This window comes from Pseudomonas sp. PDM04, from assembly GCF_014851765.1.
GTDB lineage: Bacteria > Pseudomonadota > Gammaproteobacteria > Pseudomonadales > Pseudomonadaceae > Aquipseudomonas.
The window spans coordinates 1-53978 of sequence record NZ_JACVAI010000007.1 but is presented as its reverse complement, the minus strand read 5'-3'; the positions used below and the strand labels follow the sequence as shown (position 1 = coordinate 53978).

Sequence of the window (53978 nt, the reverse complement as noted above, 5' to 3'; positions counted from 1 at the left end):
CGCGAGCATGGTTTGTTGCCAGTATTTGTGTTGCAGCACGAACAGGCCTTCGTCTTCGGTGCGCACACCGCTGAGCAGCGGGTGCAAGTCGATTTCCCGGGAGGCCTCGTCGGCGCCTTCGATCCAGTGCTCGGCGCCTCGGGACATGTCGTTCCAGGTGGTGACGCTGCCCTTGTAGCTGGTCTGGCAGGCGCGGAATTCCTCCAGGTCGTCCGGTGTCGCCATGCCGCTGACGTTGAAAAAATCCTCGTACTGGCGAATGCGGCTGGAACGCGCATGGTCGCTTTCGCCTTTGGGGGCGATGCAGTAGATGGTGATTTCCGTGCGATCCACCGAGATCGGCCGGGCGACGCGGATCTGCGAGCTGAACTGGTCCATCAGGTACACGTTCGGGTACAGGCACAGGTTGCGCGAGTTCTCGATCATCCAGTCGGCGCGTGCCTTGCCGAAATCCTGCGCCAGCTCATCGCGACGCTCATACAGCGGACGATCCTCGGGGTTGGCCCAGCGGGTCCAGAGCAGCATGTGGCCCTTGTCGAACGAGTAGAAACCGCCGCCCTGCTTGGCCCAGCTGCCGGCGCTCATGGTCGGGTTGCTGTCGCCGGCCTCGCGCTGCTTGCGCTGGTTCTGGGTGGCGGCGTAGTTCCAGTGCACGGAGCTGACGTGGTAACCGTCGGCGCCGTTTTCGGCGGTGAGTTTCCAGTTGCCTTCATAGAGGTAGCTGGAGGATCCGCGCAGCACTTCCAGGCCATCGGGCGATTGGTCGACGATCATGTCGATGATCTTCGCCGACTCGCCCAAATGCTCGACCAGCGGCAGGACGTCCGCCTTGAGGCTGCCGAACAGAAAGCCCCGGTAGGATTCGAAACGCGCTACCCGGGTCAGGTCGTGGGAGCCGTCGCAGTTGAAACTCGACGGATAACCGGCATTGGCCGGGTCTTTGACTTTGAGCAGTTTGCCGGAGTTGTTGAAGGTCCAGCCATGAAACGGACAGGTGTAGGAGCTTTTGTTGCCGGACTTGTGCCGACACAGGGTCGCACCGCGATGACTGCAGGCGTTGATAAAGGCATTGAGCACACCGTCCTTGTTGCGCGCGATGAAGATCGACTGGCGTCCCATGGTGGTGGTGTAGAAGTCGTTGACGTTGGGGATCTGGCTTTCGTGGGCCAGGTACAGCCAGTTGCCTTCGAAGATGTGTTGCATCTCCAGGTCGAACAGGCGGGGATCGGTGAACATCTCGCGCTTGCAGCGATAGAGGCCTTGTTCGGGATCGTCTTCGAGCAGGGCTTGAAGGTATTCGGGTCGCAGGGTCATGGCCGCCGCCTCCATTGTTATTGTTCAGGCAGTGCCATGCTAGGACGGGGCGATGGGGCGGACTATCCGCGGGGTGCAGACCTTTATCCGGTTTGTGCAGGGGCTGGCGTCAACGGCGCTTGAGGGTGTCGGACGGCAATTCGCCGAACTGCTTGCGGTAGCTGTCGGAGAAGCGTCCCAGGTGCAGGAAGCCATAATCCATGGCCACCTCGGTGATGCTGCGCACGTTGCAGGTCGGGTCGCTGAGGCAGGCGTGGATGCGCTCGAGGCGCTTCTGGCGGATGTAGTTTTTCGGCGTGGTGTCAGCGTTGCGCTCAAACAGGCCATACAGCGAACGCACGCTCATGTGCGCCTGGCGCGCCAATGCTTCGCTGTCGAGGTCGTGCTTGAGGTGCCGGGCGATGTAGTCGGCGATGGCGTCGAATGCGGCGGCCTGCGACCCGCCTTCCAGGCGACTGACATTGGTCTGCATCAGGCTGAGCATCTTGCTGACGATGATCTGTGCGTAGTGCTCCTGCACCCTGGGCATCGGCTCACTGACTTCGGCTTCCTGACAGATCATTGCCAACAGGCCGACAAAACCTTCCAGTTCGTGCAACTGGTAGCGGTTCTCCAAAAACCGCACGCCCTGCCCCGGATAACGCCAGCGCTGCTCGTCGCACACCGATTCGAGCAACGATGTCGGGACCTTGAGGATGAATTTTTCGCAATCGTCGGAGTACGTCAGGTCCACCGGATCGTCGGGGTTGATCAGCAACAGTTCGCCGGGGGCGAAGTAATGTTCCTGGTGGTGCCCACGCCACAGGCAATGGCCGCGCAGCAGCACCTGCAGGTGATAGACGCTCTCCAGCGCACCGGAGGTGACCCGCACACTGGCGCCATAGCTGATGCGGCACAGGTCGAGCGAGGAAAACTTGCGGTGATTGAGGCTGGCCAGAGGACGCCCGGTGCGCGGCATCAGGATGCAATGGTTGCCGACGTGTTGATTGACGTAGCCCGACACCGCATACGGGTCGGCCTGGTCGAACACCGCGCTGCGCTGACTCAACAGTTGCGCTTGCATCATCGGTTACTCGAGTTGTCGTTATGGGGTCATTCTGGGGCAAACGGCGTAGCGGTGTGTCAACGGACTGATCAGCGGGGGCACCACCCTCATCGCGAGCAGGCTCGCTCCCACAGTGGAATGCGTTTCCCTGTGGGAGCGAGCCTGCTCGCGATAAGGCCATCAGCCGCGACATCAGTCCTCGAGTGCGCGAACCCGCTCGTGCCGCTGCTGCTCCTGCGGCTGAGCCGAAGACTGCAGGGTGAAATCGAAGTCGATTTCGGCAAACCGACCGCTGACACCGTGGGCTGCCGCTCGCGCCGGGTCTTCGCTGAAGGTGATGTTGGCGATCAGCTCATCCCGGGTGGCGTAGGCGAAATCGTCGTGCAGGTATTGATCGCCGTCGAGGTTGATCTGGGTGGTCAGGTGACGATGGTCCGGCGCCGAGATGAAGAAGTGGATGTGCGCCGGGCGCTGGCCGTGACGGCCCAGCTGATCGAGCAGTTGCTGGGTCGGACCGTCCGGCGGGCAGCCGTAACCCGAAGGTACGATGCTGCGAAAGCGGTAACGGCCTTCGGCGTCGGTGACGATCCGGCGACGCAGGTTGAATTCCGATTGCGTGGTGTCGAAGTACGAGTAGGTGCCACCGGTGTTGGCGTGCCACACATCCACCACCGCGCCGGCCAGCGGTTCGCCGGCCGTGTTGAACACCCGGCCCTGCATGAACAGGGTCACCCCCGGATCGACGCCATCGTCCAGACGCGCTTCGCCTTGCGACAGCGGCGCGCCTGCCACGTACAGCGGGCCCTCGATGGTGCGCGGCGTTCCGCCGGACTTGCCGGCCTGTTCGTCTTCGGCGTCCATCAGCATGTCCAGGTAATGTTCCAGGCCGAGCCCGGCCACCACCAGCCCGGCCTCCTGGCGCGCACCCAGCACGTTGAGGTAGTTGACGGCTTTCCAGAACTCTTCCGGGGTCACCGCCAGGTCCTCGATGATGTTCACCGAGTCGCGCAGGATGCGATAGACCAGCGCCTTGACCCGTGGGTTGCCGGCGTCATTGAGCAGGCCGCTGGCCTCCTCGAGAAATTTCTGGGCGTGGGCAGTGTGGGAAATCTTGACGTTCATTGGGATGGGTCCTCATCTTGTAATTATGGGCGTAGCGGGCTGAACAGGCTGGGTTCAGCGGTCGTCGTCACGAATCGAAGAAGGATGCCGGCACATCGCATCGATCTCGATGGTCATGTACGGGAACAGCGGCAATTGCATCAGCAGGTCATGCAGCTCCTGGACGCTGTCGACATCGAACACGCTGTAGTTGGCGTAGTGTCCGGCGATACGCCACAGGTGGCGCCACTTGCCTTGCTCCTGCAGACGCTGGGCCAGGGCCTTCTCGTCGGCCTTGAGCCGGGCGGCGGCTTCGGGATTCATGTCGACCGGCAAATTCACGGTCATCTTTACGTGGAACAGCATAATGCTCTCCTCAGGCGGGATGAATGGCAGTGGATGCCTTGTCGCGACGGAAAAACGCCAGGCGTTCCTCATCCAGGCTCAGGCCCAGACCCGGCGCGTACGGCACCTGCAACTCGAAGTCGCGGTACACCAGCGCTTCGCCAAGAATGTCTTCGGTCAGTAGCAGCGGGCCGAACAGCTCGGTGTCCCACGCCAGTTTGTTCAGAGTGACAAAGGCGTGGGCCGACGCCAGGGTGCCCAGGCCGCCTTCGAGCATGGTGCCGCCGTACAGGGCGATGCCGGCCGCTTCGGCAATTGCGGCCGTGCGCAGCACCGCACGCGGGCCACCGTTCTTGGCGATCTTCAGGGCAAACACCGAGGCCGCGCCTTCGCGGGCAAGATTGAACGCATCCTCCACGCACTCGATGGACTCGTCGGCCATGATCGGTGCCGGGCTGATGGCATTCAGGCGCACCATGCCGGCGCGGTTGTTGCGCGAGATCGGCTGCTCGATCAGGTCGATGCCGTTGCTCCCGAGGATCCGGCAGGCACGCAGCGCCACCGCTTCGTCCCAGGCCTGATTGACATCGACCCGCACGCTGGCGCGGTCGCCCAGGGCTTTCTTGATCGCAATGACATGTGCCAGGTCACGGTTGACTTCGCCCGCCCCGATTTTCAGTTTGAAGATGCGGTGGCGACGCAGGTCGAGCATTTTCTCGGCTTCAGCGATGTCCTTTCCGGTGTCGCCACTGGCCAGGGTCCAGGCCACCGGCAGCGCATCGCGCACGCGGCCGCCGAGCAGTTCGCTGACCGGCAGGCCCAGGCGTTTGCCCTGGGCGTCGAGCAATGCGGTTTCGATACCGGACTTGGCGAAGGTGTTACCGCGAATGCTGCGCTCCAGGCGCAACATCGCGGCGTTGACGTTGGCACTGTCCTGGCCGATCAACAGCGGTGCGAAGTGCGTGTCGATGTTGGTCTTGATGCTGTCCGGACTCTCGTTGCCATAGGCCAGGCCACCGATGGTGGTGGATTCACCGATGCCTTCGATGCCATCGGCGCAGCGCAGGCGAATGATCACCAGGGTCTGGTTCTGCATGGTGTGCATCGCCAGTTTGTGCGGGCGGATGGTCGGCAGATCGACGATGATCGTCTCGATCGACTCAATGGCGGTTGCAAGCATTTCGATACCCATCAGGTTCTTAAAGTTCTGAACCCGATTCTGGTACGGCTTTTTTCCGGAGGCCAATATAGAATTGGTCTGAATTGATACCTTAAAGGTATGCATAAAACGATAAAGGGAGGCCCCATGGAATTGCGTCACCTGCGGTATTTCCAGGTATTGGCTCAAACGCTGAATTTCACCCGCGCCGCCGAGCTGCTGCACATTGCTCAGCCGCCCTTGAGCCGACAGATCCAGCAACTGGAGGACGAGCTGGGGGTGTTGCTGCTCGAGCGTGGACGACCGCTGAAGCTGACCGACGCCGGACGGTTCTTCCATGAACATTCCACCGCATTGCTCGAGCAACTGGGCAAGGTCTGCGACAACACGCGGCGCATCGGGTTGGGTGAAAAGACCTGGCTGGGGATCGGCTTTGCCCCTTCGACCCTGTATGGCGTGCTGCCCGAACTGATTCGCCGCCTGCGCAGCGGCGAGCCGCTGGAGCTGGAACTGGGGCTGTCGGAGATGACCACGCTGCAACAGGTGCAGGCGCTCAAGGCCGGGCGAATCGACATCGGCTTCGGCCGTATCCGCATCGACGACCCGGCCATCATCCAGACCGTATTGACCGAAGACCGCCTGGTCGCCGCCCTGCCCGCCGGTCATCCACTGCTGGCCGGCCCCATCAGCCTGCGCGAGCTGGCCAGGGAACCCTTCGTGCTGTACCCCGGCAATCCACGTCCCAGCTACGCCGACCATGTGATCGCCCTGTTCGAATCCCAGGGCGTGAGCATTCAGGTGGCGCAATGGACCAACGAGCTGCAAACCGCCATCGGGCTGGTGGGCGCGGGCATTGGCGTGACCCTGGTGCCGGCCTCGGTGCAGTTGCTGCACCGCGACGACATCGGGTTCACCCCGTTGCTGGAAGACAACGCGACGTCGCCGATCATCCTCAGCAGGCGCGTGGGCGATGGGTCACCGGGGCTCAATCATTGCCTGTCAATGATTGAGCAACTGCAGCCGCCAGCGTGAAATCAGTGACTGTCGCCATCCCAGATCCAGTTCCAGATCCCCGGCAGCTTCACCGCTTGTGAACCGTCGCGAACGGTGCGCGCCATGGCCGCCCGTTGCAATTCGGCCTGGTCGTCGTAGAACGGCTTCTGCGCGACGTTCACCCCGGTCGCCTGCGCGCTGTCGAGAAGGATTTGCAGGTACTCCCGGGCATGCCGGGCGGTGTATCGATTGAGGTCGTGGAAGGTCACCACCACCGGGATCACGCCGTCGACGGTCGGCAGCTCCCCCGCTGCGATGCGCTCGCGCACCTCGGACATCGAACGCAGGAAATGCGCTCGCCGCCGTGGGCTGGCGTTGAATCCCCAGACCTTGCCGTCATTGGCGCTCAGGTCGGTCAGCAAGACGTGCAGGCCATGCTGCCGATAGGCGGCGAACACGCGTTTGTCGTAGTTCCAGAACGGCGGCCGCACCAGGGTCGGCGGCGCACCGGTGATCGCGGCGATGTCGGCGCTGCCTTTGCTCAACGACTGGTCCAGCTCCAGAGGACTCAGGGAACGGTGATTGGTGTGCCAATGCGTCGCCGTGTGGAAGCCCAGGATCTGGCCCTCGGCGTGTTCGCGGCGCATGACTTCGCGGCCGATGTCGCTGTTGCCGGCCCGTGGTGCGCCGGTCTGCACGAAGAACACCGCCTTGAGATTCGGTTGCACCGGGTTGTCGGCCAGGCTGTCGAGCACCGTCAGCGTCGGGTTCCAGAAACTCGAGGCACTGGGCCCGTCATCGAACGTCAGCAGAAAGCGGATCGGCGCCTGCCCGCGCAGTCGCTGTTCGGTCTGCGGGGTCATTTCGATGGGCGCGGCAATGCACCCCACCAGCCCGACGGCAACGGCGAATGCGCAACAAATCCTGAACAGCTGTTTCATGGTGTGCCCTGGGCCAGACCTTGGGCCCGCACGGAGGTGCGGGGCGCGGGTTGGATCAGGGTACACGGGGTTTTGTTCCGGTGCTGCCGGCCTTTGTTACGGGGTTAACGCAGGCTGGAAGGATCCGTCGATGATCGGCGCCGTCGCCAGTGCCGCCGGCAGTGCCTTGACGCTGAACAGGAAGTCCGCCGTGCTTTGCAGGTCCTTGGCCGCCTGGGCGTCCACCGGGCCGATGGTCATGTGCGCCTGGCGCAGCCAGTGGCGCGACACGTTTTGATCCAGATTGGCTTTCTTCGCCCACAGATCGGCGTATTCGTCGGTGTGGTTATCGACCCAGGCCCGAGCCTTTTTCAGGCGCACCAGGAAGTCGGCGATGGCCTCGCGTTTGCTGTCGATGGACGGGGTCGATGCAGCGATGGCACTGAGCCCGGGCATGAGGTTCTTCGCGGTGAGGATCGGTCGGGCGCCGGAGAACAGGATCTGCTGGGAAATGTAGGGTTCCCACACCGGGAAGGCATCGATGCTGCCCTGGGGCAGCGCGGCAGCGGCATCGATCGGCATCAACTTGATGAAGTCGACGTAGTCTTCCGGCAGGTTGGCCTGTTGCAACGCACGCAGGGTCAGTTGCTGGCTCCAGGCGCCGGGCCAGTAGGCGACTTTCTTGCCCTTGAGGTCGGCAATGGTCTTGACCGGAGAGTCCTTGGGCACCAGCAAGGCGATGGTGTCCGGGTTCTGCCGGGATACGCCGATCAGCTTGACCGGCGCCTGCTTGGCGGCAAGAAACAGGAACCCCGAATCGCCGAGAAAACCCAGGTCCAACGCCCCGGTATTCAACGCCTCGGCCAACGGCGCGGCCGCCTGGAAGTGCTTCCAGTCGACGGTATAGGGCGCCCCTTCCAGCACCCCGGACGCCTCCACCGAAGCACGGACGTTGTAGTAGTTCTGATCCCCGACGTGCAGGACGACGGGATCGGCGGCGTACGCCGTGGGCGCGGCCAACAGCGCGCTGGTCAACAGACCGCGGACAAAGCGGGACAGGTTCATCGGGGCGTTCCTTGAGGGTGAATGGCATAGACCATAACGCTCTTACAGATAGCTTTTTAAATTCTATTTCTGAATAAGCTCATGACACTCAGCGCTCACTGTTGGCCCAGCAACAGTGGCTGTACAGAGTGTTTGCCGGGCAACACCTGCGACCTCTTAACGCCAGCGCCAAGGCCGGGAAATCCGCGGACCGGACGATATGGCACAGAGCCTGCAATATTCCATTTAAGTAGGGACTCTTCATAAAAAACTATTTTTCAGAAATAAGACAATCAACGCCTTGCCGGAGCCGCTTTCATGACATCCACCTTCCGTTTTCCCGTCGTCAGCTCGTTGCTGACGGCATGCGCCCTGGTCTTCAGCCTGCAATCCGTAGCGCGGGCCGCTGAAGCGCCGCCCGCCGAAGTGCATCTGGACTACGCCTATTACTCGCCGGTCAGCCTGGTGCTCAAGCACCAGGGTTTCCTGGAAAAGGCCCTGCCCCAGACCAAGGTCACCTGGGTGCTGAGCCAGGGCAGCAACCGCTCGCTGGAGTACCTCAACAGTGGCGGCGTCGACTTCGCCTCTTCCGCGAGCCTCGCCGCCGTGCTCAGCCGCGCCAATGGCAGCCCGATCAAGTCGGTCTACGTCTACAGCCGTGCCGAATGGACCGCCCTGGTGGTGCGCAAGGATTCGCCCTACAAGACCGTCGCCGACCTGAAAGGCAAGAAAATCGCCGCCACCAAAGGCACCGACCCGTACCTGTTTACCCTGCGCAGCCTGCAACAGGCCGGCCTGAGCAAGGACGATGTGGAACTGGTGCACCTGCAACACCCGGATGGGCGCACCGCCCTGGAGAAAGGCGACGTCGACGCCTGGGCCGGTCTCGACCCGCACATGGCCGCGAGCGAGGTCCAGGCCGGCTCGCGCTTGCTGTACCGCAACAGCCAATTCAACAGCTATGGCGTGGTCAGCGTCACCGAGCGCTATGCCAAAGAGCACCCGCAGGCCATCCAGACCGTGCTCAAGGCCTACGAGCAGGCACGGGAATGGGCGGTCAAACACCCTGACGAACTGGCGAAACTGCTCGCCAGCGAATCCGGCCTGCCCCTGGAAGTGGCCCAACTGCAACTGTCGCGCACGGATCTGAGCAGCCCGCAATTGACCGCCAAGGATGTCATCGCCTCGAAGGCCGCCGCGCCGATCCTGGTGTCCGAAGAACTGGTGCGCCGTGGGGTGAACGTCGATCAGGTCATCGACCAGTTGATCGACACCGGTTCCAGGGAAGCCGTGGCTCGTCAGTAAATCACCGCCTGCGGGTAAGACCGAATCCGCGCCCGCCGCGGATTCGTCGTCATTGGAGAACCCCATGACCAGTAAAAGCAAAACCCTGCCACTCGAACTGCCGGCAGCCCGCCGCGCCCCGCTGGCCTTGAGTAATGCCTGGCGCTTGCGTCTCAAGGGCCTGGCCCTGCCAGTGCTGATTCTTCTACTGCTGGAGTTCGTCGTACGCATCGGCTGGCTGCCGTCGTACCAGATGCCGGCCCCCAGCGACATTGCCCTGACCCTCGGCGACCTCGCTGAAGGCCCGCTGTGGAAACACATCAGTGCCAGCCTTCTGCGCGTACTGCTGGGGTTCGCCATCGGCGCCAGCCTGGCGCTGATCTTTGCCGCCTGGGTCGGTTTGAGCCGTGAGGCCGAAGCCTGGCTGGAGCCGACCTTTGCCGGCCTGCGTTCGATTCCGAGCCTGGCCTGGGTGCCGTTGTTGCTGCTGTGGCTGGGCATCGACGAAACCTCGAAAATCGTCCTGATCGCCATCGGTGCCTTCTTCCCGGTGTACCTCAACGGCGTCGCGGCGATCCGCAACATCGATCGCAAACTGGTGGAGGTCGGGCAAATGTACGGCTTCAGCCACCTGCGCCTGGTCCGGCGGGTTCTGCTGCCCGCCGCCCTGCCCGGCCTGTTCACTGGATTGCGCAGCGGCATGAGCCTGGCGTGGATGTTCCTGGTGGCGGCCGAACTGATCGCTGCGACCAAGGGCCTGGGCTACCTGCTCAGTGACGGTCGCGAAACCTCCCGCCCGGACATCGTGCTCGCAGCCATCATCGTGCTGGCGCTGCTGGGCAAATTCAGCGACGGCGTGCTCGCCGCACTGGAGAAGCGTTGGCTGACCTGGCGCGACACCTTCAACGGCCAACGTGCAGAGGACTGAGCCCATGACCGTTCATCTGTTGGACATTCGCGTGGAGCGCAAGACCTTCGCCGCCACCACCGTGCTGCAAAACATCCACCTGCAACTGCAACCCCGGGAAACCGTCAGCCTGCTGGGCCCCAGCGGTTGCGGCAAAAGCACCCTGCTGAGGATCGTCGCCGGGTTGGAAAAGGACTTCCAGGGCGAACTGCGCAGCACCGCCGGAGAAGTCGCGTTCGTGTTTCAGGAACCGCGCCTGATGCCCTGGCTGACGGTGGAGCAAAATATCGGTTTCAGTGCCGATAGCCATTACGACAAGACCTGGGTCGCACAACTGATCGAGGAAGTCGGCCTGGGCGGTTTCGCCGATGCCCTGCCCAAGGCGTTGTCCGGCGGCATGGCGCAGCGGGTCGCCATTGCCCGCGGCCTCTACTCGCGGCCCGATGTGTTGTTGCTCGACGAACCCTTCAGCGCCGTGGACGCCTTCACCCGGATGAAACTGCAGGACCTGCTGCTGCAATTGGCCGAACGTCATGCCATCGCCCTGTTGCTGGTGACCCACGACGTCGACGAAGCGCTGTACCTCAGCGACCGGGTGTTGGTGATGGACAATCGCCCCAGCAGCATTCGCCAGGAAGTGGCCGTGCCGCTGGCCCACCCCCGTGATCGCCGCGATCCGCTGCTGGCGCAGCTCAAGGCCCTGTCGTTGACCGAGCTGCAAAGGGCGCACGTGATCTGACGCGCGACTATGCTCAAACCTCCACCTGGAGGATTGGGCGATGTGCGGTCGACTGTCGCAATACCGGGGCATCCACGATTTCGTTGCGGTACTGAGCATCCCCGACGCACTGATCAACCCGGTCGGTGAACAACCGCTGGCCCGTTACAACGCCGCCCCGACCGATCAACTGGCGTTGTTGCACCTGGAGGATGACGGGCTCAGGGCCGACAAGGTGCGCTGGGGGTGGCGGCCGCACTGGGCGAAAGACCGGGCGGCGCCGATCAACGCGCGAATCGAAAAGGTCGCCCATGGCCCGTTCTTCCGCGCCATCTGGCCGCACCGGGCGATTGTGCCGATCGATAACTGGTTTGAGTGGGTCGATACACCAGGGACAGCCCGGCAGCCCTGGTTGATCCGCCGTCAGGATCGCGCACCGATCCTGTGTGCCGCCATTGGTCGCTTTCCCGCCCACGATACCCCGCCGCGAGAGGACGACGGCTTCGTGATCATTACTGCCGACAGCGCCGGTGGCCTGCTCGACATTCATGATCGCCGGCCCGTGGTGTTCTCACCGCAACTGGCGCGCGAATGGCTCGACCGCGCCACGCCTCCCGAACGGGCCGAACAAATGGCCTTGTTACAAGCAGAGCCCAGCGAGGCGTTCGAGTGGTACAGGGTTGGCAAGGCGATCGGCAACGTCAGGAACCAGGGTGCTGAACTTATCGAACCGCTGCCATGAACTTATCAGTATCGCCAGGGAGACGATCATATTTAACAACCGCGCCTACTGATGAACTAGACCAACTTGCCCATGAGTGTTTCATCCAAGTAACACCGATGAAAAACAACTGCACAAAAGTCTAACCGCTTGTCAGACAATCCAAACGTCGTACATACATGGGGATCAAGTGCAGATAGCATGCGCGGCCGTTTCCACTGGCTTTCGCCCAGTTGACCGAAGCGTCAGCGAATAGGGAAATTTCTTTTACATCAAGCTTTGCAGAGAACTGAATGCGCGACGATTTTTCAATGGATCAGGTCGTTGGCCTGGAGTGCGTTTATCGGTCGACGACTGAACACTATCGACTGGATTGTTTTATCGAACAATATGTAAAGACTCGTGATTTGAAATCGGTTCCCGGGATCGACGGCACCCTGCGGTCGACCCTTGCACGCTACCCCGGTCGGCATCCGGTCATGGTCAACGAGTTGAATGCCTGGATCGACCGGACACTGGGGTATCGAGCGGCACATCCGGATGTGGTGCATCTGGAAGACGTGTGAAACCAGCGGCGATCTTCTCTGTGAGGGAGCGAGCCTGCTCGCAAATTGCGGTAAATCAGGCAGCGCAGCAGGTGCTGGCGTCATCGCGAGCGGGCACACTCCCACAGAAGAGGTCATCAGCCTTGCTTCACGGCTTCAACGGCCGCTCTTCATCGCGCTCCGACAGTTCCCGACTGTCATCATGCTTCCAGTCCTGGCGCTGGCGCCGCTGACGCTCGAGTTCCTCTTCGGTCGGCTCATCCTCATCCAGCTCCGGACGCTTGTGTTCATTGGCCATGCGCACCTCCTTTCCCTAGTGATCAGTCATCAATCTCAAGCGTAGAACAGTTTCAACGGCGGCGGCTCACAGCCACCAGCGCAACAGGAAGAAAAACCCCATGCTCAACAACATGCTGAGCAGGGTGTTGCGGGTGTACAGCACCAGCCCCACCGCCACCAGCGAGCTGATCAGGTAGGGGTTGTCCCATTGCAGGTTCAGCTGTTTGTCCGGCATGAACACGATCGGACCGCAGATCGCCGTAAGCATGCCCGGCACCGCAAAGCCGAGAAATTGCCGGGCATTGCTGCTCAGGCGCACTGGCAGGCGTGGTTCGAGGAACACATAACGGTTGAGGAACACCAGAATCCCCATGCCGACAATCACCGCCCAGACCATCATGTGCGTCCACCGTAGAATTTGTTGCAGACAAAACCCGCCGTCATCCCCGCCAACCCCGACAGCACCAGGGCCGAGCCCCACTGCCAGTAGCTGAACAACACCGAGCAGAACAGCGACACCGCCACGCAGACCACCGTCGGCACGTTGCGCACCACCGGGGTGATCAGCGCGATGAACGTGGCGGCGATGGAAAAGTCCAGTCCCAGGTGTTCCAGCCCCGGAATACTGCTGCCCAGCACGATCCCGGCGAAGGTGAAGAGGTTCCAGGCGATATAGAACGTCAAGCCCACACCCAACGCATACCAGCGGTCGAACTGCTGCTTGTCGTGCTGGCTGGTCAGGGCGAACAACTCGTCGGTCAGCAAAAAGCCCAGCCCCGCGCGCCAGCGCCCCGGCAGCGGTGAAATCGCCGAACGCAGGCTCATCCCGTAGAGCAGGTGCTGCGATGTCAGCAGCAGCGTGGTCAGCAGGATGGAAAAGATCCCCGCCCCGCCCTTGAGCATGCCGATGGCGACCAATTGCGCCGCGCCGGCGAACACGATGCTCGACAAGCCCTGGCCTTGCAGCGGTGTCAGGTTGGCTTCGATGGCCATGGAGCCGGCCAGCAACCCCCAGGGTGCGGTGGCCAGTGACAGTGGCATGATCGCCACGGCGCCACGAAGAAAGGCGCTGCGCGGCAGGTGTGAATGGGACATAACGCTCTACGACCGGGGAAAGACCTCAGACTCTGCCAGTTACCGGCGCCCAAGGCTTGAACAATCTTGCGCAGTTGCGCCGTTCATCCGCTGCTGGCTTGATTCACCTGCATAGTGGCAACATGACCCCGCCCTTTCCATGGAGATACGGCCCGTCATGAGTGCATTCGATACCGACAGCGATGTCTACAGAACCCTGCTTGAGTCGACCAAGGCCATTCCGTGGCGAATCGACTGGAAGACCATGACGTTCAGCTACATCGGTCCACAGATCGAAAGCCTGCTGGGCTGGAAACAGGACAGCTGGGTGTCGGTCGATGACTGGGTGGAGCGCATGCACCCGGACGACCGTAACTACGTAGTGGACTTCTGCGTCTCGCAATCGCGCGCCGGCGTGGACCATGAGGCCGATTACCGGGCGCTGACCCGCGAGGGCGACTACGTGTGGATTCGCGATGTCGTGCACGTGGTGCGCAAGGATGGCGAAGTCGAGGCGCTGGTCGGCTTCATGTTCGACATCAGCGAGCGCAAGAAAACCGAGGAACACCTGATTCGCCTGCAGAAACAGCTCGAAGAGTATTCCTTCCAGGACGGCCTGACCGGCATCGCCAACCGGCGCATGTTCGACACCGTGCTGGAACGCGAGTGGGCCAACGCTCAGCGTACGGGGCTGCCGTTGTCGCTGATCATTCTGGATATCGACTACTTCAAGCAGTACAACGACCACTACGGACACATCAAGGGCGATGAATGCCTGCGCCAGGTCGCCAGGACACTGGCGCTGGCGGCCAATCGACCACGGGATTTCATCGCACGGATCGGCGGCGAGGAGTTCATCTGGTTACTCCCGGAAACCGACGCAGAATCCGCCAGGTTGGTGGCGCACAAATGCCTGCACCTGATTCGCCAGCAGCAGATCGTCCATGAGTTTTCCGCCGTTTCGTCGCTGCTGAGCCTGAGCCTGGGCGTCGGCACCACCACCGCGCCGCTACAGGAAACCGCACTGGCGTTCGTCGAGCAGGTGGACAAATTGCTGTACAAGGCCAAGCACCAGGGGCGGATGCGCGCTGAATTCGCTGAGTTCGGGGCTTCAAGAACGACCGGGTAGCGGGCGACGCAGTACCATGGAGCCATTCGCATCACGGGTCGGGAAGCCACCATGTTTTATCGAATCGCCGCCGACGGGCTGGTGCTGTTTCACCTGCTGTTCATCCTGTTCGTGCTGTTCGGCGGGTTGCTGGCCCTCAAATGGCGGCGCATGGTCCTGATGCACCTGCCGGCCGCCGCGTGGGGCGTGGCAGTGGAAATGTTGCACCTGGTCTGCCCGTTGACCCAGTGGGAAAACCTGATGCGCCACGCGGCCGGGCAGACCGGCTATGGCGGTGGTTTCATCGAGCATTACGTGTGGCCGGTGATCTACCCCGTCGGCTTGACCCCGACGATTCAGTTGGGCCTGGGCAGCCTGGTGCTGGCGATCAACCTGATGGTGTATGTCCGGCTGTTCCGGCGCTGGAGATCCGGGCGAGCCACCGTTGGTCGCCTCAGTGATTGAACCCCGGTCACCGATCAGCTAATTGGCGATGACGCTCATGTTCCGGCCACTGGCCTTGGCCACGTACAGCGCTTTGTCCGCCGCGTGGATCAGATCGTCCGGTTGGGCCTGGGACGCCGGATCGAAGGCCGCGACCCCGAGGCTGACGGTCACCACGCCATCGGCCCGGCCGCTGTGACAGATACCGGCCTGCAACACCGCGTGGCGAATGTTCTCCCCCAGCAGGAACGCCCCGACATAGTCGGTCCCGGGCAACACCACCGCGAACTCTTCGCCGCCGTACCGGGCCGCCAGGCCTCCGGGACACTCGATGTGCTGCGTAATGATGGCGCTGATACGCCGCAGGCACTCGTCGCCGGCGACATGGCCGTACTGGTCGTTGAACGGTTTGAAATGATCGACATCGATCATCAGTATCGCCAGGCCCGACTGAACGCGCCGGGCGCGGTCCATTTCCGCGTGGATGAACAGGTCGAACTGGCGCCGGTTGGACAGCCCCGTCAGCGCGTCTTCCAGGGCCAGCAGCTTCAAGCCGCGATTGACCTCGAGCAGCTTGTCCTGGGCGTCGAGCAAATCGTTCTGCACGCGGTTCTGGCGCTTCATCAGGCCGATCAGGCGATAACCCAACACCCCGATAAACCCCAGCAACACCGCAACGATTGCGGCGCTGAGCAGCGACACCTCGCGCCAGCCGGCCAGCACTTCGTCCTTGTTGAGTGCGGCAAAGACGATCAGCGGGTAGCCGTCGACCCGACGAAACCCCACGACCCGCTCGACGCCATCGACCATCGATTTGACGGTGGCGGTTCCGGCGTCGCCCGTCGGCAGCAACTGTTGGAACAACGGGCCTTTGGCAATGCTGGTGCCGACCTCCGATTCCTTGAAGGGCCGGCGAACCACGATTCTGGCGTCGTCGGTGATCAGGTTGATCACACCATTGCGGCCCATGTCGATGCTGTCGTACAGCGACAGGAAATGATCGAGGTAAATGGTGGCCAGGACCACACCGGCAAAACGGCCGTCGGCATGATTGATGCGGCGTGACACGGTCATGATCCATTCGCCACTGGAACGGCTCTTGATCGACGGACCGATGTGCGGTCCGCGGTCGGGGTGATCGCGGTGGAAGATGAAATACTCCCGGTCGGCGTTGTTGGCGTCCGGCATGACGGCGCCATTGGAATTGGCCACCCAGCGCCCGGTTTCGTCATAGACGAACAGGCCGTGCAACTGACGCAACTCACTTCGCTGGGCACTGAGCAGGCGCTCGAGGTGCGCCAGCCCCACGGCGTCCAGGGGTTCGTACTCGAGGCGTTCCACCAGCGAAAACAGCAGGGTGTCGGCCTGCTTGATCGTTGCCTGCGCCTGCGAGGCCAGGGTCTGCGCAAGGTTGGACATCGCCACTTCCTTGTCGCGCAGATGGTACTGGCGCGAGTTCCAGGCCTCCCAGATCACAATGGCGCTCATGGACAGGCACACCGCCACCAGCAAAATCACCACGGAACGCACCTTGAGCCTGGTCACGGCGGACCGGGTGGTCGGTGGCGTGCCACGACCGGCGTGTTCGATTCCTTCTTCGATGGACGGGGGGCCCATGACGCTCCTTTTTATTGTAATGAGTGGCGATTGGTCCTGATCGTGCTGACAAACGCTTACGGGGCGGGCTGTTTTAGCGCTTCCAGCCACGCCGGATTCAACTGCGTCTGCTGCGTGTCGAGGCCCAGCGCTTCCATCCGTGCCTTGTGCTGGTCCATCTCGCGTATCAGCTGGCTGTGATCACTGGAGTTGCCGTCGAGCTGGTGCATCTGCTCCAGCCCCAGATGATAGAAACGCAGCAGCTTCATGGCGCCCGGATCGTCCTTGGCCACCGCCGCCGTCACGTGGTGCATGACGTTGGTGACACTCATCAGGCTGCGTTTGAGCTGCCAGCCATAGACCGCCGGAGCCATCCAGGCCTGCTTCCAGAATGTGCCGCGCATCAGCGCCGCCATCAACAGCACGGCGACGAACACACCGCCAACATTGAAACGAAAGTTGTCGCCACCGGGTTCGCCGAATATCGCCACCGCCGCCGTCGACAGCACCATCGCCAGGGCGATGAAAAGCAGAGCGATGATGATCGTGCTGCGGCGGGTCTGGCGGCGATAGGTTTCCGGGTTTTGCGGCTGTATTTCGAACATCGCGACGGGCTTCCTCGAGGGCATGGACAAAAAGTCTGCGGGGCATTATCGCCTCTGCGAAGGATTTAGCTATGCTGGGGCTCCTTTTCATCTTTTCATCGTCAAAGGGCAACGTGGCGATACAACGCGGTTCGTGCCATCTTCTTGTGTGGATACATAGTTATTCGACTGCCAGGCGTCACCGGCGCATGACATCGATTTAAGGATTTTTGAATGGCCCAACGACAAGTAATCAATGCCTCGGTCAGTCCGAAAGGCAGCCTTGAAACCCTCTCCCAACGTGAAGTCCATCAACTGAGCGAAGCCGGATCCGGCAGCACCTACGCCCTCTTCCGCCAGTGCGCCCTGGCCATCCTCAACACCGGCGCCCATGTCGACAACGCCAAGACCATCCTCGAAGCCTACAAGGACTTCGAAATCCGCATTCACCAGCAGGACCGCGGCGTGCGCCTGGAACTGCTGAACGCCCCGGCCGATGCCTTCGTGGATGGCGAAATGATTGCGAGCACCCGGGAAATGCTCTTCAGCGCCCTGCGTGACATCGTCTACACCGAGAATGAACTGGACGCCCAGCGCATCGACCTCAGCTCCTCCCAGGGCATCAGCGACTACGTTTTCCACCTGCTGCGCAACGCCCGCACCCTGCGCCCCGGTGTCGAGCCGAAAATCGTGGTGTGCTGGGGTGGTCACTCGATCAACACCGAAGAATACAAGTACACCAAGAAGGTCGGGCATGAACTGGGCCTGCGCAGCCTCGACATCTGCACCGGTTGCGGCCCCGGCGTGATGAAAGGCCCGATGAAAGGCGCGACCATCGCCCATGCCAAGCAACGTATCCACGGCGGGCGCTACCTCGGCCTGACCGAGCCGGGGATCATTGCCGCCGAAGCGCCGAACCCGATCGTCAACGAACTGGTGATCCTGCCGGACATCGAAAAACGCCTGGAAGCCTTCGTGCGCGTGGGCCACGGCATCATCATCTTCCCCGGCGGCGCGGGCACGGCCGAAGAGTTCCTGTACCTGCTCGGCATCCTGATGCACCCGGACAACCAGGGCCTGCCGTTCCCGGTGATCCTCACCGGGCCAAAACATGCCGCACCGTACCTGGAACAACTGGACGCGTTCGTCGGCGCCACCCTGGGCGACGCGGCAAAACAACATTACGAAATCATCATCGACGACCCGGCGCAGGTCGCGCGGCAGATGACGGCCGGGCTCAAGGCGGTGAAACAGTTCCGTCGCGAGCGCAACGATGCGTTCCATTTCAACTGGCTGCTGAAGATCGACGAAGGCTTCCAGCGCCCGTTCGATCCGACCCACGAGAACATGGCCAACCTGAAACTGAGCCGCGACCTGCCTCCGCACGAACTGGCGGCCAACCTGCGCCGCGCGTTCTCGGGCATCGTCGCCGGCAACGTCAAGGACAACGGCATCCGCCTGATCGAAGAGCACGGCCCCTATCAGATTCGTGGCGACGCGCAGGTGATGCAGCCTCTGGACCAGTTGCTCAAGGCATTCGTGGCCCAGCACCGGATGAAACTGCCGGGCGGCGCGGCGTATGTGCCGTGTTATCGCGTGGTGGCTTAACCCCGCCGACAGCGCACCGTGGGAGCAAGCCCGCTCGTTCCCACGGTAGAGGGTGTCGGCGTGAGCTGCGCCATCAGCTGCCCTGATTGGCGCACTCGCCAAACTTGCTGTAGTCGAGCACTTTCTGCACACCGTTGGAATCGAGGTAGGTCATCCGCGCGTTGACGATCCCGCAGTGGCTGCCGCCCTGTTCGACCGTGGAAATCACCTTCTTTACGTCCAGCCGGGTGTCGGCGTGAGCGGAAACGGCAGCGACGTTAAGCAGGGCGAAAAAGCCGGCAGCAGCGAGTTTGGTCCAGTTCATGGTGGTGTCCTCAGGGTTTGGAGCGAGTCATCTCGCCCCTTGGGAATCTATTTAATCGACCCGAGGTATCTGCCCTGTGTCGTAAAACCGGGCTTTGTACACGCTAAGGTGTCACAGACGGCGCTGGATACACTTCGATACACTCACCGGGATGCGCAGCAAGCGAATAACAAGAGGCATGAGAGATGGAGCATGTGAACCACATCCTGATCGTCGACGATGATCGCGAGATTCGCGAGCTGGTCGGCAATTACCTGAAGAAGAACGGCCTGCGCACCACGGTGGTGGCGGACGGGCGGCAGATGCGCAGTTTTCTGGAAGCCAATCAGGTCGACCTGATCGTGCTCGACATCATGATGCCCGGTGACGACGGCCTGTTGCTGTGCCGCGAATTGCGCTCGGGCAAACACAAAGCCACGCCGATCCTGATGCTCACCGCGCGCAACGACGAAACCGACCGGATTCTCGGCCTGGAAATGGGCGCCGACGATTACCTGACCAAGCCTTTCGCCGCCCGCGAACTGCTGGCGCGAATCAACGCCGTGTTGCGCCGTACCCGGATGCTGCCGCCCAACCTGTTGATCACCGAAAGCGGGCGGATGCTCGGCTTCGGTCGCTGGCGCCTGGACACCACCGCCCGGCACCTGCTGGACGAAGACGACACCATGGTCGCCCTCAGCGGCGCCGAATATCGCTTGTTGCGGGTGTTTCTCGATCACCCGCAACGGGTGCTCAGCCGCGACCAGTTGCTGAACCTGACCCAGGGTCGCGACGCCGACCTGTTCGATCGCTCCATCGACCTGCTGGTCAGCCGCCTGCGCCAGCGCCTGATGGACGATTCCCGGGAATCGACCTACATCAAGACCGTGCGCAATGAAGGCTATGTGTTTTCCTACCCGGTGGAGATGCTGGGCGCCTGATCCGTGAAACGGCAGGAGCGAGTTTGCTCGCGAGGAACGCCCAGACACGGCGAGCATCCATTAGCCGGCGTTATCGTTGATGTTCTTCGCGAGCAAGCTCGCTCCTACAGATCAGTCACCGGTCAGGTGCCGAATCATTGTCTTCGATAACGACTATGCCTCAGGGTGTTTTCACATCGAAAAGCTCCAGCACTAGAGTGGACACATCTTCTCCCCACCCTTCTGGAGCAACATCATGAAAAGCATTATCGGTCTTGGTTTCGCCCTTTCGGTTCTCGGCGCGACTTCCGCCATCGCGGCGCCCCACGCCACTTCGCAAGTCGTCGCGGCAGCTGAAGTCAGCCAACCGGCCACGTTGAACGTGAACACCGTGAAAGTCGATTCGAAAGACAGCCAGGCAAGCAAGCTGTACGTGGCTGAAAACCGTCCCGAGTTCGGTTCGAAGTATCAGCGCTACTGAGTCACCGGCGTATGTCGCTTGAAAGAAAACCCCGCAGCGAGTCGATCCCTGCGGGGTTTTCCGTTCAAGGCCGGCCGGCCAGGCGAGCCGCCAGCGCCTTGGCCTGAAGCGCCACATCCGTTACCGCCGTACTCTCCCACCACATCCCACGCAATGGCGGGCCCATGGCGAACAGCCGACGGGCGACCTGGCCATTGGCATCGTGTACCGCGCCGTCCACCGCCGCCGCAATCCCCAACGCCAGCGGCCCGGGAGTTATCAGCCCGCGTGCCAGCAACTGCCGGGGCAGCGCCCGCGCCACCCGCCGCCAGTCGTATTCGATACCGCTGGAATTGATCAACGCCGCGCCACGCACGACCTCCGTTTCAGCCTCGCCACGGCGACGAATGCGAATGCCGACGTCCGACCCCGAAGCCGGCTCCAATCCCTTGAACGACGCGGCCTGAATGCGCAGCCGCCCTTCACCATGCAGGCGCGCCACCAGCTCGGCACTCAACGGCGGCGAGCGATGGTGATGGCTTTCCCACCACGGCCGCACGTGTCGCACGAACTGCCGACGCTGCACGTCCGTCGCCTGGTGCCATAAACGGCCGATGTGCACCCGCACGGTGTCGAGCGGCGCCTGCCAGTCGATGCCCTGGGCGATCGCCTGCCGACACTGCCGGCGCAGTTCGCGCAGCAGTTGGCGCGGTGTGCGAAGGCTGTGGTCCTGGGCAAGAAAATCCACCCAGGCCGGCGGTTGCCGGCGCACGTGCGGCAACAGGCCGTGCCGGGAAAACACCTCGATCGGCCCGCGATGACCGGCCTGCTCCAGCGACACCACGGCATCGACCATGGTCAGCCCGGAGCCGATGATCAGCACCGTGGCTTGCGGGTCCAGCTGACGCATTGCCGCCACGTCCCAGGGATCGAGCGCCGCGGCGTTCAAGCCGCTGGACTCGGTCTGCGGTGTACGCGCAGCGGGGAACATGCCCGTCGCCAGCACCGCATACGCGCCCTGCAATCGCTGGCCATCACTCAGGTGCAGGCGCACCGCGTCATCCAAAGACTCCAGGTCCACCACTTCGGCCCGCACATGCTCGACGGTCGAGCCCTGCAAGGCCCCCACCGCCTGCGCCTCGGCCAGGCGCTGCTGCACGTACAGGCCGAAGATCCCGCGGGGCGGAAACAGTTCGCTGACCGGTACGTGCTGTTCGTCGGACTCCGGCCAGCCGCCGGCGGCAATGTAGTCGGTCAGCCATTGGGTCAGGTCGTCGGCATTGTCCGGGTCGACGCTCATGCGGGCCGCGTTGCCGTTCAGGGTGTGGCCCAGTTCGACCGCGCTGTAGGCCTCGCCACGACCGAGTTCGGGTCGGGGCTCGATCACCAACAGCGAGCGCTTGCCGGGCAGGCGCAGCAACTGCGCCGCGAGCATCGCGCCGCTGAGGCCGCCGCCGATGATCAGAATGTCTGCGTGGCGGATGACGTCTGTCGCCTGTCCGCGTGGGATTTCAGTCATGGCGCTCTCTATGATCAGTGTTTACCCAGGTAAAAGTCATGCAGGTCGCCCCGCGCCAGCAACGCCTCGCTGCTGCCGGACAGCACCACCCGGCCGGTGTCGAGCACGTAGGCCTGCGACGCGTACTTGAGTGCCACGTTAATGTTTTGCTCGGCAATCAGGAAGCTCACCTGCGCCTCACGATTGAGCTGGGCGACGATCTCGAAGATCTCCTGGACGATGATAGGCGCCAAACCCATGGAGGGTTCATCGAGCAGTACCAAAGTAGGACGCGTCATCAGCGCCCGACCGATGGCGACCATCTGCTGCTCGCCGCCGGAGGTCAGCCCGGCCTGGGTCTTGCGCTTGGTCTTCAGGCGCGGGAACCAGGCGTAGATGCGCTCCAGGTCGCGGGCCAGGTCCTGACGGCTCAAGCCACGCACGAAACCGCCGCTGCGCAGGTTGTCTTCGACCGTCAGTTGGGGGAACACGTGCCGGCCTTCGAGCACATGCACCATGCCCTGGCGCACCCGCGCACTGGGGTCGACAGCCGCCGTGTCCTGGCCGAGAAACCGGATGGTTCCGCGACTGACCTGCGCCCGCTCGGCCCGTACCAGGCCGGAAATGGCCTTGAGCGTGGTGCTTTTTCCCGCGCCGTTGGCCCCCAGCAGGGCGACGATGCCGCCCTTGGGCACCGTCAGCGACACGCCGGCCACGGCCAGGATCGCGCCGTCGTAGATCACTTCGATATCGTCGACGTGCAGCAGCTCGTCGGCGGCAAGGTCGCTGGCAGTCTGGCCCATGGGTTATTCGTCTCCGTTGCAGGTGCGTGGCGTCAGGCCTTTTTCCTTGGCGAACGCGGCGGATTTTTCATCGATCAACGGCCGCAGCAGGGCACGATCGGCGGCGATCCAGTCGCTGATCAGCGTCCAGTTGGCGCCATCCCACTGCTGAACCCGCGCCGAACCGCCACCTTCGTGGTCCTTGCACGACAACTTGAGGTTCTGCATCAGGCCGAAGTAACCCATGTCCTTGAGGCGGGCGTCGTCGATGTTCAGGTGCTCCAGGCCCCAGCGCCCTTCTTCACCATTGAGCGGTCGCTTGCCGAACTTGCCCTGGGCGGTACGGATCGCTTCCACCGCCACCGCCGCGTTCACCAGCCCGGAGTTGTAGTAGACGCTGCCGAAGTTCTTCAGGTCCTTGAGGTCGCTCTTGCCCTTGTCGAGGATGGACTGCCTGAGGCGTTTGTGGATCTCGAAATCGGTCCCGGCCGGGTATGGCGTGAGCGCCAGATACCCCTTGGCGGCGGCACCGGCCGGCAACACGTCTTCGCTGGAGCTGGCCCAGATGTCGCCGACGATATGGTCCACCGGGAAGCCGAAACGCGCTGCGGTCTTGACCGCCACCGGCGTCGACACGCCCCAGGTGCGCAGGAACACCCAGTCCGGGTTGACCTGGCGAATCTGCCGCCATTGCGCCGACTGTTCGTTGCCCGGATCGGCCACCGGAATCTGGATGTTCTCGAAACCGTATTTTTCCGCCAGCAGCTTCAGCGGGCCGAGGGTTTCACGACCGTAGGCCGAGTCGTGGTAGACCGTGGCGATCTTCTTGCCCTTGAGCTTGTCGAAACCACCCTCGCGCTGGGCGATGTAGTTGATCAGGCTCGACGCCTCGCTGTAGAAGGTCAGCATCACCGGGAAGTTGTAGGGAAACACCGTGCCGTCGGTGGCCTCGGTGCGGCCATAGCCGAGGGTGATCAACGGGATCTTGTCGACCTCCGCGCGCTCGCTCAGGGCATAGGCCGCCGGTGCGCCGTTGGGTTGGTAGACCGCCACCGGCGCGCCATCCAGGCCTTTCTTGAAGCGCTCATAGCACTCGATGCCCTTCTCCGCCGTCCACTCGGTCTCGCATTCCTGCCAGACCAGCTTCACGCCGTTGATGCCGCCCTCCACCTCGTTGATGTAGTTCAGGTAATCGATCATCCCCGCCCACACCTGCACGCCGCTTGAGGCATAGGCGCCCACGCGGTAGGTGGCCAACGGGAAGAACTGCTGGTCCGGCGAAGCCTGGACCACCGGCACCGCACTGCTGAAAACCGCCAGCGTCAGGGCTGCGCCGAGCAAGGAACGTTTCAAGGTTGCACGCATGGTGTCTCTCTAATAGTGGGAGGGAGTGGAATGGATTCAGAAGCGCAGCGGCCAGTGGCCCAGCCGTTCGCGAAGATTGCCCAGCAGGCGGATCAGGCCTTCCGGCTCCTTGATCAGGAACAGGATGATCAGCGCGCCGAAGATGATTTTTTGCAGGTTCTGCAATTGCCCGGCATCCACCGCACCGCCGAAAAAGGCCTGGCCGGCGTGGCTGAGCAGGATCGGCAGCAGGCTGATGAACGCGGCGCCGACGAAGTTGCCGGCGATGCTGCCCATGCCACCGATAATGATGATGAACAGGATCTGGAACGAACGATTGATGTCGAAACTGCTGGCACTGGCCGTGCCCAGGTAGGCGAAGGCCCACAGTGCCCCGGCGATGCCCAGGTAGAACGAGCTGACCGCGAACGCCAGGTGCTTGTAGCGCACCACCGGAATGCCGATCACGGCAGCGGCGGTGTCCATGTCGCGGATCGCCATCCAGTTGCGACCGACCTGGCTTTTCACCAGGTTCAGCGCCACCCAGGTCAACAACAGCACGGTGCTCAGGGTCAGCAGATACCGGCCCAGCGGCGTGCTCAGGTCATGACCGAACAGCGCCAGTTTCGGCGCAGAAATGGTCCCGGACGAACCGTAGTTGTAAAACCAGGGAAACTTGACGAACAGCCACTCCAGGAAAAACTGCGCCGCCAGCGTGGTGACCATCAGGTAAAAGCCTTTGATCCGCGAGCTCGGCAGACCGAAGACGTAGCCCACCACGGCGCTGATCAGCCCGCCGCCGAGCAACGCCAGCGGCAGCCCGAGCTCCGGCAAGCGCAACAGAAAGCCATAGGTGGCGAACGCGCCGACCGCCATGAACCCGGCCGCGCCGACCGAAGTCTGGCCGGTGTAGCCGGTGAGCAGATTGAGGCCGAGGCCGGCCAGGGACAGCACCAGAAACGGGATCAGGATGGCGTTCAGCCAATAATCGTTGCCGGTCAGTGGCACGACCACGTAGGCCATCAGCAACAGCGCGATCAGTGCGAATGGAACGCGGCGCTGCACCAGCAAGGTCGGCGCGGTTTCACGGGTAAGGGAGATCGACATGGTTTCAGACTCGCTCGATGGCGCGCTCGCCGAACAGGCCGGCGGGACGGATGTACAGGAAGGCCAGGGCCAGGACGTAGGCGAACCACGGGGTGATGCCGCCACCGATCAACGGGCCGACGTACACCTCGGCGAGGTTCTCCGCCGCGCCGACGATCAACCCGCCGACAATCGCCCCGCCAATCGAGGTGAAGCCGCCGATGATCAACACTGGCAGGGCCTTGAGTACCACCAGCGACAGGGAAAACTGCACGCCCTGGCGCGCCCCCCAGAGCAGGCCCGCGACCAGGCCGACGATCCCGGCCACCGCCCAGACGATCTGCCAGATGCGGTTGAGGTTGATGCCGATCGACAACGCCGCCGTGGTGTCGTCCGCCACCGCCCGCAACGACACGCCAATGCGGGTCTTGTTGAACAGCAGTGCCAGCACCGTCACCAGAACGATGGCGGCTGCGGCGGCGATCAGGTCGAACTGGCTGACCATCATCGCGCCGATGAACACCGGCACGTCGTCGATGCCCAGGTCCAGCGCCCGCACTTGCGAGCCCATCAGGCCCTGGGCCAGCCCTTCGATGATGAACGACAGACCGAGCGTGGCCATGAACAGGGTGATCTGCGACCGATTGACCAGCGGCCGCAGCACCAGCCGCTCGATCAACAAGGCGCCGACGATCATCACCAGCACCGTCAGCAGCAGCGCCAGAATGAAGGGCACGCCCTGATCGTGCAGGCTGACGAAGGTTAGCGCGGCGAACAGCAACATCGCGCCCTGGGCAAAATTGAACACGCCGCTGGCCTTGTAGATCAGCACGAAGCCGATGGCGACCAGCGAGTACATGGTCCCGGCGAGCAAACCGCCGAGCAGGGTTTCGAAGAAGAACGTCATCAGTGCACCACTCCCAGATACGCGGCGATTACCTCAGGGTTGGCCTGCACTTCTGCGGGCGTGCCGTCGCCGACCTTGCGCCCGTAATCCAGCACGACCACGTGGTCGGACAGCCCCATCACGACACTCATGTCGTGCTCGATCAACACCACCGTGGTGCCGAGCTCGCGGTTGATGTCGGCGATGAAGCGGGCCATGTCCTGCTTCTCTTCGGCGTTCATCCCGGCCATCGGCTCATCCAGCAGCAACAGGCGCGGGCCGGCGATCAGGGCGCGGCCCAGCTCCACGCGTTTTTGCAGGCCGTAGGACAGATTGCCCACCGGCACATCGCGGTAGGCTTGCAGCTCGAGGAATTCGAGAATGCCCTGGGCCTGCTGGCGGAAATCCGCGGCCTCGCGACGGGCGCGCGGCAGGTTCAGGGCCTGTTCGAGGAAGCCGCTGCGCAGATGCCGCGACAGACCGGTCAGCAGGTTGTCGATCACGCTCATCTTCTTGAACAGCGCGTTGTTCTGGAACGTCCGACCAATGCCCCGGCGGGCGGCGCTCAACGGGTCGATACGGCGCAACGACTGCTGCTCGAAGACGATCGAGCCGGCATCGAATCGGTACACGCCGTTCAACACATTGAGCAGCGAACTCTTGCCCGCGCCGTTCGGCCCGATCAGCGCGCAGATCTCGCCACGACGCACGTCGAAGGACAGCTGGTTGATGGCTTTGACGCCTTTGAAGGACAGGGAGATGTCGCTGACTTGCAGAATGAAATCGGTCGAGCTCATGCGATGTCCCGTTTGAATTCGTTGAGTCGGTCGACATTGACCGGCGGCGTGCGTGGGGCTTGCCAGATGTCGTGCAGGTTCTGGAAACCGAGCAGGCGCCGGACGCGCTGCTTGATCAGGCGTTGCAGGCCTTTTTCCGGATGGGCGATGGCCCAGTCGCACAGACGCCGACGCCAGGTCCCGGGCGCGGCGAGGCGACTGTCGATCTCCTGCGCCAGCCGTTGCAGGCGCCCGGCTGACAGCAGCAGCCCCGAGGGGGCCACTTCGCGACGGTCGCGACTGGCACTGCCGGGGCTTTCCGGAAAGGCCAGGGATTGCCCGCTGCCCAACCATTGCTCCAGCAGCACGGTGAGGCCACCCTGCCATTGCGTGCCTTCCTCGCTCCACCACTGCGCGTCCGGGCGGCCCAGCCGCAGGCGCTGCGGCGGTTCGCCCGGGCCGAGCAAGCGGGCGAAGTCGAGCAGCGACTGGCCATGATTGAGCCACAACTGCCGTGTCTGCCGGCGCGGGACGAAAGCGTGGGTCGGCTGGCTGTGCCAAAGGATGGGGTGCAGGGCCTGGGCGTCGAGATCGTCGGCCACCGCCAGCACTTCACCGCCGGCCTGGTGCGCGGCCAGGGCCAGCAGCAACAGGTTGGGTTCGAAGGCGCCGCTGACGGCCAGTCGCGATTGCTCGCTGAACCCCTGCTGGCGCAAACCATCGGCCAGGCGCTCGACGTCGCGCAACACATCGATCCAGCGCCAGGCATACCACTGACCATGGCGCTTGTGACGCAACGCCGGCTGCAACGGGCTGACCTGCGCCCAATGCCGCAACTGCTCCAGCGCCTTGGGCACACTGACCCGCCATTGCGCGGTATCGGCAATCGGCGGTCGCTTGAGTTCGTGCACGCTCATGGATGACCTCCTGTTCATGGGCAAAAAGCGTGCGGTGGTCCGCTGGGCTGAAATCTGTCAAACACAGTCACGGGTGGGAGTGAACCTGATCGCGATGGCGGTCAGGCAGACACCACTTTCCTCTCCTGCTGGCGTAACCCCACCAGGCCCCGATACCCCGCCCCGGGATGCCCCTGTACCAACCGTGGGCCCTCGCCGAACAACTTCTCGCGCAAGGTGCCCGGTGCGTATTCGGTCTTGTACACCCCGCGCTTCTGCAACTCCGGCACCAGCAACTCCACGGCATCGATAAAGGTTTCGTGGGTCAGGGCATACGCCAGGTTGAAGCCGTCCACATCGGTCTCTTCGACCCATTCCTGCAGCAGGTCGGCAACGGTTTCCGGACTGCCGACGAACAGCGGGCCGAACCCGCCGATGCCGACCCAGTCGGCCAGTTCGTGGGGCGTCCAGACTTTGTTCGGGTCCGCCGTGGAGAACGCTTCCACCGCCGATTGAATGGCGTTGGTGTGCACGTGCTTGAGCGGTTCATCGGGCTTGAACTGGCTGAAGTCGATGCCGGTCCAGCCGGAAATCAGGGCCATGGCGCCTTCGTAGCTGACCCAACTTTTGTATTCCTCGAACTTGGCCTTGGCCTTGGCATCGGTTTCGCCCAGGATCACCGTCTGCAAGTTGAAAATCAGGATCTTCGACGGATCGCGCCCGGCCTCGGCGGCGCGGCGGCGGATGTCGGCCACGGTCTTCTTCAGCAGCACTTTCGACGGCGCCGCGACAAACACACACTCGGCGTGCTCGGCCGCGAACTGCTTGCCACGACTGGAGGCACCGGCCTGGTACAGCACCGGCGTGCGCTGCGGCGAGGGTTCACAAAGGTGAATGCCCGGCACCTGGAAGTGTTTGCCGACGTGGCGGATTTCATGGATCTTGCTCGGGTCACTGAAAATCCGGCGCTCGCGATCGCGCAGGATCGCGCCCTCCTCCCAGCTGCCCTCCCAGAGTTTGTAGCAAACCTCCAGGTACTCCTCGGCATAGTCGTAACGCGCATCGTGCTCGGTCTGGGCTTTCTGGCCGAGGTTCTTCGCGCCGCTTTCCAGGTATGAAGTGACGATGTTCCAGCCGGCACGGCCCTTGGTCAGGTGATCGAGGGTCGAGAGACGGCGGGCAAACGGATACGGGTGCTCGAACGACAGCGAGGCGGTCAGGCCAAAGCCCAAGTGCTCGGTAACCAACGCCATCGGCGGGATCAGTTGCAGCGGATCGTTGACCGGCACCTGGGCCGCCTGGCGGATCGCTGCGTCACCGTTGCCGTTGTAGACGTCATAAATGCCCAGCACGTCGGCGATGAACAGACCGTCGAACTTGCCGCGCTCGAGGATTTTCGCCAGGTCGGTCCAGTACTCCAGGTCCTTGTACTGCCACGAGCGATCCCGTGGGTGCGCCCACAAACCGGGTGACTGATGACCGACGCAGTTCATGTCGAAAGCGTTGAGACGAATTTCGCGGGCCATTAAACGGCTTCCTTTGCAGACGGGTGGACACTGGGGGGATGAATGCCGTTGAGACGGAAGTTGCCGATCAGGTGCAGCTTCCAGCGCAACGGATCGTGCAGTGAACCGGGCAAGGCCGTGCGGCGTCCGGTCAGTTCGAATTCGGCGTTGCTCGCCGTGGCCAGGGCTTCGGCGCTGGCCAGGTCGGACTCGGCAACGGCCACGCTGATTTCGGTGGCCTCCTCATGGCGGTCGAGCAAACCCTCGGCACGTTCGAGCAGCGCAGCGGCCACTTCAATGCGGATCTTCACGTCACCAAAACGGCTGATCACATAGGGATCTTTCGTGATGTTGGGCTGTTGACGGACAAACGCCAGGGTCGTTTCCAGCAGGTTGCGGGCGTGGTGCAGGTCATGCTGACTGCCGGCCAGCGATTGCACGACAGCGACAGGTTGGGTCAAGGCATTCATGGCGAGGCTCCTCAGTTCCAGGCGTGGCGCGCAGGCTTCACGCCGTTGAGCAGGTGGTTGCCGATCAAGTGGTATTTCCAGCGCGCCGGATCGTGCAGGGTGTGAGTCCGGGCATTGCGCCAGTGACGGTCGAGGTTGTACTTGCCCAGCACCGAGCGGGTGCCGGCCAGTTCGAACAGTTTGCTGCTGGCGAGCAAGGCGATTTCCGCAGACAGGACCTTGGCCTGGGCGACCACCACCGATGCGTGGGCCACCGTGTCTTCATTGGCGTCGAGCAGCGCGGCATCGATGGCCTGGCCGGCCTTGCGCAGGATCGCTTCGGTGCCGTGGACACGCCATTCCAGATCGCCAATCGCGGCGATGCTGAACGGGTCCTGCCAGCCATGGTCATGCCCGCTGTCGATCCAAGGGCGGGACTCACGGGCATAGCGCTTGGTGTCTTCCAGCGCGCCGACAGCGATGCCGGTGTCGACTGCGGCCTGGATGATTTGCGAGATCGGACCGTCCGCAGTCGGTTCATCGAAGGCCCTGTGGGCCGGGATCACCGCGCTGAGCGGCACCTTCACCGCGTTCAAGGTGACGCCGCCGCTGGCGGTGGTGCGTTGGCCGAAACCGTCCCAGCTGTCGATCACGCTCAGCCCCGGGTTGTCACGTTCGATGAATGCGATGAACGCCTGGTTCTGTTCGTTGACCGCCACCGCCGGAACGATGTGCGCGAACAGGGCACCGGTGCAGTAGAACTTCTCGCCGTCGATCTGCGCGGTGTCACCGTCGAAACGAATGCGGGTCTCGAAGGCCCCGGCGTTTTTGCTTTTCGACTCCGAGAAGGCGTTGCCGAAACGGTAACCCTGCAGCACCTTGGCGAAGTAGTAGCGCTTCTGCTCTTCACTGGCGGTCTGCAGCAGAATATCGAGCACGCCGAGGTGGTTCTGCGGGATCTGGCCCAGGGATGAGTCGGCGGCGGAGATGATCTTGATCACTTCGGCGACCGTCACATAAGACACGCCGGCGCCCCCGTAGGCCTTGGGCACGGTAATGCCCCAGAGGCCGCTGGCGGAAAACTCGTCGAGTTCGGCGACCGGCAGACGCCGTTCGCGATCACGCTCGCTGGCTTCGACGGCGAAGCGCGCGGCAAGCTTGTGCGCGACGGCAATCGCCTCGGCATCCGAGCGAATCACATGGGCGGTGCGAGGGGGTTGGGCAGAGGCTGTCATGGGCCGACTCCAGGTTCCGGTGAATGCACTAGAACGATTGCAGGAGTCATGCCTGAATTTATATGTGTTTTATTTCAATGACTTAAAGCATAAACCCGAGAAAAAACCGTCGTAGCAAACCAGCAAAGTGTCCATTCAATGTTGGCCAGCCAACAGTTAGATCACCACGTTTCTCACGAACCGCGCCGGCACGTCGCCTTCGTTGCGATAGGCGTGCGGCTGATTGCTGGCAAACATGTAGAACTCGCCGGCGGCGATCCGGTGCGGGGTGTCGCCCAGCATCAGGGTGAGGCAGCCTTCGAAGACATAGATCTGCTCGCTCCAGCCATCGGCGTCCGGTTGCGACGGGTAGATTTCCCCCGGTTGCAGGCACCACTCCCACTGCTCCACCTCGCGGGTCGCCGAAGCCTTGGAAAGCAATACCGCCTTGCTGCCGGGGACGGTCCCGGCCCAGGCCACTTCGTTGATCCGGCTGGGGTCGCGAGCATCCGGCGCCTGGATCAGGTCGCTGAACGCCACCTCCAGCGCTTCGGCCACACGGTCGAGGGTGGTCAGGCTGACGTTTTTCTCGCCGGCCTCGATGGCCACCAGCATGCGGCGGCTGACCCCGGACTTTTCCGCCAGCGCGGTCTGGCTCATGTCGGCGGCATGGCGCAGACGCCGGACGTTCAGACTGACGTGCTGGAGGACCGAAGCACGCTGCATGGAATCTTTGTGCACTATATTGCTCACTTGAGGGGACTGAGCAGTATACTGCCCAGCATTCGGCGCATTGTGCGTCGCCCTCAGGTAGCGTGCAAGATCATGACGTCGTTGAACACCTCCCCGGCTTCTCCTCGTATTCCACGGTTCAGCAAGGCCGAATGCGTGCTGGTGCTGATCACCATGGTCTGGGGCGGCACCTTCCTGCTGGTGCAGCACGCCATGACGGTGAGCGGCCCGATGTTCTTCGTCGGCCTGCGCTTTGCGGCGGCGGCGATGATCGTCTCGCTGTTTTCCTGGCGACACCTGCGTGACCTGACCCTGTTCGAACTCAGGGCGGGAGCCTTCATCGGCGTGGCGATCATGCTCGGCTACGGCTTGCAGACCGTGGGTTTGCAGACCATTCCCAGCAGCCAGTCAGCGTTCATTACCGCCCTGTATGTGCCTTTCGTGCCCCTGCTGCAATGGCTGGCGCTGGGCCGCCGTCCGGGGTTGATGCCAAGCATCGGCATCATGCTGGCGTTTACCGGGCTGATGCTGCTGTCGGGGCCGGCCGGTGCGTCGTTCCATTTCAGCCCGGGTGAAATCGCCACCCTGATCAGCGCCATCGCGATTGCCGCGGAGATCATCCTGATCAGCACCTACGCCGGCCAGGTCGATGTGCGCCGGGTGACCGTGGTGCAACTGGCGACCACCTCGGTGCTGGCCTTCCTGATGGTGGTGCCGACGAATGAAGCCATTCCCGACTTCTCCTGGTTCCTGTTGTGCACCGCCCTGGGCCTGGGCGCTGCGAGTGCGGCGATCCAGGTGGCGATGAACTGGGCGCAGAAGAGTGTTTCGCCGACACGGGCCACCTTGATTTATGCCGGTGAGCCGGTGTGGGCCGGGATCGTCGGGCGCATTGCCGGGGAACGCTTGCCGGCCATTGCGCTACTGGGTGCGGGGTTGATTGTCGCGGCGGTGATCGTCAGCGAGTTGAAGACCAGGGGTAAGGGTGCGGTGCCGGCGCAGGCGTTGGAGCGCGAGACCCAAGGGTGAACCGAAACCTCTGCGGTGGCTGGCCGACCGCTATCGCGAGCAGGCTCGCTCCCACAGGGAATCCCAATCCAGCGATGGGGCCCGCCACCCCTGACACGCCTTCCGAAACAATGTCAGACCGGCTTTTTCCGACTACCTTGTAGGATTCTGCCACAGCTTGCCGTTTGGTGATCCGGGAACTGGCACGTATGATGCTTCACAAATCTCCGCAGATTAGAAGCCTATGTCCCTGATAGTTCTACTGCTTCTGCCCTTCGTCGGCAGTTGTCTGGCAGCCGTCCTGCCGCACAACGCGCGCAACAGCGAATCGTTGCTGGCAGGCCTGGTTGCCCTCATCGGCACAATCCAGGTCGCGCTCCTCTACCCGCAGATCGCCGATGGCGGAGTCATTCGCGAGGAATTCTTCTGGTTGCCCAGCCTCGGCTTGAACTTCGTCCTGCGCATGGACGGGTTCGCCTGGCTGTTTTCGGTACTGGTGCTGGGCATCGGCACCCTGGTATCGCTGTACGCCCGCTACTACATGTCGCCCGACGACCCGGTGCCACGTTTCTTCGCGTTTTTCCTGGCGTTCATGGGCGCCATGCTCGGCCTGGTGATTTCCGGCAACCTGATCCAGATCGTGTTTTTCTGGGAACTGACCAGCCTCTTCTCGTTCCTGTTGATCGGTTACTGGCACCACCGCGCCGACGCCCGACGCGGCGCCTACATGGCGCTGATGGTCACCGGTGCGGGCGGATTGTGCCTGCTGGCGGGGGTCATGCTGCTCGGCCATGTGGTGGGCAGCTATGACCTGGACAAGGTCCTGGCCGCCGGCGATCTGATTCGCGCACATGCCCTCTACCCTATCCTGCTACCCCTGATCCTGATTGGCGCCCTGAGCAAGAGCGCGCAATTCCCCTTCCATTTCTGGCTGCCCCACGCGATGGCGGCACCGACTCCCGTCTCGGCCTATCTGCACTCGGCGACCATGGTCAAGGCCGGGGTATTTCTCCTGGCGCGGCTGTGGCCATCGTTGTCCGGCAGTGAAGAATGGTTCTACATCGTCAGCGGCGCCGGCGCCTGCACCCTGTTGCTCGGCGCGTACTGCGCGATGTTCCAGAACGACCTCAAGGGCCTGCTGGCCTACTCGACCATCAGTCACCTGGGCCTGATCACCCTGCTGCTCGGCCTGAACAGCCCGCTGGCGGCCGTGGCCGCGGTGTTCCACATATTCAACCACGCCACGTTCAAGGCCTCGCTGTTCATGGCCGCCGGCATCATCGACCACGAAAGCGGCACCCGCGACATCCGCAAGCTCAGCGGCCTGATCAAGCTGATCCCGTTCACGGCAACCCTGGCCATGGTCGCCAGCGCTTCGATGGCGGGCGTGCCGTTGCTCAACGGCTTCCTGTCGAAAGAAATGTTCTTCGCCGAAACGGTGTTCATCAACGCGACCGCCTGGGTCGAGATCACCCTGCCAATCGTCGCGACCATTGCCGGCACTTTCAGCGTCGCCTATGCACTGCGCTTCACCGTTGATGTGTTCTTCGGTCCGACCGCCACCGACCTGCCGCATGTGCCCCACGAGCCGCCGCGCTGGATGCGTGCGCCGGTGGAGTTGCTGGTGTTTGCCTGTCTGATCGTGGGCATTTTCCCCGCGCAAGTGGTCGGCCCGTTGCTGGCGGCCGCCGCCGTGCCCGTCGTCGGCGGCACCCTGCCCGAGTACAGCCTGGCGATCTGGCACGGCTGGAATGCGCCGATGATCATGAGCCTGATCGCCATGTCCGGCGGCATCGTGCTGTACCTGCTGCTGCGCAATCAGCTCAAGCGCGGACGCTTCAAGTACCCGCCGATCATTGGCCTGTTCAATGGCAAGCGCCTGTTCGAGCGCAGCCTGGTGATCATGATGCGCCTGGCCCGTCGCCTCGAGCGGCGCATCAGCACCAAGCGCCTGCAAAGCCAGTTGTTCCTGATGGTGCTCGCCGCCGTGCTGGCCGGGCTGATCCCGATGCTGCACAGCCAGCTGAGCTGGGGCGACCGACCGAAGATTCCGGGCTCGATCGTGTTCGTGACCCTGTGGTTGCTGGCAATCGCCTGCGCCCTCGGCGCGGCGTGGCAGGCCAAGTATCACCGCCTCGCAGCCCTGACCATGGTCAGCGTGTGCGGCCTGATGACCTGCATCACTTTCGTCTGGTTCTCGGCGCCGGACCTGGCGCTGACGCAACTGGTGGTCGAAGTGGTGACCACGGTGCTGATCCTCCTGGGCCTGCGCTGGCTGCCACGGCGGATCGAAGAGGTTTCGCCGCTGCCGAGCAGCCTGCGCAAGGCGCGCATCCGTCGCCTGCGCGACTTGCTGCTATCGATTGCCGTGGGTGGGGGTATGGCGCTGCTGTCCTACGCCATGCTGACGCGCCAGACGCCTAACGACATTTCCTCGTTCTACTTGAGCCGCGCCTTGCCCGAGGGCGGCGGCAGCAATGTGGTCAACGTGATGCTGGTGGACTTCCGGGGCTTCGACACCCTGGGCGAAATCACCGTGCTGGTGGCCGTGGCGCTGACCGTATTCGCCCTGCTGCGCCGCTTCCGCCCTCCCAAGGAAAGCCTGCAACTGCCGGCCCAGCAACGCCTGCTGGCGCCCGACGTCGCCACCGACCTGGTCAACCCGCGCCAGGCCAGCGACACCGCGCTCGGTTTCATGATGGTGCCGGCGGTGCTGGTGCGTCTGCTGCTGCCGATTGCATTCGTGGTGTCGATCTACCTGTTCATGCGCGGCCACAACCAGCCGGGCGGCGGTTTTGTCGCCGGGCTGGTGATGTCGGTGGCGTTCATCCTGCAATACATGGTGGCCGGCACGCAGTGGGTCGAGGCGCAAATGAGCCTGCGACCCCTGCGCTGGATGGGCACGGGCCTGCTGTTCGCCACGGTCACCGGCCTGGGTGCGACGGCGGTCGGTTATCCGTTCCTGACCACCCACACCTGGCACTTCGAACTGCCGCTGCTGGGCGACCTGCACCTGGCCAGCGCGTTGTTCTTCGACATCGGCGTGTACTCGGTGGTGGTCGGCTCGACCCTGTTGATCCTCACCGCCCTCGCCCACCAATCGGTTCGCGCTCACAAAACCGCAGCCCTGCCCAAATCCGTCGCCACGAAAGGAGCCGTCTGATGGAAGAAGTCATCGCAATCGCCATCGGCGTCCTGGCCGCGTCCGGCGTCTGGCTGATCCTGCGACCACGGACGTTCCAGGTGGTCATGGGCCTGTGCCTGCTGTCGTACGGGGTCAACCTGTTCATCTTCAGCATGGGCAGCCTGTTCATCGGCAAGGAGCCGATCATCAAGGACGGCGTGCCCCAGGATCTGTTGCACTACACCGACCCGCTGCCGCAGGCACTGGTGCTGACCGCCATCGTCATCAGCTTCGCCATGACCGCGCTGTTTCTCGTGGTGCTGCTGGCATCGCGTGGCCTGACCGGCACCGACCATGTGGATGGCCGGGAGCCTAAAGAATGAATGTGATGACGCACCTGATCGCCGCACCGATCCTGCTGCCGCTGCTGACCGCCGCGATCATGCTGATGCTGGGTGAGAAACACCGGCCGCTGAAGGCCAAAATCAATCTGTTCTCCAGCCTGCTCGGCCTGGGCATTTCCCTGGTGCTGCTGCAATGGACGCAAACCACTGGCGTGCCCGGTTCCATCGGTGTGTACCTGCCGGGCAACTGGCAAGCGCCGTTCGGCATCGTGCTGGTGGTCGATCGCTTGTCGGCGCTGATGCTGGTGCTGACCGGGATCATCGGCGTCAGCGCCCTGGTGTTCGCCCTGGCCCGCTGGGACCGTGCCGGCTCGAGTTTCCATGCGCTGTTCCAGATCCAGTTGATGGGCCTGTATGGCGCGTTCCTGACCGCGGACCTGTTCAACCTGTTCGTGTTTTTCGAGGTGCTGCTGGCCGCGTCGTATGGCCTGTTGCTTCACGGTTCTGGTCGGGCGCGGGTGTCCTCGGGGCTGCATTACATCTCGATCAACCTGCTGGCCTCGTCGCTGTTCCTGATTGGCGCGGCGCTGATCTACGGCGTCACCGGCACCCTGAACATGGCCGACCTGGCACTGAAGATTCCGCTGGTGGAAGAAGCCGATCGCGGCCTGCTGCACGCGGGCGCAGCGATCCTGGCCGTGGCGTTCCTGGCCAAGGCTGGCATGTGGCCGCTGAATTTCTGGCTGGTGCCGGCCTATTCCGCCGCCAGCGCGCCGGTGGCCGCGATGTTCGCGATCATGACCAAAGTCGGCGTCTATACCCTGCTACGCCTGTGGACGTTGCTGTTTTCCGGCCAGGCCGGCGCGTCGGCGTACTTTGGCGGCGACTGGCTGATCTACGGCGGCCTGGCGAGCATCGCCTGCGCCGCCGTGGCGATCATCGCCGCGCAGCGCCTGGAGCGCATGGCCAGCCTGAGCATCCTGGTGTCGGCGGGCATCCTGCTGTCGGCCATCGGATTTGCCCAGCCGAACCTGATTGCCGCCGCGCTGTTCTACCTGGTCAGCTCGACCCTGGCGCTGAGCGCGTTGTTCCTGCTGGCGGAATTGATCGAGCGCTCGCGTTCGGCCAATGAAATGCCGCTGGAGGACGACGGCGACCTGATTGCGCGGCCACTGGAATCCCTGCAACCGCCCAAAGGCATCAACCTCGACGACGAACAGAAAGCCGTGGTCGGTCAGGTGATTCCCTGGACCATGGCATTCCTCGGCCTGAGTTTCATTGCCTGCGCCCTGCTGATCATCGGCATGCCGCCGCTGTCCGGGTTCATCGGCAAACTGGGCCTGCTCACCGCCCTGCTCAACCCGCTGGGTCTGGGCCAGGGCACCGATGCCCCGGTGTCGAACGCCGCGTGGGGGTTGCTGGCGTTGCTGATTCTTTCCGGGCTGGCGTCACTGATTGCCTTCTCGCGCCTGGGCGTGCAGCGCTTCTGGACGCCTGAAGAACGGCCCTCGCCCCTGCTGCGTCGGTTCGAATGCATCCCGATCATCGTGTTGCTGGGCTTGAGCATTGCCCTGACGTTCAAGGCTGAACCGCTGATCCGCTACACCCAGGCCGCCGCCCAGGCCCTGAACAACCCGCAGCAATACGTGATGGCGGTGCTCGGCACCCGCGCCGTCCCGAGCCCGGAAGCCCGGTCTGCCGTTGCGGAGGTGCAGCCATGAAGCGTTTGTTTCCGGCCCCCTGGCTGTCGTTGGCATTGTGGCTGTTGTGGTTGGTGCTGAACCTGTCGATCAGCCCCGGCAATCTGTTGCTGGGTGCGGCGCTGGGGTTCTGCGCACCCTTGATGATGCGCAAGTTGCGGCCCCTGCCGATCCGTATCCGGCGCCCCGGGGTGCTTGTGCGGTTGTTCCTGATCGTCGGCCGTGACGTGCTGGCCTCCAACCTCGCCGTGGCCTGGGGCGTGCTGAATGCCGGCCGACGGGCGCCGCGCTCGCAATTCGTCAAGGTGCCGCTGGACCTGCGCGACGCCAACGGCCTGGCGGCGTTGGCGATGATCTGCACCGTGGTCCCCGGCACCGTCTGGTCGGAACTGGCGCTGGATCGCAGCATCCTGCTGCTGCACGTCTTCGACCTGGATGACGAAGCGCAGTTTATCGAGCATTTCAAGGCGACCTACGAGCAGCCCTTGATGGAGATCTTCGAATGAGTCCCCTGCTGTCGAATGCGATTCTGCTGAGCCTGTTCATTTTTTCCCTGGCGATGGTGCTGACGCTGACCCGGCTGTTCAAGGGCCCCTCGGCCCAGGACCGGGTGCTGGCGCTGGATTACCTGTATATCCTCGCCATGCTGATGATGCTCACCCTGGGCATCCGCTATGCCAGTGACACCTACTTCGAAGCGGCGCTGCTGATTGCCCTGTTCGGCTTCGTCGGCTCGTTTGCCCTGGCGAAATTCCTCCTGCGTGGCGAGGTGATCGAATGAACGCGGAACTGTCTTTGTGGGTGGAAATCCCGGTGGCGATCCTGCTGGTGCTCAGCAGTGTGTTTGCGTTGATCGGTGCGCTCGGGCTGGCGCGGATGAAGGATTACTTCCAGCGCATGCACCCACCGGCCCTGGCCTCGACACTGGGCGCATGGTGCGTGGCGCTGGCGTCGATCATCTACTTTTCGGCGCTCAAGTCCGGACCGGTGCTGCATGCCTGGCTGATTCCGATCCTGCTGGCGATCACCGTGCCGGTGACCACTTTGCTGCTAGCGCGCGCCGCGTTGTTCCGCAAGCGCATGGCCGGGGATGATGTACCGGCCGAGGTGAGCAGTCGGCGGACTGAGACTGGGGGCTGAATCCGCGAATTTGCATCGCGAGCAAGCCCGCTCCTGCATGGGGCTTTCAGTTTGAAATGAGGCCTGCGGGAGCGTCGCCGCAACGATTCGACCTGCTCGCGATATCCACAGCCACGTGACCTCAGACCCAGGCGACCGCCAACAATCCCGACCCCAACCCCACGCACAACGGCGAATACACCCAGGTGTCGAGCCGGGCAAATTTCGAATCCTTGATCTGCTTGAAAAACCCCACCAGTTCGGAATCGCCTATCGCCCGGGCAAACATCAGGATGGCAATGGCGCTGATCACCCACTGCAATGATTGATGCGGGACCGCCGGGACCCACCAGCCGACCCGCAGACACACCAGCAAGGCGATCACCAGCAAGGCTGCGGCCACCAGCAGGGTCATCCAGCCTCGCGGCTTGAAAGCCGGCCGCAGCCGCACACTGCCCTCCACCGGCACCTGCGGGATGGCAGCCAGCATCGCCCACTCGCCACCCAGGCCCCAATAAACGTGTACCAAACTGATCACTGCCAATATCGTCACCAGCCATTGAGCCAACGCAAAGGTCATGGTTGAAGATCCTTGAAAGGGATTTGGACAGAATCATCCTAGTCGGCATTTCCTGGCGTGCACGACCGGTCGGCGGAGCAAGTGCTTGACCTGACAGGAGCACAGTAAAAGCATCGCGGGCGGGTTCGCCCCCACAACGGGTCTCATACCGATGTGGGGGCGAGCCCGCCCGCGATGGCTGCCTGCGCTTCAACGCATCACTTCAACCCGGCCGTCACCTTGTCCGCCACATCCTTGGGCACCCACGCCTGCCACACGTCGGGATGCGCCTTCATGAACGCCTCCGCCGCCTGCCGTGGCGGGGTGTGTTTTTCGCTCATGTCAGCCAGGGCCTTGTTCAGCGGATCGATGGGGAAATCGACCTTGCTGAAGAACTCGGCAATCTGCGGGTACTGTTTCTGGAAGGGTGTGGACACGCCGATGGACAGCTTCGAGGCCAGTGAGCGGGTCGGCTTGGGGTCAGGGTTATCGGCGTCAGTCAGGGTCTTCCAGGCCTCGGCGTCGAACGGCGGCTCTTCCAGCTGGATCAGCTTGAAGCGTCCGAGCAATGGCGTCGGCGACCAGTAATAGAACAGGACCGGCTTGCCGCGACGGATCGACGAACTGATCTCGGCGTCCAGCGCCGCCCCCGAGCCACTGCGGAAGTTCACATAGCTGTCATCCAGGCCATACGCCTTGAGCTTCTGCTTGTTCACCACCTCGGACGTCCAGCCGATCGGACTGTTGAGGAAGCGTCCCTTGCCCGGGGATTCCGGGTCGCTGAATACGCCCTTGTATTTCGGCAGGTCGCTGACGCTGCGCAGATCCGGCGCCATTGGCTTGATGCCCTTCGCCGGGTCGCCCTTGATCACGTACTCCGGCACCCACCAGCCTTCGGTGGCGCCCTTGACCGTGTCGCCGAGGCTGACCACCTTGCCTTCGGCCTCGGCCTTGACCCACACCGGGCTGCGACCGGCCCATTCCTCGCCGATGACCTGAATGTCGTTATTGGCCAGTGCGGTTTCCAGGGTGATGGTGGTGCCAGGCAAGGTATCGGTCGGCAGCCCGTAGCCCTTCTCGACGATGATCCGCAGGATATCGGTGATCAGGCTGCCGCTCTCCCAGTTCAGGTCAGCGAAGTGGATCGGCGCCTGTGCGGCGAGGACCGGAAGGGGCGAACCCAGGCCGAAAGCGACCAGGGCAGTGGCCAGCAACCGTCGAAATCCGTTCATGCTTTTGCACCTCGTGCTGTTCACAGCAATAGCAGGATGGCCTGGCAGAAGACCGCAAGCCTCAAAATACTCAGTCAACTGACTGTAGTAGAGGTTCCTGCTTTCGAGGGGGATGGACTAATTTTCGGAAGTTTCCTGCAAACGCGCCAACGCTCTCCTGACCATGCTGGCGTACTCCGCCGGACGCAAGGCATAGATCTGCGACGCCACCCAGCCCAGCCAGGCGCCTTTCAACACGGCCTTCTGTTCGAACAGACGACACGCCTCGACCTGGGCGCTGGCCAGGTGCTGTTGGTGAAACTCGGCGCGGCCCTGGGTCATCACTCGCTGGCCTTGAAGGTCACCAGTTCGCCCTTGCGCCACTTGGCGGCCTTGGCCGTCACGGCCTTGAGCGTTTTGGTCAGGCCTTCCTGCAGCTGTTGGTGCGCGGCGAACACCGTCACCACGCTGTGCCCTTCCTTGAACACGATGCCCTGCCCGTCGGTCGTGCTGACGTAGGCGTAATCGCCGATGCCATAGACGGTCAGCTTGATGTCGCGGAACCTGATCTCCAGCTTGCCGCCTTCACGGCTGGGCAGCACCGAAGCACTGAAATGATCGCCGACCTTGAGCTTCAGGCCCGGCTTGTCATCCACCACCAGCGCGGACTCGGTATCGAGTTCGGCAATGTAGATACCTTCGGCGTTTTGCTCAGTGACATAGACAAAACGTGACTGGAACTGTTTAACCAACTTTGCGCGCAGATCACCCAGCACGAACAAAGCATGCATATCGAGATTACTTACTGCCAAGGAAACATCCCCACATTTGAAAATGATGCTGCGCACAGACAGACCGCGCACAGCAGAAATAAGCGGCAATGCCAAAGTTGTACCAAAGTGGCCGGGGTCAATCCGGAAACGAGCACAGGGCTCATCCATCGCAAGACGTGAGAAGACTAATGGAATGAGACTCGCACCGTCCTGCCTGGTATTCGTCAAAAGATGAAGGAAATCGCCCTTCTGATCGCCAGAAAAACAGGACTACCAACCTTAGGGAAAAAACGCTGCAAAAAAAGCATTTTTCCGACATATCCCTCGCAAAAAATTGCTTTAGATAACCGTCAAGCGCTAACCCTGACGGTGATTCTAGAGCAGCGATGCTCACCGAGACCAGCCAAAACGCCGTACACACGTCGGCAAAACCATGAAAAGGACTTCATATGTGCACCCTGACACACTTGGTACCCCCTACTTGCCCTCCATCCAACCTGCATTCGACGCTGTTCGCATCCCCCTGTTTTCCTGCCGAAGCGCCGGACCTGCTACGTTTTCAGGTGGTATTGGCCGGGAATGCATTCTTCCACATCAAGGAAATATCCACGGGCCACGTCAGAGGTTTCCGCAGCAATCACAATGAAGCCTGTGCATTGGCACGTGCACTCGAGTTGCGCGGACGAACGGTATGACCTCTCTTCGCTGCAGATGTTTCGCCGTGCCGACGACTTAAGTCAGCCGTCGGCCGGTAAGTGCTGCCATACTGCCTGACCCGCAAAACCCGTTCCCAGTCGGACGGCGTTCCACTCAACCTGCAGTGTCCAAGGGAAAGGCTATTACGTGACGGAATTTGATATCGGTGAATTTTTTATCCGGGGTGAAGCCCGGGAAGTCGAGGGTGAGTTCCAGGCCGTCATTGTCATGCGCGCCAAACCGCCACTGACGGCCGTGACCTGCCATCAGGTCGAGAAAGATCGCTGGTTCAAAACCTCGGAGCTCGCCGCCATTGCCGCCCGGGAAGCGGCAAAGGCCCTGAAACTCGCCGTGGATCAGGGCGCATTGAAGTCCTGAGCGCCCCCTTCACCGTCCACGTTCACACCGGCTCCGCGCATTCTGATCGAACTCCTGAGGCACGCACGCCTCAGATGCAATGCAATCGCACCGACGGTCTTGCACCCGCACCACCCACCAGGAGAAGAACATGGACTCACCGACACATGACCTCGAAGGCTTGTTCGACCAACTCGGCCTGGACTCCAGCGAAAGCGCCATCGATGACTTCATCGCCAGCCATTCTCCGCTGCCCGACGACAGAAAACTCATCGATGCCGATTTCTGGACCCCGCAGCAAGCTGCCTTTCTCAAGGAACAACTGCGCGAAGACGCCGACTGGGCGCGGGTGGTCGATGATTTGAATCTGCGCATGCATCAGGTTCACTGATCCGCAGGAACAAAATCAGCGTTCTCCTGTGGGAGCGAGCCTGCTCGCGATCAACGTCCGGACAACGCAGACGTCCAGACAGCCCGCGTCATCGTTGGCAACCATCGCGAGCGGGCTCGCTCGCTCAGGCTCCCCCGCTCAACGCGGCGCCTCGGGCTTGTACCCCAGCCGCAATCCGCCCCAATGCCGTCCCTTGACCATGACCGGCACCGACAGATCGTGCATCAACTCCCCGGTATCGCGCGTGTAGGTCTGCAACAGCACGGCCTGCTGATGGCTGCCACAACGAATCCCGGTGCGATCGGCAAACTTGCGTTTGGTCCGGTTCTGCAGGGTGTCGACCTGGGCATCGCCTGTGAGCGGCTGACTGAACACCTTGTTATGCGTCGGCACATAACCTTGCTGCGTGCAGGCAATCGCAAACACCAGGCCTTCATGGCGCGGCAGTAAGGGCTCCTGGATCGCCGGCAACACCTGGTCGGTGTAACGATCGAAACGCGTCTGGTACTTGACCGGGCTGGTGTTGGGAATGGTCTGATAGTTACGGTCGAACAAATCCTCTAGGCTGATGCGGCCAGCGTCGATGTCGGCTTCAAATCGCGCCGCGATCTGACTCGCGCCTTCGCGGGCCAGGTCGTAGATCCGCTGGTGGTAATCATCGAGCCCGACTTCGGACAGGCGCTCGCTGATGGTTTCGGCCTGCCCCTCCATCTGGACGGCGGCTTGCGCCAGGCGCTGGGTCTGTTGATCACTGACCGCCAGGTCGCTGCGCATTTGCTCGATGGCGTGGAACAGGCTGTCGAGTTGTTCACGGTTGGTCTCCGCGCCCCTGGCGATATCGCCGACCTGGCTTTCGACGCCGGCCGCCAGGCGGGCGATGTTCTCCAAGTGCTGCCCGGTGTGCTCGACCTGTTCGACACCGGTGTCCAGGTCGCTGGACAACTGGCGGATCTGCTCCACCACCTGCGCAGTGCGTTGCTGGATATCGGCCACCATCTCGCCGACTTCACCGGTAGCGGTTGCCGTGCGCGCCGCCAGACCACGAACCTCATCGGCCACCACCGCAAACCCGCGCCCGTGCTCCCCGGCGCGTGCCGCTTCGATGGCGGCGTTCAGGGCCAGCAGGTTGGTCTGGCTGGCGATGGACTGGATCACCAGCGTGACGCGCTGGATGTCGTCGCTGCGCAGGCTCAACGCCTCGATCAGCTCACGGCTGCTGTTGGCGCGTTGACTGAGCTGATGCATGCGGCTGATCGACTCGATCAGCTCGGTGCGCCCGGCGGCGCTGCTCTGATGAGCCTCGCTCGCAGCGTTGAGGGCGGCTCGACTAAGGGTCGAAGTGGCTTGTTCGGTGGCGATCATCACCTCGGCATTGCTGACAATCTGTGCCGCAGACCCGAGTTGTGATTGCAGTTTGTCCGCCAGTTGCCTGACCGAATAAGCCACACCGGCGGCTGACAGTGCGTTATGGCTGGTGGTGTAGGAAAGGTCGCGAGTCAGTTCAGCCATCGCGTTGGCCTGGTCGACCGGCGCGGCCGCAGGGACGGCGCGGGAACGCAGGCGAGGCAGCCACACCACCAGCACCGCCATCGGCAAGCCAAGGTAAAGCGACCATCCGCCCAGCGCCATGCCGCACATCAACAGCATCAGGGCGATGCTCTGCAGGGTCGGCGTCAGCCAGAGGTTTTTCGGCAACAAGGCGGGCGCCTGCCCTGCCCCGACCAGAGATCCGTCGCGCGTCATCTTCGTCACCCACACTTCTAATTGTTGTGCCTGCATTAAACGCCACTACAAGGCCATTAGCCATGGTCCCTTAGTCGCGGTCGCTGCAGCCGATAAAATAGAAACACCCGGGGGCTTTTCGCAGACGAAAAAAAGCATCGCGGGCCAGCCTTGCTCCTTCAGGAGTGGGGCTGCCCCGCGATGCGTGGCGCTACGAAATCAGGCCTGACGCTGGTGCTTGTCGATCTGTTCGTGACGCTCTTGGGCTTCGATGCAGTATTTGGTGGTCGGACTGATCAGCAGGCGCTTCAGGCCAATGGCCTCGCCGCTGTCGTCGCACCAGCCGAAGCTGTCTTCTTTGATGCGTTCCAGAGCCTGTTCCAACTGAGGCAGCATGCGCTGGTCGCGATCGATCGCGTTCACCAGCCAGGTGCGCTCTTCTTCAACGGAAGCCGCGTCAGCCGGATCGGCCGGAGAATCCAGGCTCTCGATGGCGATGCGGTTCTGCTCGATGCGCTCATGGGTTTCGACTTTCATGTTCTGCAACAGCTCAGCGAAAAAAGCATGTTGCTCGGCATTCATGTAGTCATCCGCCGGCATCGCCAGCAACTTGTCCTTTGTCATTGATATCTCTATAAAAAAACGTGCATTAAGGCGAATCAGGGAGCGTTCCGGCGACCATTTCTGGCCATCGCAACGGCGCCATTCATTCCAAGCGCCACCCGGCACTCAATTTACGAGGGGCGGCAGTCTAAGGCCGACTTGAGGCCTCAGCAACAGAAAAGACCACGAATCTGTCCGACAAAGCCTTGAAAGTGCGCTGCGTCAGTCTTTGCGCCGGCTATCGGAGTGCGTTTATAGCAAGAAATTCAACGCCGTGGCGGTATATAGAAGACAAACGGCCTTGGCAGCAAGGGTTATCGGCCGGATCCGGCATTTGCTGAGCCCCTGGCCATTCACCCTGCCCTGAACGAAAACGCCGCTCCTGACAGAGCAGGAACGGCGCAGGCATTAGCCTCGGGGGGTCAGTGCATGAACAGGGCGATCAGGATGATGATCGGGATCGGTACACCAAGAAAGAACAGCAGTAATGAGCGCATGAGGATTCTCCCGGGTTAGCGAACAGGGGCGGTGGTGACGTAAGTGTCGGTTTCCAGGTACACCACGGCATCCCGACGACGACCGCCGAAGGTAGCGGCGAGGCTGGCGAAAAATGCACCGATCAGCAGTGCGATGAACATCCACAACGAGGTCCAGGCAGCGACTTTGGCGGCCGTATCGGCAGCCTGTTGCGCGGCCAGCTTGGCGTCGGCCACGGCTTTCTGGGTGCGGGCATAGACTTCATCGACCCGACGCTCGGCATCGGCCTGCGTCAGGTTGGTGCGCTGGGCCACCAGTTGAGCCAGGTAGGTACGGTCTTCGGCAGACAGTTGTCCGTCGTTGCTCAGCGAGCGCACGAAGATGCGGGTCACGGTGCCGCGGGCGGCGTCATCACTGACGGCGACCGGGCGATCGTCGCGGAACAGGCTGTCGACGAAATAGCCGTACTGGTCGCCGTCGCTGTTGGCGGCGGCTGTGCCGGCCGCTTGCGTCGCGACACTGGCGGCCCCGCCGGCCACACTGGCCCCGGCCTGGACACCGCTGCTGACCACACCGCTGACCGAGCCGAGCACCAGCGTGGCCGTCACCAGCGTGGCGACGCACCAGGCCAGGAAGCCATGGGCAGTATCACGGAAATACACTTCGTCGCCGTGCATGTTGGCCCACTTCACCCGCAGGCGGCCGGCGATGTAGCCACCGAGCCCGGAAGCGAGGATTTGCGTCACGGCCAGCCAGATAATGGTGGAAATCCCCAGCCCCTTGGCGCTGACGCCTTCGTGGGCCCAGGGTGATACGGCGGAAAAGCCCAGTCCGACGCCCAGCAGCACCAGGATCAGCGACAACGCCGCCGCGGCAGCGGCCCCGGCGAATATCGCGCCCCAGGAGACGCCCGACAGCGAACTGGCTTCTTCTTCGGCAGGATAGAAACCATCAGGGGATCTATTCATTATTATGTCGCTCCAGGCAAGAAAGATGTTGTTACAACTCGTCATCAGAGGAATTGCAGTCACCGTGCCAGTCGTCGACTTTGAATAAATACTTAATTTTCAATCACTTACAAAGATCGAATTTCCTAGGACCTTGCATTTTGCAAGGAACCGCTCTTCGCAGCGGGTTTTATGCATTGCCTACTTACGTTTGTAGCTCTTGTTACCGCTGGGTGTCAGGCAGTACACCCCACCCCGAGGTCCAGTGCAGAAAGTGCCCGTGCTGCACGCACAGCCATCGGCGCTTTGCAGCAGGGTTTGCGGGCGCGCGTCGCTACGACCGCCATAAAGCGCCGAACAACTCTTCTTCGAAGCGCTGATGGAGCCGTCATTGCACAGGAACAGCTCACCCTCGCAACGATCGACACCGCCCTTCCTGCCGGAACACGGGGTATTGCCTGCCCAGGCATTGGTGCAGAAGATACATAGCAACAATACGACAACCGGCATTCCGCCACGGCTCATCAATAGGCGCACAGACCCACTCCCGTCACAGTTATGGCAACATGATATCAATGTTCCGGGTTGTCTCCTGAACCACATGAAAGTTAATTTAAAAAGTCGCCGGTATTTCTTGGCAAAATGCCCCCACACTTGCCTTGAATTGACTATCAGGTCCGCCCTATGACCCGCATCTTGACCATCGAAGACGACACCGTGACCGCCCGGGAAATTGTCGCCGAACTGAGTAGCCACGGCCTCGAAGTGGACTGGGTCGACAATGGTCGCGAAGGCCTGGAGCGCGCCGTCAGCGGCAACTACGACCTGATCACTCTCGACCGCATGCTGCCCGAGCTCGATGGCCTGGCGATTGTCACCACCCTGCGGACCATGGGCGTGGCGACACCGATCCTGATGATCAGCGCCCTCTCCGATGTCGACGAGCGCGTGCGCGGCTTGCGGGCCGGTGGCGACGACTACCTGACCAAGCCGTTCGCCACCGATGAGATGGCCGCCCGGGTCGAGGTCCTGCTGCGGCGCCAGAACACCGTGACCGCCCAGGCCACCACGTTGCGCGTGGCGGACCTGGAGCTGAACCTGATCAGCCACGAAGCCAGCCGCGACGGGCAGTTGCTGACCCTGTTGCCCACCGAATACAAACTGCTGGAATTCCTGATGCGCAACACCGGGCAGATCCTCTCGCGGATGATGATTTTCGAGGAAGTCTGGGGCTACCACTTCGACCCCGGCACCAACCTGATCGACGTGCACATCGGCCGCCTGCGCAAGAAAATCGATCCGCCTGGCAAGGTCCCACTGATTCGGACCGTGCGAGGCTCCGGCTATGTCATTGCCGAACCCGTCTAAGGGCTGGCGCTCTTCCAGCAGTCGCCTGCTCGCGCTCTACAGTTCACTGTTCGTGCTCTGGAGCGGGGTGCTCATGGGGGTCATGTATTTCGAGGTCTCGGCGTACCTGGACAACCTGGCCAAACACTCGCTGATGCAACGCCAGCATTTGTTCTCGCGCTTTTCCGGCGAGCAACTGGTGGATGCCCTCGCCGTCAGCATGACCTTCGACATTCGCGGCATCGACGCCTACGGCCTGTTCGATGCCGAGCATCGCTACCTCAGCGGCGCCCTGCACCACATCCCCGAAGGCCTGCCGCTGGACGGCAAAATCCACATGCTCAGCGACTGCGCCGACTCCGACGACCCGACCCTGCCCACGGACAGCTGCGACGCGGTCGCCACCCAGACCCGTGACGGCTGGTGGCTGATACTGGTGCGCGACAACGGCTCGCTGTTCGCCGTGACCCGGATCATCCTGCACGCGCTGTTCTGGGGGGTGACGCTGACCATCGTGCCGGGCATCGCCGGCTGGCACCTGCTGCGCCGCCGACCGCTGCGGCGTATTCGCGGGATTCAGGCCAGCGCCGAGGCCATCGTCGCCGGCGACCTGACCCGACGCCTGCCGCTGTCCAACCGGCGTGACGAACTGGACATGCTGGCCGCCATCGTCAATGTCATGCTCGAGCGCATCGAACACCTGATGAACGAGGTCAAGGGCGTGTGCGACAACATTGCCCATGACCTGCGCACGCCGCTGACCCGCTTGCGCGCGCAGTTGTATCGCATGCAGCAACAGGCCGGCGAAGGTTCGCCGCAAGCGGTGCAACTGGACTCGGTGCTGGCCGAAGCGGACACCCTGATGGCGCGTTTTCGCGGGCTGCTGCGCATTTCCGAACTGGAAGACCGGCAGCGGCGCTCCGGGTTCGTGCAACTGGACCCGGTGCCGCTGTTGCAGGAACTGCACGACTTCTACCTGCCCCTGGCGGAAGAAGGCGAACTGACGTTCAGCCTGCAATTGCCCGACACCCTGGCGCTGTTGAACGGTGACCGGGCGTTGTTGTTCGAGGCCGTGGCGAACCTGCTCAGCAACTCGATCAAGTTCACCCCCCCCGGTGGCGAGGTGATTCTGCGTGGGGTCAATCAGGACGGGCATACGCGAATCGAAGTAGAGGATTCCGGCCCCGGCATACCGCTGACGGAACGCGAGGCGGTGTTCCAGCGTTTCTACCGCGCTGAAGGCGGTAACCCGCAGAGCGGCTTTGGCCTCGGGTTGTCGATTGTGGCCGCCATCGTCAGCTTGCACGGATTTGCATTGGAAGTCGGCGACAGCGAAATGGGCGGCGCTCGGCTGGTGCTCGATTGCCGCGAGCGTTTGATTACTGCGTCTTGATGCTGGATTGCGGACGGCCCAGATACAGTGTGGGATCGGCGTTGCCCACGCATCGGAGCCCGATGCAAAACCACTGTGGGAGCGAGCCTGCTCGCGATAGCGGTGGATCAGTCGACATCTTCATTGACTAACATACCGCCATCGCGAGCAGGCTCGCTCCCACGGGTACCAGGCTGCGGATCAAGCCGGGTAATGGGCTCGCAACGCTTGCAGTCCACCCTCGTACACCTTGGTGAACAGCGCCACCACTTCCTCCTCGCTCACCCCCACCGGCTCGAACCGACCGGACCAGGTTACCCGGGCGCCCTGCCCCAGTGCTTCAACCCTGAGCGTCGCCAGATAATCCTTTGCCGGGAACGGCGCCTGCAGGATCGAGTAGCTGTAGGTCCTGCCGGCGTTATCGAACGTCTGCAGTTGCTCAACGACCACCGCGCCATCGACCGTTTGCAGATGGCGCACTCGCCCGCCTTCACTTGATTCACTACTTGCAATGAACGGCAGCCAGTCCGGCAGCGCATGAAAACCGCCGATCAATTGCCAGACCTGCTCGGCCGAAGCCGGGATGTCGATCGTTGCTGATGCTGTTGCCATGTAGCGTTTCTCCAGTCAGTCAAATTCAAATGGCCAGGCTGTCGACCACACCACCGTCGACACGCAGTGCCGCACCGGTGGTGGCCGACGACAGCGGTGACGCAATATAGGCCACCAGATTGGCAACCTCCTCGACATCCGCCACCCGCTGGATGATCGATGTCGGCCGGGCTTTGCGCACGAAGTCATCGGCCTCTTCGCGAACGCTTCGCCCCGATTGGGCAACGGCGCTGGCGAGCATCTGCTCCACACCATCGGTCAGGGTCGGCCCCGGCAGGATGGAGTTCACCGTCACGCCCGTACCGGCCAGCCGTTTGGCCAAACCGTGGGACACCGCGAGGTTAGCGCTTTTTGTCACGCCATAGTTGAGCATGTCAGCCGGAATGGCGATGCCGGACTCGGAAGACAGGAAAATCACCCGTCCCCAGCCCTGCTTGACCATGTCCGGCACATAATGCCGGGACAGGCGCACGCCGGAGATCACGTTGACCTCGTAGAACCGCGTCCATTCGCTGTCCGGGGTGTCGAAAAAATCCACGGCTTCGTAGATGCCGAGGTTGTTGACCAGGATATCCGCACGCGGCTCGGCGGCGAACAACTGTTGCGCGCCTTGCGCCGTGCCAAGGTCGGCGGTCAGGCCACGCAACTGTGCCTGCGGCACGCTCTGACGAATGCTCGCCAACGCCTCCTCGACCTTGGACGCCTGGCGCCCAATGACCACCACCGTGGCCCCGGACTCGGCCAGTGCCTTGCTGATGCCCAGACCAATGCCGGCGGTGCTGCCGCTGACGATGGCGAGTTTTCCTTCCAGATCGATCTTCATGCTCGAACTCCTGCGTCAAACAATGCGAAGGATCAGCGTAGTCGCGATATCCGCCCCGGCGAGGCGCCGCCCGTCGCCGGCTCGCTCCTCCTTGAAAGCTGGCCATCCGCGCAGGTCCGGGGTTTGGTCTTTACTGAACAGACCTTGACCCCTGCGAGCACCCCACCATGAATCGCAACGACCTGCGCCGTGTGGACATGAACCTGCTGGTGATTTTCGAAGCCCTGATGTTCGAAAGAAACCTGACACGGGCCGGGGAAAAGCTGTTTCTCGGCCAGCCGGCGGTCAGTGCCTCGCTGGCCAAATTGCGCGACCTGTTCGACGACCCGTTGCTGGTGCGCAACGGTCGCGTGCTGGAACCGACCCAGCGTGCCCTGGCGATTCTCAAGGAATTGCAGCCGGCGATGGACACCATTTCCGGCGCGGTCAGCCGGGCCAAGGATTTCGACCCGTCCACCAGCCGCGACGTGTTTCGCATCGGCCTGTCCGACGATGCCGAATTCGGTCTGTTTCCGCCGTTGCTCAAGCAGATCCGCGAGGAAGCGCAAAACGTTGTGGTGGTGGTGCGGCGGGTGAACTTCCTGCTGATGTCGTCGATGCTCGCCAGCGGCGAAATTTCCGTCGGGATCAGCTACACCACGGAGCTGCCGGCCAATGCCAAGCGCAAGAAATTGCGCGACCTGAGCGTCAAGATCCTGCGCGGAGACAGCCGCCCCGGCGCGCTCACCCTGGATGATTACTGCGAGCGTCCCCACGCGCTGGTGTCGTTCTCCGGGGACCTGACCGGAGCCATCGACAATGACCTGGCGCGCATCGGCCGTTCGCGCCGGGTGGTGCTGGCGGTGCCGCAATTCGCCGGGCTGCGCGCCCTGCTGGCCGGCACCGACATGCTCGCCACCGTTCCGGATTACGCGGCCGAAGCACTGATCGAAGGCAGCAGCCAGCTGCGGGCCGACGACCCGCCGTTCGACATCGTGCTGTCCGAGCTGTCGATGGTCTGGAACGGGGTCAACGATAACGATCCGGCAGAACGTTGGTTGCGCTCGCGTATTGCGCAACACATGTCGGCTGCGCCGCAGGCGCGTTGATCGAGGCAAAGCCCGGGTCGGTTTCCCGCAGGAAGATCGGCAGGTCGGTCATCGGCGGCATGGCCGGGATGTCGAAGTACATCTGGATCACCCAGCCCCGGTGATAGCTGGCGTGATTGACCACATGCATCAGCATCGCCCCGGCGCTCATCGTGCCACTGTCGCCCGAGACGAACGTGAACTCGATGGGTTTATCCAGCGAGGCCTCGGTCTGTCGGTCGCTCCACTGGCAATACCAGCGATCGATGTCCTGCTGCGCCCGGCGCAGGTCGGCAAGCTCGGGATGCAGCAGATCGTGGGACGTCTTGAAGCCGTGCCCAAGGCCTTCGAGGTGTGCCTTCCAGATGCAGTCCACCACGTAGATATGGTTGAGGGTGCCGATCATGTGCTTGAACACCGACACCCGCTCCTTGCTGACCTCGCCCGGCGGTAACGCGGCCAGACTGTCAAACAGCCGCTGGTTGGCCCAGCGCTTGTAGTCGACCAGCAGGCGGGCTGTGCGTGCGTTGATCATTTGAGGTCTCCCATTGGGGAGGGGCGTAGTGGTAAGCGTAGTCGGTGTGGGCTGGGATTGGCGTGAGGGGCGATTATCGGTAGGTGAGCGCATGACGAAGGAGGCGTGGTAATGAAATTCTTACCTACCGCCATGTACTTTCCGTAAATGCCTATTCCGATTGGTTACTGTGGAAAAACGTTTGCCACAGGTCGAACAGTCATAAGGTTGTTCTCCAGAGTGTGACCGAATGTGATTGGTCAGAGTATACAAATCGTTAAAACCTTTACCACAGCTCGAACAAAAAGATCGCCTTTCACCGGTGTGAATTCGACGATGCCTGATCAGACTGGAAGATTGCTTAAAGCTTTGGTGGCAAGTTTCACAAATGAAAGATTTGGTTTGGGAATGAAAAACCTGATGTCTCGTGAGGTATCTGGCGAGCTTGAATGCTTTGCCGCAAGTCGGACACACGTGAGAGGTCCCCTCGCGATGGGTTATTCGGTGTCGGCCCAGATAACGTTTGGTTGCAAACCCCTCGCCGCAGGTGACACAGACAAATCTTAGAGAGGTTTCTGCGGGCGCCCCGTAGGCGGCAGCAGATGTGGAGGGTTGAGAATCGAGAACGGAAGTTTGTCCTGAGTGCGACCCATAAGCCGTAGTTGAGGTTGATGGTTGAGGGGCCGGATCAGGATGAGCCGCACGTGATGTCGAAGGTTGTGGATCAGGAACGAGCGGATGCGCCAGGGCGGGTAAATGGCCGGCGCGAGCCAATTCTCTGGCGCGCAACCACTCGCGACGCACGTCAACCGGTTTCGCCAACACGCTCTCTATGTCGACAGTCAGTCGTGTTGGTGTGTTCGAGGCGACGGTGTCTGTTAGAGAATTGACCAGATCCAAAGCCGCGTCGTCACCTCCTGCTGCATTCCGTTCCAGCGCTTGCAGAAAACCTATCATTTCAGCTGGATTGATTGCGTCTTCTCCAACCCAACCATCTCTATCGAAATACCGCACCGGCGAGTTGCCGACAAAACAGTACAAATTCAACCCATCCACTTCCCCCGCCGGGTCCGGGTTGATCCAGCGCTGTTGCCACGGTGCGTAATAACGATAGCCGTAATAAATCAAACCCGTTGCGTCGCGCTGTTTGCCCGAGTAGCCCCAGGTCTTGTACGACGCCTTGGCGCCATGGTGCGCCACCCACCATGCCCGGCCGCCAAACGGCAGATAGCCTTCGTCGCTGATCACTGCCCCCTGTTCGTTCAATTCCAGCAGCCCGGAGCGCAAGTGGTCGGTGAGGCTGTAGCTCAGATGATCGTTGTCGACACCGGTCGGCGGTTCACCGACCCAATGTTGCAACCGCACCGTGTTGCGTCCGGCCTCAATTTCGAGCACATGGCGTTCTTCACCCTTGGCAGTGCGATGGATTTCCAGACCCGGCAGGTAACGGACTTCGCCGATCAGAGTGCGGCCGGAGGCCAGTGTTCGGCGCACCTTGCGCAGGCGTTTGCCGCCACCGCCGTAGCGAAAGGATTCGGTGTCATCCGGGCCGTCGTCGCGGGTGACCGGCGACACTTCGTTCAACTGGTTGC

60 protein-coding genes (1 of these 60 running past the window's edge) are annotated in these 53978 nt (G+C 62.4%); 24 read left to right on the top strand and 36 right to left on the bottom strand.

The features are described 5' to 3' along the window. The 5 genes from benA to IB249_RS24725 form a co-directional block, all read right to left on the bottom strand. On the bottom strand, positions 1-1314 hold the 5' portion of the coding sequence (gene benA, locus IB249_RS24745) for a benzoate 1,2-dioxygenase large subunit (RefSeq protein ID WP_192308376.1). Its footprint begins 51 nt before the window's first position; only the first 1314 of its 1365 coding nucleotides appear in the window; it begins with the start codon at positions 1312-1314; the stop codon falls past the left edge of the window. A gap of 109 nt (positions 1315-1423) precedes the next feature. Further along, on the bottom strand, positions 1424-2380 hold the full coding sequence (locus IB249_RS24740) for an AraC family transcriptional regulator (RefSeq protein ID WP_318653514.1): 957 nt from the start codon (positions 2378-2380) through the stop codon (positions 1424-1426). A 171-nt stretch (positions 2381-2551) separates the two neighbouring features. Further along, positions 2552-3481 (bottom strand): catechol 1,2-dioxygenase, encoded by a 930-nt coding sequence (catA, locus tag IB249_RS24735; protein ID WP_192308375.1) that lies wholly within the window; start codon positions 3479-3481, stop codon positions 2552-2554. A 54-nt stretch (positions 3482-3535) separates the two neighbouring features. Next, entirely contained in the window at positions 3536-3826 is a 291-nt protein-coding gene (catC, locus tag IB249_RS24730; RefSeq protein ID WP_192308374.1) for a muconolactone Delta-isomerase, read from the bottom strand. Between the two features lie 10 nt (positions 3827-3836). Continuing rightward, entirely contained in the window at positions 3837-4985 is a 1149-nt protein-coding gene (locus IB249_RS24725) for a muconate cycloisomerase family protein (RefSeq protein ID WP_192308373.1), read from the bottom strand. A 126-nt stretch (positions 4986-5111) separates the two neighbouring features. Here IB249_RS24725 and IB249_RS24720 point away from each other — a divergent pair, with 126 nt between their 5' ends. Further along, positions 5112-5996, top strand: a complete 885-nt coding sequence (locus IB249_RS24720; RefSeq protein ID WP_192308372.1) for a LysR family transcriptional regulator — start codon at positions 5112-5114, stop codon at positions 5994-5996. A gap of 2 nt (positions 5997-5998) precedes the next feature. Here the strand turns inward: IB249_RS24720 and IB249_RS24715 are convergent, their stop codons facing one another. After that, entirely contained in the window at positions 5999-6898 is a 900-nt protein-coding gene (locus IB249_RS24715; protein WP_192308371.1) for a polysaccharide deacetylase family protein, read from the bottom strand. Positions 6899-6994: 96 nt separating this feature from the next. Next, positions 6995-7942 (bottom strand): ABC transporter substrate-binding protein, encoded by a 948-nt coding sequence (locus IB249_RS24710; RefSeq protein ID WP_192308370.1) that lies wholly within the window; start codon positions 7940-7942, stop codon positions 6995-6997. A 297-nt stretch (positions 7943-8239) separates the two neighbouring features. On the opposite strand from IB249_RS24710, the gene IB249_RS24705 reads away from it, so the two are divergent. The 5 genes from IB249_RS24705 (at position 8240) to IB249_RS24685 (ending at position 12117) form a co-directional block, all read left to right on the top strand. Then, positions 8240-9226, top strand: a complete 987-nt coding sequence (locus IB249_RS24705) for an aliphatic sulfonate ABC transporter substrate-binding protein (RefSeq protein ID WP_192308369.1) — start codon at positions 8240-8242, stop codon at positions 9224-9226. A 64-nt stretch (positions 9227-9290) separates the two neighbouring features. Beyond that, a complete protein-coding gene (locus IB249_RS24700) occupies positions 9291-10133 on the top strand; it encodes an ABC transporter permease (RefSeq protein ID WP_192308368.1) in 843 nt (280 codons plus the stop codon). A gap of 4 nt (positions 10134-10137) precedes the next feature. After that, the gene (locus IB249_RS24695; protein WP_192308367.1) at positions 10138-10851 is read left to right on the top strand and encodes an ABC transporter ATP-binding protein; all 714 of its coding nucleotides are present in this window, start codon (positions 10138-10140) and stop codon (positions 10849-10851) included. A gap of 40 nt (positions 10852-10891) precedes the next feature. Then, on the top strand, positions 10892-11572 hold the full coding sequence (locus IB249_RS24690) for an SOS response-associated peptidase (RefSeq protein ID WP_192308366.1): 681 nt from the start codon (positions 10892-10894) through the stop codon (positions 11570-11572). A gap of 272 nt (positions 11573-11844) precedes the next feature. Next, a complete protein-coding gene (locus IB249_RS24685; RefSeq protein ID WP_192308365.1) occupies positions 11845-12117 on the top strand; it encodes a hypothetical protein in 273 nt (90 codons plus the stop codon). A 127-nt stretch (positions 12118-12244) separates the two neighbouring features. Here IB249_RS24685 and IB249_RS24680 read toward each other — a convergent pair whose 3' ends face one another. From IB249_RS24680 to IB249_RS24670, 3 genes are all read right to left on the bottom strand, one after another. Beyond that, the gene (locus IB249_RS24680) at positions 12245-12394 is read right to left on the bottom strand and encodes a hypothetical protein (RefSeq protein WP_192308364.1); all 150 of its coding nucleotides are present in this window, start codon (positions 12392-12394) and stop codon (positions 12245-12247) included. 66 nt (positions 12395-12460) lie between these two features. Beyond that, entirely contained in the window at positions 12461-12772 is a 312-nt protein-coding gene (locus tag IB249_RS24675; protein ID WP_192308866.1) for an AzlD domain-containing protein, read from the bottom strand. Further along, entirely contained in the window at positions 12772-13470 is a 699-nt protein-coding gene (locus IB249_RS24670; RefSeq protein ID WP_192308363.1) for an AzlC family ABC transporter permease, read from the bottom strand. The genes IB249_RS24675 and IB249_RS24670 overlap by 1 nt, the downstream gene beginning before the upstream one ends. 157 nt (positions 13471-13627) lie before the next feature. Here IB249_RS24670 and IB249_RS24665 point away from each other — a divergent pair, with 157 nt between their 5' ends. Next, positions 13628-14578: a sensor domain-containing diguanylate cyclase gene (locus tag IB249_RS24665; RefSeq protein ID WP_192308362.1), complete on the top strand. Its 951-nt coding sequence runs from the start codon at positions 13628-13630 to the stop codon at positions 14576-14578. A gap of 51 nt (positions 14579-14629) precedes the next feature. Then, positions 14630-15022: a DUF2784 domain-containing protein gene (locus tag IB249_RS24660; RefSeq protein ID WP_192308361.1), complete on the top strand. Its 393-nt coding sequence runs from the start codon at positions 14630-14632 to the stop codon at positions 15020-15022. 18 nt (positions 15023-15040) lie between these two features. Here IB249_RS24660 and IB249_RS24655 read toward each other — a convergent pair whose 3' ends face one another. Beyond that, positions 15041-16618 (bottom strand): sensor domain-containing diguanylate cyclase, encoded by a 1578-nt coding sequence (locus IB249_RS24655; protein ID WP_192308360.1) that lies wholly within the window; start codon positions 16616-16618, stop codon positions 15041-15043. 56 nt (positions 16619-16674) lie between these two features. Then, entirely contained in the window at positions 16675-17202 is a 528-nt protein-coding gene (locus IB249_RS24650) for a DUF3087 domain-containing protein (RefSeq protein ID WP_192308359.1), read from the bottom strand. A 213-nt stretch (positions 17203-17415) separates the two neighbouring features. Between IB249_RS24650 and ppnN the strand changes: the two genes are divergently transcribed. Further along, positions 17416-18789 (top strand): nucleotide 5'-monophosphate nucleosidase PpnN, encoded by a 1374-nt coding sequence (gene ppnN / locus IB249_RS24645; RefSeq protein ID WP_192308358.1) that lies wholly within the window; start codon positions 17416-17418, stop codon positions 18787-18789. A 73-nt stretch (positions 18790-18862) separates the two neighbouring features. On the opposite strand, the gene IB249_RS24640 is transcribed toward ppnN, so the two are convergent. After that, positions 18863-19093 carry a DUF2790 domain-containing protein gene (locus IB249_RS24640; protein WP_192308357.1) on the bottom strand — a complete coding sequence of 77 codons (231 nt, stop codon included), beginning with the start codon at positions 19091-19093 and terminating at the stop codon, positions 18863-18865. Between the two features lie 185 nt (positions 19094-19278). Here IB249_RS24640 and IB249_RS24635 point away from each other — a divergent pair, with 185 nt between their 5' ends. Next, on the top strand, positions 19279-20013 hold the full coding sequence (locus IB249_RS24635) for a response regulator (protein WP_192308356.1): 735 nt from the start codon (positions 19279-19281) through the stop codon (positions 20011-20013). A 235-nt stretch (positions 20014-20248) separates the two neighbouring features. After that, a complete protein-coding gene (locus tag IB249_RS24630; RefSeq protein ID WP_192308355.1) occupies positions 20249-20473 on the top strand; it encodes a hypothetical protein in 225 nt (74 codons plus the stop codon). Between the two features lie 64 nt (positions 20474-20537). Here the strand turns inward: IB249_RS24630 and IB249_RS24625 are convergent, their stop codons facing one another. From IB249_RS24625 to IB249_RS24575, 11 genes are all read right to left on the bottom strand, one after another. Then, positions 20538-21971 (bottom strand): FAD/NAD(P)-binding protein, encoded by a 1434-nt coding sequence (locus tag IB249_RS24625; protein ID WP_192308354.1) that lies wholly within the window; start codon positions 21969-21971, stop codon positions 20538-20540. A 14-nt stretch (positions 21972-21985) separates the two neighbouring features. Next, entirely contained in the window at positions 21986-22753 is a 768-nt protein-coding gene (locus IB249_RS24620; RefSeq protein ID WP_192308353.1) for an ABC transporter ATP-binding protein, read from the bottom strand. A 3-nt stretch (positions 22754-22756) separates the two neighbouring features. Continuing rightward, on the bottom strand, positions 22757-24097 hold the full coding sequence (locus tag IB249_RS24615) for an ABC transporter substrate-binding protein (protein WP_192308352.1): 1341 nt from the start codon (positions 24095-24097) through the stop codon (positions 22757-22759). A gap of 36 nt (positions 24098-24133) precedes the next feature. Further along, positions 24134-25183, bottom strand: a complete 1050-nt coding sequence (locus IB249_RS24610; protein WP_192308351.1) for a branched-chain amino acid ABC transporter permease — start codon at positions 25181-25183, stop codon at positions 24134-24136. Positions 25184-25187: 4 nt separating this feature from the next. Next, complete coding sequence (locus tag IB249_RS24605) at positions 25188-26069, bottom strand: branched-chain amino acid ABC transporter permease (RefSeq protein ID WP_192308350.1); 882 nt, start codon at positions 26067-26069, stop codon at positions 25188-25190. After that, positions 26069-26845 (bottom strand): ABC transporter ATP-binding protein, encoded by a 777-nt coding sequence (locus tag IB249_RS24600; protein ID WP_192308349.1) that lies wholly within the window; start codon positions 26843-26845, stop codon positions 26069-26071. Before IB249_RS24600 ends, IB249_RS24605 begins: the two co-directional genes overlap by 1 nt. Further along, positions 26842-27741: an AMP-binding protein gene (locus IB249_RS24595; protein WP_192308348.1), complete on the bottom strand. Its 900-nt coding sequence runs from the start codon at positions 27739-27741 to the stop codon at positions 26842-26844. The genes IB249_RS24600 and IB249_RS24595 overlap by 4 nt, the downstream gene beginning before the upstream one ends. Before the next feature lie 101 nt (positions 27742-27842). After that, the gene (locus IB249_RS24590) at positions 27843-29246 is read right to left on the bottom strand and encodes an LLM class flavin-dependent oxidoreductase (RefSeq protein ID WP_192308347.1); all 1404 of its coding nucleotides are present in this window, start codon (positions 29244-29246) and stop codon (positions 27843-27845) included. Beyond that, positions 29246-29695: an acyl-CoA dehydrogenase gene (locus IB249_RS24585; protein ID WP_192308346.1), complete on the bottom strand. Its 450-nt coding sequence runs from the start codon at positions 29693-29695 to the stop codon at positions 29246-29248. Before IB249_RS24585 ends, IB249_RS24590 begins: the two co-directional genes overlap by 1 nt. An 11-nt stretch (positions 29696-29706) precedes the next feature. Next, the gene (locus IB249_RS24580; RefSeq protein ID WP_192308345.1) at positions 29707-30909 is read right to left on the bottom strand and encodes an SfnB family sulfur acquisition oxidoreductase; all 1203 of its coding nucleotides are present in this window, start codon (positions 30907-30909) and stop codon (positions 29707-29709) included. Positions 30910-31065: 156 nt separating this feature from the next. Continuing rightward, positions 31066-31629 (bottom strand): helix-turn-helix domain-containing protein, encoded by a 564-nt coding sequence (locus IB249_RS24575; RefSeq protein ID WP_192308344.1) that lies wholly within the window; start codon positions 31627-31629, stop codon positions 31066-31068. Here IB249_RS24575 and IB249_RS24570 point away from each other — a divergent pair. From IB249_RS24570 to IB249_RS24540, 7 genes are all read left to right on the top strand, one after another. Further along, complete coding sequence (locus IB249_RS24570; RefSeq protein WP_192308343.1) at positions 31624-32649, top strand: DMT family transporter; 1026 nt, start codon at positions 31624-31626, stop codon at positions 32647-32649. The two genes, IB249_RS24575 and IB249_RS24570, sit on opposite strands and share 6 nt — an antisense overlap. A 223-nt stretch (positions 32650-32872) precedes the next feature. After that, on the top strand, positions 32873-35791 hold the full coding sequence (locus IB249_RS24565; RefSeq protein WP_192308342.1) for a monovalent cation/H+ antiporter subunit A: 2919 nt from the start codon (positions 32873-32875) through the stop codon (positions 35789-35791). Next, positions 35791-36135: a Na+/H+ antiporter subunit C gene (locus IB249_RS24560; protein ID WP_007986256.1), complete on the top strand. Its 345-nt coding sequence runs from the start codon at positions 35791-35793 to the stop codon at positions 36133-36135. The genes IB249_RS24565 and IB249_RS24560 overlap by 1 nt, the downstream gene beginning before the upstream one ends. Beyond that, positions 36132-37817 (top strand): monovalent cation/H+ antiporter subunit D, encoded by a 1686-nt coding sequence (locus IB249_RS24555; RefSeq protein ID WP_192308341.1) that lies wholly within the window; start codon positions 36132-36134, stop codon positions 37815-37817. The genes IB249_RS24560 and IB249_RS24555 overlap by 4 nt, the downstream gene beginning before the upstream one ends. Then, positions 37814-38302: a Na+/H+ antiporter subunit E gene (locus tag IB249_RS24550; protein WP_192308340.1), complete on the top strand. Its 489-nt coding sequence runs from the start codon at positions 37814-37816 to the stop codon at positions 38300-38302. Before IB249_RS24555 ends, IB249_RS24550 begins: the two co-directional genes overlap by 4 nt. Beyond that, on the top strand, positions 38299-38577 hold the full coding sequence (locus IB249_RS24545) for a K+/H+ antiporter subunit F (RefSeq protein ID WP_192308339.1): 279 nt from the start codon (positions 38299-38301) through the stop codon (positions 38575-38577). The genes IB249_RS24550 and IB249_RS24545 overlap by 4 nt, the downstream gene beginning before the upstream one ends. Continuing rightward, positions 38574-38936: a Na+/H+ antiporter subunit G gene (locus tag IB249_RS24540; protein WP_192308338.1), complete on the top strand. Its 363-nt coding sequence runs from the start codon at positions 38574-38576 to the stop codon at positions 38934-38936. The genes IB249_RS24545 and IB249_RS24540 overlap by 4 nt, the downstream gene beginning before the upstream one ends. Positions 38937-39057: 121 nt before the next feature. Here IB249_RS24540 and IB249_RS24535 read toward each other — a convergent pair whose 3' ends face one another. The 4 genes from IB249_RS24535 to IB249_RS24520 all read right to left on the bottom strand — a co-directional run bounded on the left by IB249_RS24535 (position 39058) and on the right by IB249_RS24520 (position 41497). After that, positions 39058-39495: a DUF3995 domain-containing protein gene (locus tag IB249_RS24535; protein WP_192308337.1), complete on the bottom strand. Its 438-nt coding sequence runs from the start codon at positions 39493-39495 to the stop codon at positions 39058-39060. A gap of 197 nt (positions 39496-39692) precedes the next feature. Beyond that, the gene (locus IB249_RS24530) at positions 39693-40706 is read right to left on the bottom strand and encodes an ABC transporter substrate-binding protein (RefSeq protein ID WP_192308336.1); all 1014 of its coding nucleotides are present in this window, start codon (positions 40704-40706) and stop codon (positions 39693-39695) included. 117 nt (positions 40707-40823) lie between these two features. Next, positions 40824-41027 (bottom strand): hypothetical protein, encoded by a 204-nt coding sequence (locus tag IB249_RS24525; protein ID WP_192308335.1) that lies wholly within the window; start codon positions 41025-41027, stop codon positions 40824-40826. Next, on the bottom strand, positions 41027-41497 hold the full coding sequence (locus IB249_RS24520) for a hypothetical protein (protein ID WP_412548025.1): 471 nt from the start codon (positions 41495-41497) through the stop codon (positions 41027-41029). Before IB249_RS24520 ends, IB249_RS24525 begins: the two co-directional genes overlap by 1 nt. Positions 41498-41907: 410 nt before the next feature. Here IB249_RS24520 and IB249_RS29855 point away from each other — a divergent pair, with 410 nt between their 5' ends. The 3 genes from IB249_RS29855 to IB249_RS24510 all read left to right on the top strand — a co-directional run bounded on the left by IB249_RS29855 (position 41908) and on the right by IB249_RS24510 (position 42902). Continuing rightward, positions 41908-42153 carry a hypothetical protein gene (locus tag IB249_RS29855; protein ID WP_225607187.1) on the top strand — a complete coding sequence of 82 codons (246 nt, stop codon included), beginning with the start codon at positions 41908-41910 and terminating at the stop codon, positions 42151-42153. Between the two features lie 148 nt (positions 42154-42301). Then, positions 42302-42532 carry a hypothetical protein gene (locus IB249_RS24515; RefSeq protein ID WP_192308333.1) on the top strand — a complete coding sequence of 77 codons (231 nt, stop codon included), beginning with the start codon at positions 42302-42304 and terminating at the stop codon, positions 42530-42532. 130 nt (positions 42533-42662) lie between these two features. Continuing rightward, entirely contained in the window at positions 42663-42902 is a 240-nt protein-coding gene (locus tag IB249_RS24510) for a DUF2789 domain-containing protein (protein WP_192308332.1), read from the top strand. A gap of 138 nt (positions 42903-43040) precedes the next feature. Here IB249_RS24510 and IB249_RS24505 read toward each other — a convergent pair whose 3' ends face one another. The 4 genes from IB249_RS24505 to IB249_RS24490 all read right to left on the bottom strand — a co-directional run bounded on the left by IB249_RS24505 (position 43041) and on the right by IB249_RS24490 (position 47176). Beyond that, positions 43041-44264 (bottom strand): methyl-accepting chemotaxis protein, encoded by a 1224-nt coding sequence (locus tag IB249_RS24505; RefSeq protein ID WP_225607203.1) that lies wholly within the window; start codon positions 44262-44264, stop codon positions 43041-43043. Between the two features lie 579 nt (positions 44265-44843). Further along, a complete protein-coding gene (locus IB249_RS24500; RefSeq protein ID WP_192308330.1) occupies positions 44844-45248 on the bottom strand; it encodes a TraR/DksA family transcriptional regulator in 405 nt (134 codons plus the stop codon). Positions 45249-45739: 491 nt separating this feature from the next. Further along, positions 45740-46672, bottom strand: a complete 933-nt coding sequence (locus tag IB249_RS24495; RefSeq protein ID WP_192308329.1) for a hypothetical protein — start codon at positions 46670-46672, stop codon at positions 45740-45742. Between the two features lie 180 nt (positions 46673-46852). After that, positions 46853-47176, bottom strand: a complete 324-nt coding sequence (locus IB249_RS24490) for a hypothetical protein (protein ID WP_192308864.1) — start codon at positions 47174-47176, stop codon at positions 46853-46855. 159 nt (positions 47177-47335) lie between these two features. Between IB249_RS24490 and IB249_RS24485 the strand changes: the two genes are divergently transcribed. Together IB249_RS24485 and IB249_RS24480 are read left to right on the top strand one after the other, a co-directional pair. Then, on the top strand, positions 47336-48019 hold the full coding sequence (locus IB249_RS24485; protein WP_192308328.1) for a response regulator transcription factor: 684 nt from the start codon (positions 47336-47338) through the stop codon (positions 48017-48019). Continuing rightward, positions 47997-49391, top strand: coding sequence for a sensor histidine kinase (locus tag IB249_RS24480; protein WP_192308327.1), 1395 nt, complete (start codon positions 47997-47999; stop codon positions 49389-49391). The genes IB249_RS24485 and IB249_RS24480 overlap by 23 nt, the downstream gene beginning before the upstream one ends. Before the next feature lie 180 nt (positions 49392-49571). On the opposite strand, the gene IB249_RS24475 is transcribed toward IB249_RS24480, so the two are convergent. Further along, positions 49572-49982 (bottom strand): SRPBCC family protein, encoded by a 411-nt coding sequence (locus IB249_RS24475; protein WP_192308326.1) that lies wholly within the window; start codon positions 49980-49982, stop codon positions 49572-49574. 25 nt (positions 49983-50007) lie between these two features. Beyond that, entirely contained in the window at positions 50008-50805 is a 798-nt protein-coding gene (locus IB249_RS24470; RefSeq protein ID WP_192308325.1) for an SDR family NAD(P)-dependent oxidoreductase, read from the bottom strand. Positions 50806-50972: 167 nt separating this feature from the next. Here IB249_RS24470 and IB249_RS24465 point away from each other — a divergent pair, with 167 nt between their 5' ends. After that, positions 50973-51893: a LysR substrate-binding domain-containing protein gene (locus IB249_RS24465; RefSeq protein ID WP_192308324.1), complete on the top strand. Its 921-nt coding sequence runs from the start codon at positions 50973-50975 to the stop codon at positions 51891-51893. On the opposite strand, the gene IB249_RS24460 is transcribed toward IB249_RS24465, so the two are convergent. Then, positions 51814-52407 carry a DinB family protein gene (locus tag IB249_RS24460; RefSeq protein ID WP_192308323.1) on the bottom strand — a complete coding sequence of 198 codons (594 nt, stop codon included), beginning with the start codon at positions 52405-52407 and terminating at the stop codon, positions 51814-51816. The genes IB249_RS24465 and IB249_RS24460 overlap by 80 nt on opposite strands. Positions 52408-52527: 120 nt before the next feature. Further along, positions 52528-53978, bottom strand: a 1451-nt coding sequence (locus IB249_RS24455; RefSeq protein WP_192308322.1) for an RHS repeat-associated core domain-containing protein, incomplete at its 5' end; no start/stop codon positions are given.

Excerpts from the sequence above, each read along its gene's own strand:
- IB249_RS24740 (WP_318653514.1), bottom strand. The coding sequence starts at position 2,380 with ATGATGCAAGCGCAACTGTTGAGTCAGCGCAGCGCGGTGTTCGACCAG.
- catA (WP_192308375.1), bottom strand. The coding sequence starts at position 3,481 with ATGAACGTCAAGATTTCCCACACTGCCCACGCCCAGAAATTTCTCGAG.
- catC (WP_192308374.1), bottom strand. The coding sequence starts at position 3,826 with ATGCTGTTCCACGTAAAGATGACCGTGAATTTGCCGGTCGACATGAAT.
- IB249_RS24725 (WP_192308373.1), bottom strand. The coding sequence starts at position 4,985 with ATGCTTGCAACCGCCATTGAGTCGATCGAGACGATCATCGTCGATCTG.
- IB249_RS24720 (WP_192308372.1), top strand. The coding sequence starts at position 5,112 with ATGGAATTGCGTCACCTGCGGTATTTCCAGGTATTGGCTCAAACGCTG.
- IB249_RS24715 (WP_192308371.1), bottom strand. The coding sequence starts at position 6,898 with ATGAAACAGCTGTTCAGGATTTGTTGCGCATTCGCCGTTGCCGTCGGG.
- IB249_RS24710 (WP_192308370.1), bottom strand. The coding sequence starts at position 7,942 with ATGAACCTGTCCCGCTTTGTCCGCGGTCTGTTGACCAGCGCGCTGTTG.
- IB249_RS24705 (WP_192308369.1), top strand. The coding sequence starts at position 8,240 with ATGACATCCACCTTCCGTTTTCCCGTCGTCAGCTCGTTGCTGACGGCA.
- IB249_RS24700 (WP_192308368.1), top strand. The coding sequence starts at position 9,291 with ATGACCAGTAAAAGCAAAACCCTGCCACTCGAACTGCCGGCAGCCCGC.
- IB249_RS24695 (WP_192308367.1), top strand. The coding sequence starts at position 10,138 with ATGACCGTTCATCTGTTGGACATTCGCGTGGAGCGCAAGACCTTCGCC.
- IB249_RS24690 (WP_192308366.1), top strand. The coding sequence starts at position 10,892 with ATGTGCGGTCGACTGTCGCAATACCGGGGCATCCACGATTTCGTTGCG.
- IB249_RS24685 (WP_192308365.1), top strand. The coding sequence starts at position 11,845 with ATGCGCGACGATTTTTCAATGGATCAGGTCGTTGGCCTGGAGTGCGTT.
- IB249_RS24680 (WP_192308364.1), bottom strand. The coding sequence starts at position 12,394 with ATGGCCAATGAACACAAGCGTCCGGAGCTGGATGAGGATGAGCCGACC.
- IB249_RS24675 (WP_192308866.1), bottom strand. The coding sequence starts at position 12,772 with ATGGTCTGGGCGGTGATTGTCGGCATGGGGATTCTGGTGTTCCTCAAC.
- IB249_RS24670 (WP_192308363.1), bottom strand. The coding sequence starts at position 13,470 with ATGTCCCATTCACACCTGCCGCGCAGCGCCTTTCTTCGTGGCGCCGTG.
- IB249_RS24665 (WP_192308362.1), top strand. The coding sequence starts at position 13,628 with ATGAGTGCATTCGATACCGACAGCGATGTCTACAGAACCCTGCTTGAG.
- IB249_RS24660 (WP_192308361.1), top strand. The coding sequence starts at position 14,630 with ATGTTTTATCGAATCGCCGCCGACGGGCTGGTGCTGTTTCACCTGCTG.
- IB249_RS24655 (WP_192308360.1), bottom strand. The coding sequence starts at position 16,618 with ATGGGCCCCCCGTCCATCGAAGAAGGAATCGAACACGCCGGTCGTGGC.
- IB249_RS24650 (WP_192308359.1), bottom strand. The coding sequence starts at position 17,202 with ATGTTCGAAATACAGCCGCAAAACCCGGAAACCTATCGCCGCCAGACC.
- ppnN (WP_192308358.1), top strand. The coding sequence starts at position 17,416 with ATGGCCCAACGACAAGTAATCAATGCCTCGGTCAGTCCGAAAGGCAGC.
- IB249_RS24640 (WP_192308357.1), bottom strand. The coding sequence starts at position 19,093 with ATGAACTGGACCAAACTCGCTGCTGCCGGCTTTTTCGCCCTGCTTAAC.
- IB249_RS24635 (WP_192308356.1), top strand. The coding sequence starts at position 19,279 with ATGGAGCATGTGAACCACATCCTGATCGTCGACGATGATCGCGAGATT.
- IB249_RS24630 (WP_192308355.1), top strand. The coding sequence starts at position 20,249 with ATGAAAAGCATTATCGGTCTTGGTTTCGCCCTTTCGGTTCTCGGCGCG.
- IB249_RS24625 (WP_192308354.1), bottom strand. The coding sequence starts at position 21,971 with ATGACTGAAATCCCACGCGGACAGGCGACAGACGTCATCCGCCACGCA.
- IB249_RS24620 (WP_192308353.1), bottom strand. The coding sequence starts at position 22,753 with ATGGGCCAGACTGCCAGCGACCTTGCCGCCGACGAGCTGCTGCACGTC.
- IB249_RS24615 (WP_192308352.1), bottom strand. The coding sequence starts at position 24,097 with ATGCGTGCAACCTTGAAACGTTCCTTGCTCGGCGCAGCCCTGACGCTG.
- IB249_RS24610 (WP_192308351.1), bottom strand. The coding sequence starts at position 25,183 with ATGTCGATCTCCCTTACCCGTGAAACCGCGCCGACCTTGCTGGTGCAG.
- IB249_RS24605 (WP_192308350.1), bottom strand. The coding sequence starts at position 26,069 with ATGACGTTCTTCTTCGAAACCCTGCTCGGCGGTTTGCTCGCCGGGACC.
- IB249_RS24600 (WP_192308349.1), bottom strand. The coding sequence starts at position 26,845 with ATGAGCTCGACCGATTTCATTCTGCAAGTCAGCGACATCTCCCTGTCC.
- IB249_RS24595 (WP_192308348.1), bottom strand. The coding sequence starts at position 27,741 with ATGAGCGTGCACGAACTCAAGCGACCGCCGATTGCCGATACCGCGCAA.
- IB249_RS24590 (WP_192308347.1), bottom strand. The coding sequence starts at position 29,246 with ATGGCCCGCGAAATTCGTCTCAACGCTTTCGACATGAACTGCGTCGGT.
- IB249_RS24585 (WP_192308346.1), bottom strand. The coding sequence starts at position 29,695 with ATGAATGCCTTGACCCAACCTGTCGCTGTCGTGCAATCGCTGGCCGGC.
- IB249_RS24580 (WP_192308345.1), bottom strand. The coding sequence starts at position 30,909 with ATGACAGCCTCTGCCCAACCCCCTCGCACCGCCCATGTGATTCGCTCG.
- IB249_RS24565 (WP_192308342.1), top strand. The coding sequence starts at position 32,873 with ATGTCCCTGATAGTTCTACTGCTTCTGCCCTTCGTCGGCAGTTGTCTG.
- IB249_RS24560 (WP_007986256.1), top strand. The coding sequence starts at position 35,791 with ATGGAAGAAGTCATCGCAATCGCCATCGGCGTCCTGGCCGCGTCCGGC.
- IB249_RS24555 (WP_192308341.1), top strand. The coding sequence starts at position 36,132 with ATGAATGTGATGACGCACCTGATCGCCGCACCGATCCTGCTGCCGCTG.
- IB249_RS24550 (WP_192308340.1), top strand. The coding sequence starts at position 37,814 with ATGAAGCGTTTGTTTCCGGCCCCCTGGCTGTCGTTGGCATTGTGGCTG.
- IB249_RS24545 (WP_192308339.1), top strand. The coding sequence starts at position 38,299 with ATGAGTCCCCTGCTGTCGAATGCGATTCTGCTGAGCCTGTTCATTTTT.
- IB249_RS24540 (WP_192308338.1), top strand. The coding sequence starts at position 38,574 with ATGAACGCGGAACTGTCTTTGTGGGTGGAAATCCCGGTGGCGATCCTG.
- IB249_RS24535 (WP_192308337.1), bottom strand. The coding sequence starts at position 39,495 with ATGACCTTTGCGTTGGCTCAATGGCTGGTGACGATATTGGCAGTGATC.
- IB249_RS24530 (WP_192308336.1), bottom strand. The coding sequence starts at position 40,706 with ATGAACGGATTTCGACGGTTGCTGGCCACTGCCCTGGTCGCTTTCGGC.
- IB249_RS24525 (WP_192308335.1), bottom strand. The coding sequence starts at position 41,027 with ATGACCCAGGGCCGCGCCGAGTTTCACCAACAGCACCTGGCCAGCGCC.
- IB249_RS29855 (WP_225607187.1), top strand. The coding sequence starts at position 41,908 with ATGTGCACCCTGACACACTTGGTACCCCCTACTTGCCCTCCATCCAAC.
- IB249_RS24510 (WP_192308332.1), top strand. The coding sequence starts at position 42,663 with ATGGACTCACCGACACATGACCTCGAAGGCTTGTTCGACCAACTCGGC.
- IB249_RS24505 (WP_225607203.1), bottom strand. The coding sequence starts at position 44,264 with ATGATCGCCACCGAACAAGCCACTTCGACCCTTAGTCGAGCCGCCCTC.
- IB249_RS24500 (WP_192308330.1), bottom strand. The coding sequence starts at position 45,248 with ATGACAAAGGACAAGTTGCTGGCGATGCCGGCGGATGACTACATGAAT.
- IB249_RS24495 (WP_192308329.1), bottom strand. The coding sequence starts at position 46,672 with ATGAATAGATCCCCTGATGGTTTCTATCCTGCCGAAGAAGAAGCCAGT.
- IB249_RS24490 (WP_192308864.1), bottom strand. The coding sequence starts at position 47,176 with ATGAGCCGTGGCGGAATGCCGGTTGTCGTATTGTTGCTATGTATCTTC.
- IB249_RS24485 (WP_192308328.1), top strand. The coding sequence starts at position 47,336 with ATGACCCGCATCTTGACCATCGAAGACGACACCGTGACCGCCCGGGAA.
- IB249_RS24480 (WP_192308327.1), top strand. The coding sequence starts at position 47,997 with ATGTCATTGCCGAACCCGTCTAAGGGCTGGCGCTCTTCCAGCAGTCGC.
- IB249_RS24475 (WP_192308326.1), bottom strand. The coding sequence starts at position 49,982 with ATGGCAACAGCATCAGCAACGATCGACATCCCGGCTTCGGCCGAGCAG.
- IB249_RS24470 (WP_192308325.1), bottom strand. The coding sequence starts at position 50,805 with ATGAAGATCGATCTGGAAGGAAAACTCGCCATCGTCAGCGGCAGCACC.
- IB249_RS24465 (WP_192308324.1), top strand. The coding sequence starts at position 50,973 with ATGAATCGCAACGACCTGCGCCGTGTGGACATGAACCTGCTGGTGATT.
- IB249_RS24460 (WP_192308323.1), bottom strand. The coding sequence starts at position 52,407 with ATGATCAACGCACGCACAGCCCGCCTGCTGGTCGACTACAAGCGCTGG.